The sequence below is a fragment of the Maritalea sp. genome (assembly GCF_051251695.1).
GTDB lineage: Bacteria > Pseudomonadota > Alphaproteobacteria > Rhizobiales > Devosiaceae > Maritalea.
This window is the reverse complement of sequence record NZ_JBPOEU010000018.1, coordinates 1-57,671: the sequence shown is the minus strand read 5'-3', so window position 1 is coordinate 57,671 and position 57,671 is coordinate 1. Positions and strand designations below refer to the sequence as shown.

Annotated in this window: 47 protein-coding genes (1 of these 47 running past the window's edge); 20 read left to right on the top strand and 27 right to left on the bottom strand. The window is 49.2% G+C overall.

Features of this window, described 5'->3' with window-relative positions; genetic code table 11:
• The 5 genes from sufD to ACSHWX_RS12105 all read right to left on the bottom strand — a co-directional run.
• Window positions 1-678, bottom strand: partial view of a Fe-S cluster assembly protein SufD gene (gene sufD, locus ACSHWX_RS12125; RefSeq protein WP_435668489.1) — the 5' portion only. 531 nt of this gene lie to the left of the window's left edge; the window shows 678 of its 1,209 coding nt (coding positions 1-678); the start codon lies at window positions 676-678; the stop codon falls past the left edge of the window.
• 15 nt (window positions 679-693) lie between these two features.
• Entirely contained in the window at window positions 694-1,449 is a 756-nt protein-coding gene (gene sufC, locus ACSHWX_RS12120; protein ID WP_435668506.1) for a Fe-S cluster assembly ATPase SufC, read from the bottom strand.
• Window positions 1,450-1,583: 134 nt separating this feature from the next.
• Window positions 1,584-1,745 carry a hypothetical protein gene (locus ACSHWX_RS12115; protein ID WP_435668488.1) on the bottom strand — a complete coding sequence of 54 codons (162 nt, stop codon included), beginning with the start codon at window positions 1,743-1,745 and terminating at the stop codon, window positions 1,584-1,586.
• Between the two features lies 1 nt (window position 1,746).
• Window positions 1,747-3,216 (bottom strand): Fe-S cluster assembly protein SufB, encoded by a 1,470-nt coding sequence (sufB, locus tag ACSHWX_RS12110; protein WP_435668487.1) that lies wholly within the window; start codon window positions 3,214-3,216, stop codon window positions 1,747-1,749.
• 29 nt (window positions 3,217-3,245) lie between these two features.
• On the bottom strand, window positions 3,246-4,394 hold the full coding sequence (locus tag ACSHWX_RS12105; protein WP_435668486.1) for a cysteine desulfurase family protein: 1,149 nt from the start codon (window positions 4,392-4,394) through the stop codon (window positions 3,246-3,248).
• 264 nt (window positions 4,395-4,658) lie between these two features.
• Between ACSHWX_RS12105 and ACSHWX_RS12100 the strand changes: the two genes are divergently transcribed.
• Window positions 4,659-5,321 (top strand): alpha/beta hydrolase, encoded by a 663-nt coding sequence (locus tag ACSHWX_RS12100; RefSeq protein ID WP_435668485.1) that lies wholly within the window; start codon window positions 4,659-4,661, stop codon window positions 5,319-5,321.
• Window positions 5,322-5,348: 27 nt separating this feature from the next.
• Complete coding sequence (gene tyrS / locus ACSHWX_RS12095; protein ID WP_435668484.1) at window positions 5,349-6,599, top strand: tyrosine--tRNA ligase; 1,251 nt, start codon at window positions 5,349-5,351, stop codon at window positions 6,597-6,599.
• Between the two features lie 59 nt (window positions 6,600-6,658).
• Here the strand turns inward: tyrS and ACSHWX_RS12090 are convergent, their stop codons facing one another.
• Window positions 6,659-10,126, bottom strand: coding sequence for a hypothetical protein (locus ACSHWX_RS12090; protein ID WP_435668483.1), 3,468 nt, complete (start codon window positions 10,124-10,126; stop codon window positions 6,659-6,661).
• Between the two features lie 154 nt (window positions 10,127-10,280).
• Here ACSHWX_RS12090 and ACSHWX_RS12085 point away from each other — a divergent pair, with 154 nt between their 5' ends.
• The 3 genes from ACSHWX_RS12085 (at window position 10,281) to ACSHWX_RS12075 (ending at window position 12,781) form a co-directional block, all read left to right on the top strand.
• Complete coding sequence (locus tag ACSHWX_RS12085; protein ID WP_435668482.1) at window positions 10,281-10,754, top strand: peroxiredoxin; 474 nt, start codon at window positions 10,281-10,283, stop codon at window positions 10,752-10,754.
• Window positions 10,754-11,566, top strand: coding sequence for a ferritin-like domain-containing protein (locus ACSHWX_RS12080; protein WP_435668481.1), 813 nt, complete (start codon window positions 10,754-10,756; stop codon window positions 11,564-11,566). The genes ACSHWX_RS12085 and ACSHWX_RS12080 overlap by 1 nt, the downstream gene beginning before the upstream one ends.
• A 72-nt stretch (window positions 11,567-11,638) precedes the next feature.
• Entirely contained in the window at window positions 11,639-12,781 is a 1,143-nt protein-coding gene (locus ACSHWX_RS12075; protein WP_435668480.1) for a M23 family metallopeptidase, read from the top strand.
• Between the two features lie 3 nt (window positions 12,782-12,784).
• Here the strand turns inward: ACSHWX_RS12075 and prfB are convergent.
• The 3 genes from prfB to ACSHWX_RS12060 all read right to left on the bottom strand — a co-directional run bounded on the left by prfB (window position 12,785) and on the right by ACSHWX_RS12060 (window position 17,824).
• A protein-coding gene (gene prfB / locus ACSHWX_RS12070) for a peptide chain release factor 2 (protein WP_435668479.1) occupies window positions 12,785-13,898 on the bottom strand; the annotation gives its coding sequence in 2 pieces (ribosomal slippage) (window positions 12,785-13,828 and window positions 13,830-13,898; 1,113 coding nt in all).
• Window positions 13,899-14,017: 119 nt separating this feature from the next.
• Window positions 14,018-16,438: a penicillin-binding protein 1A gene (locus tag ACSHWX_RS12065; protein ID WP_435668478.1), complete on the bottom strand. Its 2,421-nt coding sequence runs from the start codon at window positions 16,436-16,438 to the stop codon at window positions 14,018-14,020.
• A gap of 132 nt (window positions 16,439-16,570) precedes the next feature.
• Window positions 16,571-17,824: an N-acetylmuramoyl-L-alanine amidase gene (locus ACSHWX_RS12060; RefSeq protein WP_435668477.1), complete on the bottom strand. Its 1,254-nt coding sequence runs from the start codon at window positions 17,822-17,824 to the stop codon at window positions 16,571-16,573.
• A 600-nt stretch (window positions 17,825-18,424) separates the two neighbouring features.
• Here ACSHWX_RS12060 and ACSHWX_RS12055 point away from each other — a divergent pair.
• Window positions 18,425-21,271, top strand: a complete 2,847-nt coding sequence (locus ACSHWX_RS12055; RefSeq protein WP_435668476.1) for a ribonuclease E/G — start codon at window positions 18,425-18,427, stop codon at window positions 21,269-21,271.
• 30 nt (window positions 21,272-21,301) lie between these two features.
• Here the strand turns inward: ACSHWX_RS12055 and ACSHWX_RS12050 are convergent, their stop codons facing one another.
• Window positions 21,302-22,462, bottom strand: coding sequence for a pyridoxal phosphate-dependent aminotransferase (locus tag ACSHWX_RS12050; RefSeq protein WP_435668475.1), 1,161 nt, complete (start codon window positions 22,460-22,462; stop codon window positions 21,302-21,304).
• Window positions 22,463-22,580: 118 nt separating this feature from the next.
• Here ACSHWX_RS12050 and ACSHWX_RS12045 point away from each other — a divergent pair, with 118 nt between their 5' ends.
• From ACSHWX_RS12045 to aat, 6 genes are all read left to right on the top strand, one after another.
• Complete coding sequence (locus tag ACSHWX_RS12045) at window positions 22,581-23,924, top strand: M48 family metalloprotease (protein WP_435668474.1); 1,344 nt, start codon at window positions 22,581-22,583, stop codon at window positions 23,922-23,924.
• Between the two features lie 34 nt (window positions 23,925-23,958).
• Complete coding sequence (locus tag ACSHWX_RS12040) at window positions 23,959-24,837, top strand: thioredoxin domain-containing protein (protein WP_435668473.1); 879 nt, start codon at window positions 23,959-23,961, stop codon at window positions 24,835-24,837.
• A 130-nt stretch (window positions 24,838-24,967) separates the two neighbouring features.
• Window positions 24,968-25,408 (top strand): type II 3-dehydroquinate dehydratase, encoded by a 441-nt coding sequence (aroQ, locus tag ACSHWX_RS12035; protein WP_435668472.1) that lies wholly within the window; start codon window positions 24,968-24,970, stop codon window positions 25,406-25,408.
• Window positions 25,409-25,431: 23 nt separating this feature from the next.
• Complete coding sequence (gene accB, locus ACSHWX_RS12030) at window positions 25,432-25,929, top strand: acetyl-CoA carboxylase biotin carboxyl carrier protein (RefSeq protein ID WP_435668471.1); 498 nt, start codon at window positions 25,432-25,434, stop codon at window positions 25,927-25,929.
• 11 nt (window positions 25,930-25,940) lie between these two features.
• Window positions 25,941-27,278 carry an acetyl-CoA carboxylase biotin carboxylase subunit gene (gene accC / locus ACSHWX_RS12025; RefSeq protein WP_435668470.1) on the top strand — a complete coding sequence of 446 codons (1,338 nt, stop codon included), beginning with the start codon at window positions 25,941-25,943 and terminating at the stop codon, window positions 27,276-27,278.
• Between the two features lie 37 nt (window positions 27,279-27,315).
• A complete protein-coding gene (aat, locus tag ACSHWX_RS12020) occupies window positions 27,316-27,990 on the top strand; it encodes a leucyl/phenylalanyl-tRNA--protein transferase (protein ID WP_435668469.1) in 675 nt (224 codons plus the stop codon).
• On the opposite strand, the gene ACSHWX_RS12015 is transcribed toward aat, so the two are convergent.
• From ACSHWX_RS12015 to ACSHWX_RS12005, 3 genes are all read right to left on the bottom strand, one after another.
• The gene (locus ACSHWX_RS12015) at window positions 27,927-28,355 is read right to left on the bottom strand and encodes a DUF2155 domain-containing protein (protein ID WP_435668468.1); all 429 of its coding nucleotides are present in this window, start codon (window positions 28,353-28,355) and stop codon (window positions 27,927-27,929) included. The genes aat and ACSHWX_RS12015 overlap by 64 nt on opposite strands.
• Window positions 28,356-28,366: 11 nt before the next feature.
• Window positions 28,367-28,753 carry an NADH:ubiquinone oxidoreductase subunit NDUFA12 gene (locus tag ACSHWX_RS12010; protein ID WP_435668467.1) on the bottom strand — a complete coding sequence of 129 codons (387 nt, stop codon included), beginning with the start codon at window positions 28,751-28,753 and terminating at the stop codon, window positions 28,367-28,369.
• A 167-nt stretch (window positions 28,754-28,920) separates the two neighbouring features.
• Window positions 28,921-29,514, bottom strand: a complete 594-nt coding sequence (locus ACSHWX_RS12005; protein ID WP_435668466.1) for a response regulator — start codon at window positions 29,512-29,514, stop codon at window positions 28,921-28,923.
• A gap of 742 nt (window positions 29,515-30,256) precedes the next feature.
• On the opposite strand from ACSHWX_RS12005, the gene ACSHWX_RS12000 reads away from it, so the two are divergent.
• A complete protein-coding gene (locus tag ACSHWX_RS12000) occupies window positions 30,257-33,955 on the top strand; it encodes a vitamin B12-dependent ribonucleotide reductase (RefSeq protein WP_435668465.1) in 3,699 nt (1,232 codons plus the stop codon).
• A gap of 85 nt (window positions 33,956-34,040) precedes the next feature.
• Window positions 34,041-34,886, top strand: coding sequence for a hypothetical protein (locus tag ACSHWX_RS11995; RefSeq protein WP_435668464.1), 846 nt, complete (start codon window positions 34,041-34,043; stop codon window positions 34,884-34,886).
• A gap of 142 nt (window positions 34,887-35,028) precedes the next feature.
• On the opposite strand, the gene ACSHWX_RS11990 is transcribed toward ACSHWX_RS11995, so the two are convergent.
• The 3 genes from ACSHWX_RS11990 to ACSHWX_RS11980 all read right to left on the bottom strand — a co-directional run bounded on the left by ACSHWX_RS11990 (window position 35,029) and on the right by ACSHWX_RS11980 (window position 36,556).
• Window positions 35,029-35,328, bottom strand: coding sequence for a hypothetical protein (locus ACSHWX_RS11990; RefSeq protein ID WP_435668463.1), 300 nt, complete (start codon window positions 35,326-35,328; stop codon window positions 35,029-35,031).
• A gap of 14 nt (window positions 35,329-35,342) precedes the next feature.
• Window positions 35,343-35,636 (bottom strand): GIY-YIG nuclease family protein, encoded by a 294-nt coding sequence (locus ACSHWX_RS11985; RefSeq protein ID WP_435668462.1) that lies wholly within the window; start codon window positions 35,634-35,636, stop codon window positions 35,343-35,345.
• Between the two features lie 170 nt (window positions 35,637-35,806).
• On the bottom strand, window positions 35,807-36,556 hold the full coding sequence (locus ACSHWX_RS11980; protein WP_435668461.1) for a gamma-glutamylcyclotransferase: 750 nt from the start codon (window positions 36,554-36,556) through the stop codon (window positions 35,807-35,809).
• A 140-nt stretch (window positions 36,557-36,696) separates the two neighbouring features.
• On the opposite strand from ACSHWX_RS11980, the gene ACSHWX_RS11975 reads away from it, so the two are divergent.
• A complete protein-coding gene (locus tag ACSHWX_RS11975) occupies window positions 36,697-36,957 on the top strand; it encodes a hypothetical protein (RefSeq protein WP_435668460.1) in 261 nt (86 codons plus the stop codon).
• A 752-nt stretch (window positions 36,958-37,709) separates the two neighbouring features.
• Here the strand turns inward: ACSHWX_RS11975 and ACSHWX_RS11970 are convergent.
• From ACSHWX_RS11970 to ACSHWX_RS11955, 4 genes are all read right to left on the bottom strand, one after another.
• Window positions 37,710-38,075, bottom strand: coding sequence for a DUF4342 domain-containing protein (locus ACSHWX_RS11970; RefSeq protein WP_435668459.1), 366 nt, complete (start codon window positions 38,073-38,075; stop codon window positions 37,710-37,712).
• A gap of 145 nt (window positions 38,076-38,220) precedes the next feature.
• A complete protein-coding gene (locus tag ACSHWX_RS11965; protein WP_435668458.1) occupies window positions 38,221-38,970 on the bottom strand; it encodes a glycosyltransferase family 2 protein in 750 nt (249 codons plus the stop codon).
• 158 nt (window positions 38,971-39,128) lie between these two features.
• Complete coding sequence (locus ACSHWX_RS11960; protein ID WP_435668457.1) at window positions 39,129-40,478, bottom strand: pyridoxal phosphate-dependent decarboxylase family protein; 1,350 nt, start codon at window positions 40,476-40,478, stop codon at window positions 39,129-39,131.
• Window positions 40,479-40,488: 10 nt separating this feature from the next.
• Entirely contained in the window at window positions 40,489-40,797 is a 309-nt protein-coding gene (locus ACSHWX_RS11955; protein ID WP_435668456.1) for an ArsR/SmtB family transcription factor, read from the bottom strand.
• Window positions 40,798-40,879: 82 nt separating this feature from the next.
• Here ACSHWX_RS11955 and ACSHWX_RS11950 point away from each other — a divergent pair, with 82 nt between their 5' ends.
• From ACSHWX_RS11950 to ACSHWX_RS11935, 4 genes are all read left to right on the top strand, one after another.
• The gene (locus ACSHWX_RS11950; RefSeq protein ID WP_435668455.1) at window positions 40,880-41,287 is read left to right on the top strand and encodes a DUF1801 domain-containing protein; all 408 of its coding nucleotides are present in this window, start codon (window positions 40,880-40,882) and stop codon (window positions 41,285-41,287) included.
• A 54-nt stretch (window positions 41,288-41,341) separates the two neighbouring features.
• Window positions 41,342-41,767 carry a DUF1801 domain-containing protein gene (locus ACSHWX_RS11945; RefSeq protein ID WP_435668454.1) on the top strand — a complete coding sequence of 142 codons (426 nt, stop codon included), beginning with the start codon at window positions 41,342-41,344 and terminating at the stop codon, window positions 41,765-41,767.
• Window positions 41,768-41,777: 10 nt separating this feature from the next.
• Window positions 41,778-42,233, top strand: a complete 456-nt coding sequence (locus ACSHWX_RS11940) for an SRPBCC family protein (protein ID WP_435668453.1) — start codon at window positions 41,778-41,780, stop codon at window positions 42,231-42,233.
• Window positions 42,234-42,610: 377 nt separating this feature from the next.
• A complete protein-coding gene (locus ACSHWX_RS11935; protein ID WP_435668452.1) occupies window positions 42,611-44,086 on the top strand; it encodes an AMP nucleosidase in 1,476 nt (491 codons plus the stop codon).
• A 295-nt stretch (window positions 44,087-44,381) separates the two neighbouring features.
• Here ACSHWX_RS11935 and ACSHWX_RS11930 read toward each other — a convergent pair whose 3' ends face one another.
• From ACSHWX_RS11930 to aspS, 3 genes are all read right to left on the bottom strand, one after another.
• Complete coding sequence (locus ACSHWX_RS11930) at window positions 44,382-46,670, bottom strand: NADP-dependent malic enzyme (RefSeq protein ID WP_435668451.1); 2,289 nt, start codon at window positions 46,668-46,670, stop codon at window positions 44,382-44,384.
• A gap of 130 nt (window positions 46,671-46,800) precedes the next feature.
• Complete coding sequence (locus tag ACSHWX_RS11925) at window positions 46,801-48,663, bottom strand: EAL domain-containing protein (protein WP_435668450.1); 1,863 nt, start codon at window positions 48,661-48,663, stop codon at window positions 46,801-46,803.
• A gap of 130 nt (window positions 48,664-48,793) precedes the next feature.
• The gene (gene aspS, locus ACSHWX_RS11920) at window positions 48,794-50,566 is read right to left on the bottom strand and encodes an aspartate--tRNA ligase (protein ID WP_435668505.1); all 1,773 of its coding nucleotides are present in this window, start codon (window positions 50,564-50,566) and stop codon (window positions 48,794-48,796) included.
• Between the two features lie 216 nt (window positions 50,567-50,782).
• On the opposite strand from aspS, the gene rnd reads away from it, so the two are divergent.
• Window positions 50,783-51,937, top strand: coding sequence for a ribonuclease D (gene rnd, locus ACSHWX_RS11915; protein ID WP_435668449.1), 1,155 nt, complete (start codon window positions 50,783-50,785; stop codon window positions 51,935-51,937).
• Here the strand turns inward: rnd and ACSHWX_RS11910 are convergent.
• The 4 genes from ACSHWX_RS11910 to ACSHWX_RS11895 all read right to left on the bottom strand — a co-directional run.
• Window positions 51,934-53,484 (bottom strand): Ppx/GppA phosphatase family protein, encoded by a 1,551-nt coding sequence (locus tag ACSHWX_RS11910; protein WP_435668448.1) that lies wholly within the window; start codon window positions 53,482-53,484, stop codon window positions 51,934-51,936. The genes rnd and ACSHWX_RS11910 overlap by 4 nt on opposite strands.
• Window positions 53,481-55,649, bottom strand: a complete 2,169-nt coding sequence (locus ACSHWX_RS11905) for an RNA degradosome polyphosphate kinase (RefSeq protein ID WP_435668447.1) — start codon at window positions 55,647-55,649, stop codon at window positions 53,481-53,483. The genes ACSHWX_RS11910 and ACSHWX_RS11905 overlap by 4 nt, the downstream gene beginning before the upstream one ends.
• 99 nt (window positions 55,650-55,748) lie before the next feature.
• The gene (locus ACSHWX_RS11900; protein ID WP_435668446.1) at window positions 55,749-56,432 is read right to left on the bottom strand and encodes a hypothetical protein; all 684 of its coding nucleotides are present in this window, start codon (window positions 56,430-56,432) and stop codon (window positions 55,749-55,751) included.
• Between the two features lie 3 nt (window positions 56,433-56,435).
• Window positions 56,436-57,671: AI-2E family transporter (locus ACSHWX_RS11895; protein ID WP_435668445.1), on the bottom strand; the 1,236-nt coding region annotated here is incomplete at its 5' end.

The window sequence follows — 57,671 nt, the reverse complement described above, 5'->3', positions numbered from 1 at the left end:
ACTATGTTGCACGAACGTGCGCAGCAAGCTGTTTGCGCCAAGACGATATCCATTATGCGCAAAGTGCCGCGTTTCAGCAGAATTGCCATCCAACTGCAAATGCACAAAGTTCGTGTCTTCGCCCAACTCAACCTGAGTTGTGGCAAGTCGCATATGCGCAGCACTGGAAGCATTGAAACTCTCGACCAAAGTGGCCTTCGCCCCATCAGCCAGGCGCACAATAACCTTGTCCGCATTAATCGCTGCGTCGCCGTCAATAATCCGATCAATATGCAAAACCTGATCGATTTCGCCACTGATTTGGATTTCAACCACATCACCAACAAGCGCTTCACTCAGCACCACGACAGCATCGCTGCCAGAAACACTGTTCGCGCTTGTCGCAACTTCAACGCCCTCAATATCAAAATCCCCAGCCAACCGGCCATTGACGATTTCAATCCGAGCAATGTCTTCAAACGCTGAACGCTTAGAGTCTTCGCCATCATTATCACCAGCAAGTGCCTCAGGCACATCGCGCAACAATGATTTCAGATCGGTATAATGGTAGGCTTCGATACGACGTGTCGGCAAACCAAGCGCTGCAAAGCTAGATGCCGCCTCGTCTTGCCCACGGGCCAAAAGATGCGCCTTAAGCGCTTCTTCTGCACCACTTAGTGTTTTAGTTGTCTCGTTCATTGGATCAAACCCGCCTTATGCCGCTTGGCCATCAAAACCAGCGTAGCCTTTGCTTTCAAGCTCAAGCGCTAAATCGCGATCGCCGCTTTCAACAATCCGACCTTCAGAGAACACATGCACACGATCTGGCACAATGTGATTCAACAAACGCTGATAGTGCGTGATCACGAGCATTGAACGATTTTCAGATCGCAAATTATTGACGCCTTCAGAAACAATTTTCAGCGCATCAATATCAAGCCCAGAATCGGTTTCGTCCAAAACGCAAAGCGAAGGTTGCATAAGCGCCATTTGAAGAATTTCCGCACGCTTTTTCTCACCGCCAGAAAACCCAACATTCAAGGGGCGTCTCAGCATGTCTTGTTTGATTTCAAGTTTAGCGGACGCTTCTTTGACCATTTTCATGAAGTCTGGGATTTTCATCTCATCTTCACCGCGCGATTTACGCTGGGCGTTCAAAGCGGCCTTCAAAAACGTCATGGTTGAAACGCCCGGAATTTCAATCGGGTATTGGAAAGCCAAAAACAGACCTGCCGCCGCGCGTTCGTCAGCGCCCATTTCCAACAAATCTTTGCCGTGAAACAGAATTTGACCCTGTGTCACTTCATAGCCGTCTTTACCCGCAAGCACATATGAAAGCGTCGATTTACCAGAACCATTGCGGCCCATGATTGCGTGTACTTCGCCAGCTGGCAAAGTCAAATTCACGCCTTTGAGGATTTCTTTGTCTTCTTCCTCGACCTTTACGTGCAAATCTTTGATTTCAAGAATTGGCGTTGTCATCTCATCGTCCTTCAATCTAGGCCGTCATCCCTGTCGGCCAAACTTTAGCGCCTAAAGGGCTCAAATCTTGGACCCCATAGGCAATTGTTCGTTTTACAGCTGTTGCTGCATTAATATTTGTTTTACCAGACAAAAACAGCAACGGACCAAACGACCACGGTTGCAATTACGCCGGCAATTAGCCCAATTTGCCTGTACATCTTGGGCTCTTCCTTTTTGACACGACCGGCGACCAACCAGCCCATGCCTGCGCCCACTGCCAATGCAAAAAGAAGCTTTTCCATTTTACCCGACACTGCCTTCAAGGCTGATGCCGATTAGCTTTTGGCTTTCGGCCATAAATTCCATCGGCAAATGCTGCAGCACTTCGCGTACGAAACCATTCACGATCAAAGCAACCGCCTCTTCTTCGTTTAGGCCGCGTTGCTGGCAATAAAACATCTGATCATCTGAAATTTTAGATGTCGTTGCTTCGTGCTCAAACACCGCTGTTGGGTTTTTGCTTTCAATGTAAGGCACCGTGTGGGCCCCGCATTTATCACCGATCAACAAACTATCGCACTGCGTAAAGTTGCGTGCCCCAGTTGCTTTGGCATGTGCGGAAACCTGCCCGCGATATGTGTTTTGAGACACACCAGCAGAAATACCTTTTGAAATGATCCGGCTTGAGGTGTTCTTACCCAAATGGATCATCTTGGTACCGCTATCGACTTGCTGATGACCGTTAGAAACAGCGATTGAGTAAAACTCACCAACTGAATTGTCACCGCGCAAGATGCAGCTTGGGTATTTCCAGGTTACAGCAGAACCAGTCTCAACTTGTGTCCAAGAAATCTTTGAATTCTTGCCGCGACAATCGCCACGCTTGGTCACAAAGTTATAAATTCCGCCCTTGCCGTCTTTATCGCCCGGATACCAGTTCTGCACAGTTGAGTATTTAATCTCAGCATCGTCCATCGCAACAAGCTCAACAACCGCCGCGTGCAATTGGTTTTCGTCACGCATTGGCGCTGTACAGCCTTCAAGGTAACTCACATATGAGCCCTCTTCGGCGATAATCAACGTCCGCTCAAACTGCCCGGTATTTTCTTGGTTGATCCGGAAGTAGGTCGACAATTCCATTGGGCAACGAACGCCTTTTGGAATGTAAACAAACGAACCATCAGAAAAGACAGCCGCATTCAAAGTCGCATAGAAGTTGTCAGTAGCTGGAACAACAGTGCCTAGATACTGTCTCACAAGCTCAGGATGATCCTTAAGCGCTTCTGAGATGGAACAGAAAATCACACCGTGCTTCTTCAATTCCTCACGGAACGTGGTCACAACGGAAACACTGTCAAACACAGCATCAACAGCGATTCTCGCACCTTCAACGCCAGCCAATGCGGCGTGTTCTTGCAAAGGAATGCCGAGCTTCTTGTATGTTTCAAGCAATTCGGGGTCGACTTCATCAAGGCTTTTAGGCCCTGGCGTCGATTTTGGAGCGGCATAATAATACAGGTCTTGGAAGTCGATCTCCGGGTAATTTACCCGCGCCCAATCAGGCTCTTCCATTTTCTGCCAACGACGAAACGCATCAAGACGCATTTCAAGCATCCACTCTGGCTCGTCCTTCTTGGCGGAAATGAAGCGTACAATATCTTCATTTAGGCCTTTTGGTGCCATGTCCATTTCGATATCGGTTTTGAACCCATATTTATACTTATCGACGTCAATCTCTTTGACGTGATCAATTGTTTCCTGAACAGCTACCATTTTTTGCTCCTAAACTCTTTCCAACCTAGTTACGCAGCAGCGCCACGTTTCGATTGGTGACGAGCAACTATTTTTTTAGTTACCGCCAAAAATCTCTCAATATCATCCCCAGTGGAGTTCCACCCCACACTCAACCGCAGCGCACAATCAGCGAGGTCATCTCCAACCCCCATTGCCGACAAAACATGCGAGCGAGAAACTTTACCCGACGAACAGGCGGAACCTGCCGAAAGAGACACATTTTCAAGATCATAATTGATCATGCTAATGTTATTCTTTAATTCAGGGATTGCAAAACAAAGCGCGGTCCCTGTCCGCTCTACACTTGAACCGAAGATGGTGGTTTCGGGTACGATTTTCAACAGCTCGACCTGCGCCAAATTGACCAGTTCGTGTTTACGCAATGCATCGAACCGTTCATGTAGGCCGACACATGCCGCGCCAAAGCCTGCAATCAGCGACGCACTTTCAGTACCGCCACGGCGTCCCTGTTCTTGGCCACCGCCGGGTATTAATTTCGCACCATCCATCGCGGGCTTCACAATCAACGCACCAACACCGACCGGGCCACCAATTTTATGCGCAGAAATCGCCATCGCATCGACCCGTGATGGGTCAAAGAAAAACGGAACCTTGCCAAACCCCTGTGCCGCATCCAAAACCAACAAATGGTTCGTTTCGCGCAATAGGTCTTCGATATCCGCTATCGGCTGAATGACCCCGGTTTCATTATTCACTTGCTGCACAATAACCATCAAACGCTGCTCGCCCGCATCAGCGATGCTTTGGGCTAGCTGTTCCATATCATACTGGCCATTCGCCAACATCGAGATGGGTTGAGCGTCAACGCTGCTGGCTTCAACAGCACGGATAACCGCTATATGTTCGCCCGCGCCATAAAGAATGCGCGAAACCTCGCCTGACTTTGCGCCGCCAATGATCGCTTGTGTCAATGCTTCGGTCGCAGAACCGGTGAAAATCACCCGTCCGCGCGCCGTTCCGGCAGCTAGAGCGACTTTATCCCGCGCCTCTTCAATCGCAGCGCGTAACTTGCGCCCATTTGCATGAACCGAGGACGGATTACCAACGATATCAAGCATCTCGAGCATAGCCTCACGCGCTTCAGGAAGCAGCGGCGCAGAGGCATGATGGTCAAGATATGTGATTTTATTGGTCATTTATCGAAATTCATTCACTCAGTTTGCCAAATAATCCAATCAGTTCTTGAAATTTGAGCACCTAAATAGGTAAAAGGATCGCTCAAGTTCAGACTAATGGGTCGAAAAACTAGTTTTGAATAATTCTAAACTGGTTTTTAGTCCTCACGTTTTAGGAAGCACGCAACCATTCGTCAACCTTTTTCGCCGCCACCCACATCTTCATTTGGTTGGGTTCGCGACAAAAAGAATGACAAGTTAGAAGCGCGAAAGAAGGTCTAGTTTATGCCTGAAGTCTTTTTCAATGGCCCATCCGGTCGCCTAGAGGGTCGTTACCAGCCATCCAAGGAACCAAACGCGCCCGTCGCCATCCTGCTACACCCGCACCCAGAGTTCGGTGGCACGATGAACAACCAAATTATTTATCACATGTATTACATGTTTGTGGAGCGCGGCTTTTCTGTTCTTCGGTTTAACTCACGCGGTGTTGGGCGCTCTCTTGGCGCCTTCGATCACGGCTTGGGCGAACTATCTGACGCAGCAGCTGCACTGGATTGGCTGCAAACGCTAAACAAAGAAAGCCCCGGCGTCTGGATCGCAGGCTTTTCGTTTGGCGCGTGGATCGGCATGCAACTTTTGATGCGCCGTCCAGAAGTTGAGGGCTTCATTTCCGTCGCTCCCCCAGAAAACCTCTACGACTTCTCGTTTCTTGCCCCTTGCCCATCTTCTGGGTTGATCATCCATGGCGAGAATGACCGCGTTGCACCACCAGAATCAGTGCAAAAACTGGTCGATAAGTTGCAAACCCAAAAAGGCATCACGATTGAACAGCAAATCGTGGAAGGCGCGAACCACTTCTTTGAAGACAAAATTGAAGAACTGGTGGAACGCAGTGCCGAATACCTTGATCGTCGACGCGCAGAAATAGCGTCCGGCGGCGGCCGTTAAAAATCATTACCTAAAGGGGTTCATAGCGTGACGTACAAGTCAGAGTTCTTGCAAACAATTGAAGAGCGTGGATTTATTCACCAGCTTTCGCATCCGCAGGCGTTAGACGAGAGACTGTGCGAAGGGCCAATTACAGCCTATATTGGATTTGATTGTACCGCAGACAGCCTGCACGTGGGCAGTCTTGTCCAAATAATGCTACTTTATTGGTTGCAGCAAACTGGCCACCGGCCCATAGCATTGATGGGTTCGGGCACCACCCGTGTGGGTGACCCATCAGGTAAAGACGAGATGCGCAAAATGCTGACCGACGAGGTCATCGAAAGCAACAAGACGGCGTTGCAGCGCAGCTTCGCCAAACTGATTAAGTTTGGTGATGGGCCAACCGATGCCATCATGGCGGACAATGCAGATTGGCTTTTAGACCTTAAACTGCTGGAGTTCTTGCGCGAGTATGGACGGCATTTTTCGATCAACGAAATGATTAAGCGCGATTCTGTGCAAACACGCCTTGAACGTGAACAACATATGTCGTTGCTAGAATTCAATTACTCGGTGTTTCAGGCCTACGACTTTTTCGAATTGAACAAACGGTATGGCTGCCAACTACAACTGGGCGGGTCAGATCAATGGGGCAATATCATTTCAGGCGTCGACTTTGGGCGACGTGCAAGCAAAAACAACTACTTTGCGGCTACTACGCCACTGATTGCAACTGCTTCAGGTGTCAAAATGGGCAAAACCATGGATGGGGCGATTTGGCTCAACCCTGATCGATTGGACGCATATCCTTTCTGGCAATTCTGGCGAAACGTCGACGACGCCGACGTTGGGCGATTTTTCCGACTATTCACCACGTTGCCGATGTCTGAAATTGCACGTATTGAAAAGTGCGAAGGCGCGGAGCTAAATGAAGCAAAAGCGCTTTTGGCCACGACGGTAACAGCAACCATGCACGATCAGGCATCTGCAGACCGGGCAGCACAAACCGCCAAGGCCACCTTCGAAGAAGGCGCAATTGACCTTTCTTTGCCCAGCGTTGTCATTTCCAAATCTGATTTGAACGCAGGCATCGGCGTTCTCAATGCAGCTGTGCTGTCTGGGCTTGCCGGCTCAAATGGCGAAGCACGTCGCATGATCAAATCAGGCGCTTTAAAGCTGAATGACAATAAGGTCGAGGACGAACGCTCATCAATTTCTGAAGCTGACTTGCTGGCCGAAGGCGTTATCAAAATTTCGTCAGGAAAAAAACGGCACATTTTGCTGCGTCCTGAATAGCAACTAGCACTCTTCACAAAGACATATTTTACAAACGGGGCTTCGGCCCCGTTTTTATTTTAATTGTCTTTATCGACCGCCTCAAGCGCCTTCTTTGCCTGCAGGTCACCGCCCTGCGCACGGAACTCAAAAATCTGCCGGAACACACCTGGTGCCAAAATTGACGCCGGGTTGATGGAAAACTTGGGATTATCCAATTCGCCACGTACGGCAAATGTTACGCCCAACAACCCTTCTCCTTCTCGGCCACCTAAAATCCTGCCAAGCAGGGGTAATTTCTGGAAAATATTGTTCAGGCCAAACAATGGAATATATGTGCCGACCAAATCGTAGCGCCGCTGGTCAGTATAAACAGCACCCCTTAGCGTGCCACCAATAGTGCCACCATCCAACGAAGCTTCCTTAACGGTGATCACCTCGCCAGAGCGTTCAAACTTGGCATAGCCACGCCTAAAGTTCACACGATTTTCGCGTTGAATCAAACTGCGGCTATCGCGGTGATTGCCCATAACTTGAGCCACCTTATCTTCATCAACCAGCGAGAAATCGGTTAGAACGAATTCACCCGAATTTTGATATCGATCAGATTCGACCCTTAGAACCAAGCTGCCCTCACCGTTCAACAACCTTGAATACATGCCGATGAAGCGCAACAAAGTGCCTAAGTCGTTTGAAGCTGCCGACATAAGGCGGCCATTGGGCACAGGATTGGTGGCAATTGAAACCACTTTAGAATTCCCCAGCGACGCCTGCAAATCCACGCGGATAAAGTCAGCACCTTTAAAGACCAAATGCGAGTTCAAGCCGTAAGCGGTGGTCCTATAAAATCCAAGGGCGCGGTCCAGCTTAACCTCAATATCAATAATCTGCTGTTCGGCATTTGAAGTGGCTTGCGTGCTGGCATCTTCACCCAGCCCAAGGAAACGCTTGAGCATGGGTTTTAAATCAAGCTGCTCGCCGACAACCTTTACGGCAAATCCACCCTTAATCGGTTCCATGGACACGCTGGCTTTGTCGCCATCGTTTAACACCAGATCAACAATATTTGCCGAGCGAAGACCCGCGACCGTGTCGTATTTCAAACTTCCCGCAACCCGCACTTTGCCAAACCGCAAATCAACGGTTTGCGCATCTATCAAGGTGTCATCGATCAACAAGGTTGCGTTCAATTGTCCTTTTACGCCCTTGGGTTTACGCAACCCCAATTCAGCAAATTTAAGCTGCGCATCTGTCAAATCTACTGCGAGCTGAATGGCATCGCCAGATGGTCTGCCGACAAAGCGCAGTGGACCATCAACAAACTGGCTTAAGTCGATCCCTAGCTTTTTTCGATCATCTTCACTCAGCGTTGCACTTGCCGTAATAGTTGGGTTCGCACCGTCAGCCGCCACAACCAAAATATCAGCGCCGATGCCATCCACTGTTGCACGTCCAGCGACGCGATAACCAGCTTGAGAAGCCGTAAACTTGACTTTGCCGCCGCTAACCGTGCGCCCTTCAATTGGGAACTTGGACGCAAAATTATCCACCGATCCGTTCAACGTATAATCGACACCCTTGGGCTTTCCGCCCTCATCTTGCGAGATTGTTGCGATCACTTGCACATCTGCGTTACCGGTCAAATCTTGCGGTCGGTATTCAACCTCAAAATCCTTAAGCAGGTTCAACGGCTCTTTGTTGGCAATTGCTACAAGGGTAGAAATGGCGCCTTTAATCTGGCCCGAAATCTCAAACAGCTGTTCTTTCGCCCCGCTATCCCGGTTGAGATATGCAGCGTTTTCGATGATAACTTCGCCGCTTTCATCCCGCACAACAGCACGGTCAAACCCCATCACTAGATTGTGGTCTTTGACTGACACATTTGTCGTGCCATCAATTTCAATGGCTGGAAACCCGGGCAATGGCACCAGTTTGACATCTTTCGCCTTGCCTTCAATCGTCACACCACCCTCAGGTATGCGGCGGTCCTCGCCAGGTTTCCCGACGGTTCCTACCGGGAAGTTGAACCGCATCTTGGCTTCTTCTATGCGCCCTCCAGATACGTTTTCAACAAACCATTCACGCGCTTCAGTCGCCAAAAAATACGGCCAGATGCGTTTCAAATCATCTGCAGATGCTCCTTTGCCATAAAGGGAAATGTCAAAACCCAACCCTTTTTGCAAAACATCCATTCGTCCCTGCCCGGCCAGTTCAATTTGGTCGTCAGTGAACAAAATTCTGTCGATGCCCGTCGCGCCATACAAGGGAGCTGACCAACCCGACATCGAAATTTCATCGATAATATTCTCAGGTGCTTCCAGATCATTGGGCTGTAGATACGTGTCGCGCAAGCGAACTGAATAGCTCACTGTCGGGCCATATTGGTCATCAAGGCCAAGCAAAAACTCGCCATCAACCAAACTGGAAGATTGCCCAACTTTTATGGCAAACGGAGCCAAGACATATTTAGCTTCCTGCGGAAACCATTCAATCTCGGCATCATTCGCCTCAATCTCAAAAAGATCCTGCTCAATCCCTGCCTGAGCATTGGAAATGTCAATTTCAAATGCGCCGTGTACAACGCCTTCTTTGGCATATTGCACATCAAAAGACATGTTTGTGCCGCCCTTAAGCGCAAACACCCCGTCCTGATCATCCACGAATGGAAGGACCAGTGCCAGATCGATATTCTCAAACTTGCCTTTGACACTGCGTTTTGCTGCATCCTCGGGCGACCAAACCAATTCGCCAAATGTGCGACGTCCGCTGGTGGAAAATTCAATGTCCATATGGACGTCTTGCCCAAACGGCTCCATGCGCAAATCAACATCATCCAAGCGACGATAGAGTTGATAAATGCGATCAACCACCTCGACATTGGCACTTTCGACATTGAGTGCCCGAAAAGATACGGATTGAGACTTGGACGAAAACGCAGCAAGCGCGACCTCAAGCGATTCGACCCCTTCAATCGCCCAAGCATTGTCAGACTTTATTTCAGCTTGTGTCGCAGCACCGTCAACCGCTGTCATAATGCCATCATTGGTGACGCGAATTTTTTGGGTGGCTTTACCGTCAGTCTGCAAGCGAATGATTGGTTGTTCACCCTTTGGGTCGTCCAACTCAATCCGGGCCAGCCGAATGCCGCTATAGTCCTGAACCAGTTGGACAATTGGTTTTTCAACCAAAATTTCCAAAGTTGGACTGCCAACAAACATGGCTGGGGTGAACCAACTAAGCTTCACAGAAGCGCTGTCAAATTTAGCGCCACTGGCGGTGTTTAACACAGATACTTCGTCCAGCTGAAGTGTCGGCATCCAACCGTCTTTCAGGCGAATTCCACTTTTGCTATAGGAAAGCTGGAAACTCTCATCAGGGAATTGAGCAGCAAATTGATCTTGGATAACACGATCAACAAATGGCACGCTCACGGGCGCAACGACTAGCCTTATGATCAGAGCGACAAACACAACCAAAGCAAACATTGGCCACATAAATCGATGCTGTCGCCAAAACGGCTTACGTTTATCGTTAATTACTTCGTTCATTTAGCCCGCAATTTTGCGTTTACCCGTTCCATTGATAGTCAATTGACAGACTTGATCACAAGTACCAACTCTAGCTTGAAAAACAGGCTGCACTAAGGCACTGATAATACACATTTATATTTACACACCTTCACCGCACAAAGGTCATTTTACCATGGAAGAACTCAAGACTGGCAACCCTGCCCCGCTGTTCGAACTACCTACCGATTCGCACGGCACATTCTCACTCGCTGATCAGAGCGGCAAAAATGTGGTTTTGTTCTTTTATCCAAAGGACGATACCAGCGGTTGCACCATAGAGAACATCGACTTTTCGGCGTTGCTGCCAGAATTTGAGGCGCTCAATACAGTGGTGATTGGGGTTTCCGCAGACAGCATCAAACGGCATGAGAATTTTCGAAAAAAACACGAGCTGAGCGTCATCTTAGGCTCTGATCCCGAAAAAACAGTAATTGAACAATATGGCGTTTGGGTCGAAAAAAAGATGTACGGCAAAACCCATTTCGGTATTGAGCGCGCTACATTTTTGATCGACGAAAAAGGAAACCTCGCGAACATTTGGCGAAAAGTGCGGGCCAAGGTACATGCACAAGCCGTGCTGGACTTTGTAAAGTCCGCGCAAAGCTAATGCCAAGTTTCAACCTGTTTGAAGGCTCTGTTGCCATTGTGACAGAGCCTGACTTGCACAAAAAGACAGAGCTCGCTCTGGAGCTTGGAAAAGACTGGTTCCATCGCAAAATCTCTAAAGGACGCATGGATGAAAATGCGTTGCCTGAAACGCCCGGTCGCCCCGAAAAACCGATCCTACTATCTCCCCATAAAATGCCAAAACGAAACCTGCGCACGCCAGATGGACGCCGGGCACACATCCACGCGCTTGCGCATATTGAACTAAGCGCAGTCGACCTAACCTGGGATTTAGTTGCTCGCTCCTGCGGCACTAAGCTGCCACGTTCCTACTTTGATAATTGGGTCCAAGTCGGTATGGAGGAAGCCAAACATTTCCGCCTACTCGACAGTCGACTAAAACAAATCGGCATGAATTATGGTGATTTGCCGGCCCATGATGGCCTTTGGCAATCTTGCGCAGAAACAGCGCATGATTTGTTGGCGAGATTAGCGATCATTCCTCAGGTGCTTGAAGCCCGTGGCCTTGATATTACCCCACCCATGATCGAAAGAACCATCGGGCACGGGGATATGGCCACCGCCAAAATTCTTGAAACCATCTATAATGATGAAAAACGTCATGTTGCATTCGGAGCAAAATGGTTTCGATACATGTGTGATAAAGAGCAAAAAAAGCCCGTTGAGACCTTCCAAAATCTCGTCCGCAATCACTTTCGTGGCGCATTAAAACCGCCCTTTAATGACAAAGCACGCAGCGCTGCAGGGCTCACCCCACAGTTTTACAAACCACTTGCGTCGATTATTGGTTAGCTTTTCTACATTTATTAACCATAGACGTTCATGCTTAGCCACATCCTGGTTGATTAGAATAACGAGTAGTTTGTGCGTAACTTTGGAACTCAGAACACTGTAAGGGCATCCGCCTCCTTCTCCGCAATAATGTTTCGCGGTAAGTTCAAGAATGCTTGGATTTACGGCCTTGTCGCCGTTTTATTCTCGGCCAATATATTTCTGGCCATAGCGCTTTATAAGTCACCCAAAATAGCCGACGCGCTTTCTGCGAAATCAGACCTGCAAATTGCGGCCTATGAAAACAGAATCGCTCATTTGCGCACTGAGTTGGATAGATTGCATTCACGTCAGTTCGCAAAATCCGGCAACATCAACTTGCAATTGCAGGACTTAGCTGCCCAACAGGAACTGCTGCTCGAACAACATGATTATGTAAAGTCATTGGCACAAAAAGCTAAGGACCTGGGCATCGACGTTGCCTCCAGTTCAAGTTCCGCCCTAAGAACTTCTAGCCCAGCAACTACCAATGTGTCTTCAACATCAGATATTGCAGGTGTGGCGAAAAACATCACCAATATGCAAAACGAAAGTTTAGCAGCCCTCAGCGCGATTGCAGTTTCAGCGGATAAACGCACGGATTTGATTTCAAAAGAGCTTAAGCGCGCAGGTCTATTGGTTCGGGCCAAGGCAGCCACTGGTGGCCCGTACATCCCAGCACGCCCAGACTTTGAACCATCAGACCACATAGACGCCGCCAATTCAGCAATGTCCGCCCTGTCTCGCCTTCAAGATGCGAAAAACGTGATCAAGTCCGCGCCAATCTTTCGCCCGCTTCCATATTCGAACAAATATAGTTCCCGCTTTGGCAATCGTCGCGATCCATTTACCGGAAAATCCGCGTTCCACTCTGGACTAGATTTTCGCGCCTCCAACGGCACAAAAATCCGCTCCATTGGGGTGGGCAAGGTCACATTTGCGGGGCGCAAAGGCGGGTACGGCAATGCGGTTGAAGTAACCCACCCGAACGGCCTTTTGTCACGCTATGCGCATATGTCAAAAATTAAGGTCAAGGTTGGCCAAAAGGTTGGCGCGAGTTCAGTATTGGGACTGGTCGGCTCGACGGGCCGCAGCACAGGCCCTCACCTTCATTTGGAAGTGCGCCGCAACGACAAACCGGTCAATCCTGAGCGTTTCATCGTTGCGGGCAATAAGCTGTCCAAATATTTGAACTGAACCCTACTCGTCGTCGTCCTTGCCGACGCGTAAAGCAAGCGCTGCTTCCATAAAAGCATCCAGATCGCCATCAAGCACGTCAGAAGGCTGTGTGCTTTCCACACTCGTGCGCAAGTCTTTGACCATCTGGTAGGGCTGCAAAACATACGAACGAATTTGGTGACCCCAGCCAATCTCCGACTTTTGCGCACTCTCTTCGTTTGCCGCTTCTTCGCGCTTTTGCAATTCGGCTTCATAAAGCCGCGCACGCAACATCTGCCAAGCTGTAGCTTTGTTTTTATGCTGTGAACGATCATTTTGACACTGCACCACGATACCCGTCTCAAGATGGGTAATACGTACCGCGCTATCTGTCGTATTGACGTGCTGCCCACCGGCACCAGATGCACGATAGGTATCGATCCGCACTTCAGATTCAGCGACCTCAATGTCGATCGTGTTATCAATAACTGGATAGACCCAAATCGAAGAAAAACTGGTGTGCCGACGTGCCTGAGAATCATAGGGCGAAATACGCACCAGCCGATGCACGCCGCTTTCCGTTTTTAGCCAACCATATGAATTGATGCCCTTAACCAGCAAAGTCGCGGATTTGATCCCCGCCTCTTCGCCGTCATGCATCTCCATAACTTCAACCTTGCGGCCGCTACGTTCCGCCCATCGCGTATACATGCGCAAAAGCATGTTCGCCCAGTCTTGGCTCTCTGTGCCACCGGCACCCGCATGTACTTCCACATAGCAATCATTGGCGTCAGCTTCGCCAGACAACAAAGTTTCAACCTGCCGACGGTCAGTTTGTACCTTCAACGAAACAAGAGCTTTCTCAGCCTCTTTGACGACTTCTTGGTCGTCTTCCATTTCGCCCAACTCGATCAAATCCACATTGTCGGTCAGCGTAGCTTGCAATTCAGCAATGGCGCTGATCTGCCCCTCCAAAGAGGTGCGATCACGCATTACAGCTTGCGCTTTTTCGGTGTCGTTCCAAAGATCGGGATCTTCGGCTTTTTCGTTTAATTCATCTAGGCGAGACTGGGCCGTATCCCAGTCAAAGATGCCTCCTTAGCAAACCCATGGCTTGCTCGATCTCATCGACAACGGTTTGAATTTCTGCACGCATAAGAAACTTCTAAACTCTCGTATAAATTCTTGCGAAAATTGGAACTTTAGATTTAGCCGAACGGCGCTGCGGTCGCAAGGCGCGCGCAGCAAAGGTCAACTTGTTACAAACAGCTATAATCAGAACAGCCCACCACGACCTGCATTAAAGTCCTGGCTCGTGCCGCCTTCCAATTCTTGGAAGACTTCAGAATCAATGCCAATAACAGAGGTGATCAGGTTCGGCCCCGTTCCCGGCTTAAACGCTTCAACAATAGCACCGTCACCACCAGCGACTTTCACGCCCGTTTTGGGATCAATCCAAATCGGTGTCATGCCAGCAGGAATATTGAACGGAGTAGGCGGTTTACCCGCAAGCGCTTCTTTCATGAAAGCTGTAAAGATCGGCGCGGCAAGTTCGCCACCTGTTGCGGCACGTCCCATATTTTTGGGTGTGTCATAACCAACATAAACACCTACCGCCATTTCTGGGGTAAAGCCAACAAACCACGCATCTTTATAGTCGTTTGAGGTGCCTGTTTTTCCAGCTACTGGGCGGCCAATTGAGCGCACACGCGCACCGGTGCCTCGTTTAATCACACCTTCCATCATGGAAGTGATCTGATAGGCCGTCATTGGGTCGAGCACTTGTTCTCGTGTATCAATAACCAATGGCTCTGCTTGGTTTTGCCAGCTCTCGACTTCACAACCGTCGCAAATACGCTCATCGTGCTTAAACACGGTTTTGCCGTAACGGTCTTGTACCCGGTCAATAAGTGTCGGCTCAATCCGGCGTCCGCCATTTGCAATCGTCGCGTAACCGGCCGTCATGCGCATTACACTTGTCTCACCAGCACCAAGCGCCATCGCCAAATATGGTGGCAAATTGTCATGAATGCCGAAAAGGCGAGAATATTCGGAAACAAGCGGCATACCGATATCTTGAGCAAGCCGAACAGTCATCACGTTTCTTGAACGTTCAATACCCCGACGTAAAGTCTGCGGTCCGTAATACTGAACTGAATAGTTTTCAGGTCGATACGTAGAACCATCAGAGTTTTTGATTTCCAACGGTGCGTCCAGCACAACTGATGCTGGTGTGTAGCCGTTATCAAGCGCCGCTGCATAAACAAATGGCTTAAACGAAGAACCCGGTTGGCGCTGCGCCTGTGTTGCACGGTTAAACTCAGAACTGGCGAATGAAAAACCACCAACAAGCGCAAGTACACGCCCGGTCCGTGGATCCATCGCGACCAAGCCGCCTTCAACCTCTGGAGGCTGGCGCATTTGATAAATGCCTTCCTCCTCGCCTTCAACTTGCTCGACATAGATCACATCGCCCAAATTCAGTACCTTGGATAAAGACTTCGAAATCCACTTTTGCTGCTTGCCGGGCAACTGGCCTGTTTCCCGCTCTGGGTTGACTTGTTTTTGCAGGTTTTTTCCGGGATGTAATCCCACAACCGCTGAATTTTCTTCAAGCTCGATTACCACGCCTAATCGCCATTCGGGAACATCCGACAACGGCGTGATCTCAGCAAGATCATCGCCCCAGTCATCATCCAACTCAATGGTTTCAACCGGTCCGCGATAGCCCTTTTTCTGATCAAAATTAATAAGACCGTCCATCAATGCTTTGCGAGCGAACCTTTGAAGCCGAGGTTCCATTGTCGTACGCACAGAAAGGCCACCACCATAAAGCTGATCATCGCCATAAATGCTCGACAAGCGGCGACGCACTTCTTCTGCAAAATATTCTGCGGAGAAAATTTGCGACCCAGATGTACGTGGGAACACGTTCAATGGCTCACTTTTTGCAGCTTCGCCTTCCGCAACCTGGATGTAGCCTTCTTCCACCATGCGATCGATCACATAATTACGACGCGCAATTGCGGCCTCAGGCTTGCGGATGGGGTGATAGTTTGCTGGCCCTTTGGGCAGCGCCGCAATGTAAGCAGCCTCAGCAATAGTCAGCTCATATAGCGCTTTATCGAAATAGTTGAGTGCCGCTGCTGAAATCCCGTAGGAATTGAACCCCAAGAAAATTTCATTGAGATACAACTCCATGATCTTATCTTTAGAAAAGGTCTGCTCAATACGAATGGCGAGCAGCATTTCCTTGATTTTACGATCCCAGGTTTGATCAAGGGTCAGCAAAAAGTTCCGCGCAACTTGCTGGGTGATGGTTGACGCCCCAACGAGTGGTCCCGAAGTGCCATCAATTTTATTCTGCACATTGTCCCGCAATGCACGAACAATCCCATCAAGTGCCAATCCACCATGTGAATAGAAGTCTTTGTCTTCAACAGAAATAAAAGCCTGCACCACAAGCGGCGGAACTGTTTCAATTGGTTGGAACAGCCGACGCTCGCGCGCATATTCACCGAGCAAAGTGCCGTCCGCAGCGTGAACCCGTGTGGTAACCGGAGGCTGATAGTCTTTTAAAACGGTGTAATCTGGCAAATCTTGCGACAGGTTCCACAGGAATATGCCGACGCCGCCAAGCACCACAAACCCCATAAACACGCCAAAACCGAACAACCAACCTAAAAATCGTAGCATCTTGCTGTATATTCCTGATCACAAATGCAAATCTGCTATTTGCTTTATTCCAAAGTTCAAACTCATCCGATAGTCGCTTGATTGGACCAGATTATGGCCGCAACGACATGTTTTACTTAATTGGCGCTTTAATCATGGTTGAACGCTGACGTCAAAATATTTGGCGATCCCGCGCGCCAGCGTAACCGCCACCTTTTGTTGCCATTCGGCTTGTGACAGATTGGCCAAATCTTTGCTGTTGGATAAAAATCCCAACTCAATCAGCACAGAAGGCACTTCAGGTGCCTGCAATACAAAGAAATCGGCCTGTCTTAATGGGTGCGGACGCATCGGCATGGACGTATTCATTTGTCCAACAATTTGGCGCGCGGCAACAAAAGACTGGCGGCGCGTTTCACGGCGCATGAGGTCAACCAATATATCTACAACTTGATCATTGCCAGACGGTGGATTGAACCCAGCGACCAAATCAACTTGGTTTTCAGTATCCGCCAACACTTTATCTATGACGTCCGTTGCTGTTTCGTCCCTTGTGTAAACACTGCCACCCCGCACAAAGGGTTGGTCAAACGAGTCGGCATGTAATGACACCAAAAGGTTGGCTTGATTATCACGCGCCAATTGCACCCGTTCATTTAGGGTCAAAAACGTATCCCCATCTCGGGTCAGTGCCACATCAAACCGGTTTAAAGCGGACAATTCAGATTGCAATCGCTTAGCAATCTGCAACACGACGTCTTTCTCAAAGAGCCCCGTTTCGCCTTTTGCGCCCATATCGATGCCACCATGGCCCGGATCAATCAGGATCAGCGGCCGAATTGCAGGCGCTTGATTTTCAACGACTGGATCAACCTCAGGCACAGCGGCCGGAGTTTGAGCGTTCTCAGCAATTTGTGCCTGTTCATTTTCAGCCTTTATCGCAGCAACCGCTTGGTCGAAAACTTCACGCTCACCCGGCACCAGTTCTAAGACCAGCCTTGCAGGCAACTCCCCTTCTGCGGGTGAAAGTTTGATATCGCCGACTTGAACAGGTTGAGTTAAAAAAATCACCGCACGGGCAGTATTGTCATCCAACATGCCCAAACTCATCTTTTGAACCAGGCCAGTTGCTTCCAATGATGTGGGCGCAGTAGAAGCAACACCTTGAACCTCAAACTCGATGATAAGTCGGTCAGGCTGATCGACTGGAAATGTTGAATAGACAACAGCGTCCGTCAAATCGAATACAATTCTGTTGCGCTCCGGCCCGGATACAATGCGCGCATCCAAAATCTGCACGTCAGCAGCTGGCGCAGCGGGCGATTGTTCCTGTGCAAAACCAACAAAACTAATCAAAACACTGAATACCAACGCTAAAACCGCGCCAGCAACTCCCCAATGCCGCATAGGCACCTCTCTAACTGTTACACCCTTGTATAAATGATTCTCTTATTTGGGCGTATGGTTCCTCAAATTCAATTTGATGGGAAATTGCAATAGAATTGAAAAGCGCCAAATTCTGGGCAAACGTGACCTTCTCAAGCTCGCTCACAAACATATTTGTTGCTTATTTTGTATTTCGAACGTACACCAAATTTGTGAACTGGCGCTTTTTGTACAACGTTTTTGCAGCTTTAATGTCGCAATTGTTGATGCAAGTGCCAACCGACCCCACAAAGCAGCGACGTTTTTAGGCGCTGGCGGGAAGATAGTTCGCGTGAAAACTTTGAATTCGGCCGAATGGCCAGCTCTTATTTTTGGACCTCCCTTCGAAAACTAAGAGCAGAACGAAAGAAATTGTGATGAGGCATCTCAATCAAACTGGTGAACGCACGCTCAGCGCGCGAAGACCTGTTTTTGTGTGCCACACTTTTTCCCCAAACAATCGCCCCGCCGCTAACTCCGGCCGTGGCTTAAAAATGGAATACACCCCGGTGCGCACTGGCAGTCAGGCACTTTTTAGTGGTTTGAAACGCAGAAGCGCGCGGCGGTGTGGAGTAATAATACATGGCAACAAGAAAAATGCTGGTGGATGCAATCCACCCGGAAGAAACACGAGTAGTTGTAACTAGCGGATCTCGTTTAGACGAGTTTGACTTTGAAAGCGCCGCAAGACGGCAGTTGCGAGGCAATATTTACCTCGCAAAAGTTACGAGAGTAGAACCGTCTTTGCAGGCGGCCTTCGTCGACTATGGCGGCAACCGTCACGGCTTTCTCGCCTTCTCAGAAATACATCCCGACTATTATCAAATTCCCCAAGCTGATCGCGATGCGCTTTTAGCTGAAGAGGAAGCCGAAGAAGCTGAAGCCGCCCAGTCTGAAGACCTTTCAGATGTTGATCAGCCCAGCATCCTTGATATTGAGGACCCTGATACAGCGTCAAGTCCTGTTACAGCACCAAGTGATGATGTGCCAGCACAAGCGACCAATATCGAAACAGCAAGTGTGGCGAGCGAGCCAGTAGCGGATGCGCCTGAGGCGGAACCTGCAGCTGAGCAAGATGCAACTGCGAAAAGCGATAGCGCTGACGAAGACGAAATAACAACAACTGGCGAAGAAGCCGGTGTTGACGAAGTTGGTGCAGAAGACGCAATGGAAGAAGTTCCACAGCGCCGCCGCAAGAAAAAAGCCAAAGTCTATAGAATTCAAGAAGTCATCAAGCGCCGTCAGGTCTTGTTGGTTCAAGTGGTAAAAGAAGAGCGCGGCAATAAAGGCGCAGCTCTAACGACCTACCTTTCATTGGCTGGTCGCTATTCAGTATTGATGCCAAATACAGCACGCGGTGGTGGCATTTCTCGCAAAATCACCAACGCAGCTGACCGCAAACGGCTAAAGCAAGTCGCCAGCGAATTAGACGTGCAAAAAGGCATGGGCGTTATCCTACGTACCGCTGGCGCTAGCCGCACAAAAGCCGAAGTGAAGCGCGATTTTGAATATCTTTTGCGTCTTTGGGAGAATGTGCGCAGCCTGACGTTAGAATCATCGGCACCATGTTTGGTCTACGAAGAAGGCAGCTTGATTAAGCGCTCTATTCGCGACCTTTACAATAAAGAGATTTCTGAAGTTCAGGTGTCTGGCGAAGAAGCATATCGTGAAGCAAAAGACTTCATGCGTATGATTATGCCGTCACACGCAAAGAACGTTCAGCCATACCGCGAAGAACAGCCCATCTTCTCCCGTCACGGGGTAGAAGAACAGCTTGATTCGATGTTCTCACCGCAAGTCACCCTGCCCTCTGGCGGCTACTTGGTGATCAACCCAACCGAAGCACTTGTTTCTGTTGACGTGAACTCGGGTAAAGCAACAAAAGAACACAATATTGAAGACACCGCGCTTCAAACCAACCTTGAAGCTGCCGCAGAATTGGCACGCCAATTGCGCCTGCGGGATATGGCCGGGCTTGTTGTTATCGATTTCATCGATATGGAAGAGAAACGCAACATTCGTGCTGTTGAGCGCAAACTCAAAGACAACCTGAAATCTGATCGCGCACGTATTCAAGTCGGCCGCATTTCACATTTCGGTCTACTCGAAATGTCGCGCCAACGCATTCGGTTTGGCGTCCTTGAAAGTTCCACCAACACCTGCCCTGTTTGCACAGGCACTGGCCTTGTACGTTCAGTTGACAGTCTTGCCCTTATGGTGATGCGCGCAATCGAAAACCAGGTCATGCGCAAGCAAGGCCAATCGATCAGCGTCAAGGTGCCAAGTGAAGTTGCTCTTTATCTGTTGAACGCCAAACGCAGCCAATTGCTGAGTTTGGAACATCGCTTTGGGTTGGCAATCGCCATCACTGCGGACAACCATTTGCTGGGCAACCAATTCACCATCGAAAAAGGTGACCCATATGATACTGGCGAAATAAGACAGTCAAACCACGTCAAAGTTGACTCTGCCCCAATCGCAGCACCAATCATCGAAGAAGATGAAGCTGAAGTCGAAGCTGTGAACGACGAGGATGAGACCGAAGAACGCCAGGAAGAAAAATCCAGCCGACGTCGCGGTAAGCGCAGACGTCGTGGCGGTCGAGATCGCGACAACAATAATACTGACAACAACACAAATGAGAACAATGCGACGGACGAAGTGAAGGCTGAAACTGCCGAAAGCAAGTCTGGAGAAACCAAGTCTGAAGACGACAATGATGAAGATGGTGACGACGATCAGCCTAAAAAACGCCGTCGTCGCGGTCGTCGTGGTGGTCGTCGCAATCGTCGCGTTCAAGATGGTGATGTTCAATCGAACGAAAGCCAATCAAACGACAACAACACAGCTGATCAATCTGAAGCAACACCTTCAGATGACGCGCCGTCTGGCGATGCCGCATCAAGTGATGCACCCATGGATGCTCAAGCCGCCGCTGCGATTGAAGCAACGAGCGTAAGTTCTGATGCGCCGACGTCTGAAAACAACGCTCAATCTGAAGACAAGCCGAAAAAGCGCACACGACGTCCGCGCAAAAGAAAGTCTGATGATAACCAGAACGCCGAAGTAAGTGCCACTTCTGAAGTTCAAGAGGCAACCTCAGACGCTGACAAACCGGCAGAAGATAAACCAAAACGTCGTCGTGGCCGTAAACCAAAAGCCGAGAGCGTAGCTCAAGATCAAGCTTCCGGCGAAACCGTTAGCGCAGAAACTGCGGCGCCCAAGGTTGAGCCTACAAAGGCTGAAACTGCACCTGCGCCAACAGAGACGGAAAAGAATTCCAGACCAGAACGTGCGGAGAAGAAACTGCACGAAGAAGGCGTCATCGTTACCTCATCGTCTCCAACTGAGAACGATAAAGAGACAAAAGAGCCTGAAAAGAAAGCCAAAAAAGGCTGGTGGCAACGCAATTTCTTGGGCTCTGATTAATCCCATCTGCGATTGATCTTTAAATCACATCTACAATGGTCGGCTCAAAAAGCCGGCCATTTTTTCTATCGCGCTTTCAATCACTTCCCGTGACCCGGCATATGAGAACCGCACGAAATTGTGGCCATTCACCCGATCAAAATCAACGCCGGGTGTCGCAGCGACGTCCCCACGTTCCAACAATTCATGACAAAATCGGACACTATCATTCGAAAACTCGGAAATGTCCGCATAGGCGTAAAACGCGCCATCCGATTGACGAACATTGCGAAAACCCATTTCATTCAGCGAGCGGGTCAAAATCGTGCCGTTGTTCACATAGTTTGTTTTTTGCGCGTCATAATAGGAGCGGCAGTTCAGCGCTACTTCACCCGCCAATTGAGACAAGCTGGGCGCTGAGATAAACATGTTTTGCGCCATAATTTCAGTACGCCTAACAAGGTCCTTAGGCAAAACCATCCAACCCAATCGCCAACCGGTCATGCAATAATATTTCGAAAAACTATTGATGACGATCGCATCATCGCCAAATTCAAGCGCTGATGTTTCCTCCATCCCATGGCTCAAGCCATGATAAATCTCATCTGAAATGAACCGAACACCCAACGTGCGACAGACTTCAATGATTTGCTCCAAGTCTTCACGTTCAATCATCGCACCGGTTGGATTAGCAGGTGACGCCAGCAGCAATCCGTCAAATGCCTCAGCCTCATATGCTTGTTGCACCATCTCAGCACTCAGTCGCCAACTTGCTTCTGGCGAAAGCTCGATCTCGACGGGTTTAAACCCAAGGCTGGTGAGAATGTTCAAATAGGCTGGATATCCAGGCCGTGTAACCGCAATTTTTGCACCGGGTTTAAACCCTGCCAAAAAGGCAAGAATAAAACCCGCTGACGAGCCATTGGTCACCAATATATCTTCAACATCGACAATGGCTTTATGCTGCTGCCGATAATAATGCACCAAGCCTTCGCGAAGCGATAAGTTGCCCTTTGCGTGGGTGTATCCTTGTCCCTCGTCCATCACGGCTCGCGCCACCGCTTCACGCACTTCAGGTGCGGCCAAAGCCCCCGGTTCGCCGACTTCTAAATGCGAAATTTCGATCCCTTGCGCCTCTTTTTCTTTCGCCATGGCCAAAATTTCCATCGCATAAAAAGGCCGCAACGCATCAAACTCTTGTGATTTCGTCATTAAAGTGCCCAACTTTCCTGCATTTGGTGCCATATATGGTTGCAACATATGGTTTCGGGGTCGTCCGCTTGCCCTATCAAGGCCATAAAACGATTGGGGCGCAAAGGTCAATTTAGTAATGGGTAGAACTCTCTCCACAATTCTTTTGTGCATCGCACTCACATTGGCGCCAATCGGCGCGGCACATGCTGCTTTGCTAAAACTCATCACCGACGCTGAAACTGAAGCAATGTTGCGCGATTTCACAGCGCCATTGCTTAAAGCTGCCGGTATCCAAAAGAAAAACCTGCCGATCTATATCGTGAATGACCGCCGGTTTAATGCGTTCGTTATTGAAAGCGGCGCGATGTTTGTCAATTACGGCACCATATTGGAAAGCCAAACGCCAAACGCCCTTAAAGCCGTGATCGCCCACGAAGTGGGTCACCTCGCCGGTGGCCACTTACAGCGCCTGCGCGAACAATCAGAAGTTCAGGGCCAACTAACGGCAATATCAACAGTTCTTGGCATCGGTGTGCTTGCGGCCGCCGCAGGCCGAGACACAAATGGTGACATTGGTCGGATGGTGTCCGCCTTTATACTTGGCACAGCGTCTGTTGGGCAAAACGCATTTTTGGCCTATCGTCGTTCAGAGGAAAGTGCCGCAGACGCCGCCGCACTCAAATATTTAGAACGCACCAAACAGTCGCCAGACGGCATGATTGACGTTTTGGACACGTTGCAACGCAACCAAAGCATTCGGGCCGCCGCCAGTGCCTATTTGCGCACTCACCCGCTTGCCGAAGATCGCCTCTCACAGGTTCAGAACAAAGCCGCTACCAGCCCCTTTCGCAATAAACGAGACAACCCCAAAGATGTTCGCCGCATGGATTTTGTAAAAGCCAAATTGATGGGGTTCCTAGAGCGCAGTCATTCAGTGCTGAATAGATATCCCAACAGCGACAAGTCGCTTGCCGCACGATATGCGCGCACAATCGCAGGATACCGCGCAGGAGCCGGAAACGCAGCTATCAAGCAAATGTCAGCTTTGGTCAAGGCAGCGCCAAAAAACCAATATTTCCATGAGATGTTGGGGCAAATGTATTTTGAAACAGGCAATCCCAATAAAGCCGTCATATCCCTAAAGCGCGCGGTCAGTCTTTCCCCGAACGAGCCTGAGTTGCGGCTCATCTATGCGGTTGCGCTGGCAGATACTGACAAACGGGCAAATATCGAAGAAGCGATCGGCCAGTTACGGCGCATATCTGCCACATCACGCAAATCACCGCGTCCTTTTTCCATTTTAGCCCGAGCCTATGCTAAATTAGGAGATAAAGGTCAAGCGGACCTTGCGGCAGCCGAGGCGGCTCTGTTAAATGGCGAAACAAAGCTTGCAAGAGGACTTGCAAAAAAGGCTCAACAAAATTTGGTCAAGGGAACCCCCGCCTGGTTACGCTCTGATGACATATTGTCTCTAACTTGATCACCAACAATCTTTGATTCGAAAGTTCTTTAATATGCAAGCTCGCACGATATATTTGCTTACAGGCGTTATGCTGCTCGCAGCCGCTATTCTGTTTGCGGTCATTTCAGTTTCCCAGCAAACGCCTCAGCTTTCTCAAGCAGATATCCAAACACTCATTGAGAAAACAATAGACGACAAGCTTGCAGCTGCGCAGGAAAACCAACCCGCAAACAATGCCCCCAATACAGACATCAAAACCTCTGAGATGGGCCCCGTCATTGAGAGCTATTTGATGGCCAACCCCTCGCTCCTTCAGCGTATGTCTGCCGCTTTGCAGGAAGAAACTGAACGCGCACAAAACTCGAAAGCCCAAGCGGCACTCGCCTCTATGAAAGCTCCAATTTACGACGACCCAGATCATGTGGTGTTGGGCAATCCAGAAGGTGACGTTACCCTTGTGGAGTTTTTCGACTATAATTGTGGTTTCTGTCGCCAAGCCTTGGCTGACGTGTTGCAACTTTTGGATGAAGACAAAAATGTCCGGCTCATTCTCAAAGAGTTCCCAATCCTAAGCCAAGGGTCGGTGGATGCGGCACGTATTGCCATTTTGGTTGGCCGCGATGAGAACGTGAACTACCTTGATTTCCACACACAGCTTTTTGCCTCACGCGGGCAAATCGATAAAAGCAAAGCACTTGCCGCCGCTGCGGCGCTGGGCATGAACCCAATCGAATTAGAACTGCAAATGGGCAATGAGTCGGTTTCTGACGCCATCGGCCGCACCTATCAAGTTGCTGATGCATTGGGCATTTCGTCCACGCCAAACTTTATTCTTGGCGACGAACTTTTGCGTGGTGCCGTGGGCATTGAAGAAATGCGCAAAAAGGTCAAAAACATGCGCGATTGTGGCAAAGCAACCTGCAATCTATAAACCGAGGCAGATATCCTTAAAAAACTGAGCGAAAAGGCAATGGAATTAAATTCTTCCCTTTGCCTTTTTGCTCAGTTTCGTATAGTCACATCACACTTTTTTGATGAATGTCATAAATAGGCGGCAATTAATGGCCAAAAAAATAACAATTCTAAACGGCCCCAACCTGAACTTGCTCGGAAACCGCGAAGGCGACATTTACGGCACTGTTGGTTTGGCTGAGATTGAAGCCGCCTGTCTTGATGAGTGCGCACGATTTGACTTTGAATTAGCGTTTTTTCAAACCAATTCAGAAGGCGAACTCGTTACCCAAATACAAGAAGCGGGCGCGAATGGTGATGGTCTAATCATCAACCCAGCCGCCTACAGCCACACTTCTGTTGCGCTTCATGACGCCATACGCGCCATCAACATTCCAACAATAGAAGTGCATTTATCTAACATTTATGCACGGGAAACGTTCCGCCACCATTCATACATATCCCCAGTTGCCACCGGAACCATTTGCGGTTTGGGGCCAACTGGATATATTCTAGCAATTGGGGCACTGGCGACACAGATCCCAGAGTAATAAAAATCGGAGAATCGAGCTAAATGACCAAAGATTCACAAATTGACCGCGATCTAATCCGGACAATTGCAGAATTGTTGAACGAACAAGATCTTGTAGAAGTCGAAATCGAAAAAGATGATTTCCGGGTCCGCGTTACGCGCTCCTACCCACAAGAAAATGTTCAAATGTCCGCTCCGATGGCGTACGCGCCGCAACAAATGGCAGCACCTATGCCAGCCGGGGGCGCAGCGCCAGCAGGCCCAACAGCCGTTGCAGCACCAGCCGCAGAAGATTTGGCATCCAACCCTGGCACATTGACCTCACCCATGGTTGGCACAGCCTATATGGCGCCAGAACCAAGCGCGGCGAACTTTGTTGAAGTCGGCGCGAAGGTGACCGAAGGTCAAACGGTACTGATCATCGAAGCGATGAAGACCATGAACCAAATTCCCGCCCATAAAGCTGGAACCGTTACGCGCATTCTGGTTGATGATTCTCAGCCAGTTGAATTCGGCGAACCCCTTGTTGTGATTGAATAGGAGAAACACCCATGTTCTCCAAAGTTCTTATTGCAAACCGTGGCGAAATTGCCCTGCGCATCTTGCGCGCCTGTAAAGAATTAGGCATTCAAACCGTTGCGGTACACTCAACAGCTGACGCAGATGCAATGCATGTGCGCTTGGCAGACGAAAGCGTTTGTATCGGACCGGCCCCGGCTAAGGATAGTTACCTCAACATCCCGTCCATTTTGGCGGCCTGTGAAATCACCGGCGCTGAAGCCGTGCATCCCGGCTATGGTTTTCTTTCTGAAAATGCCCGTTTCGCGCAAATTCTTGAGGAACACAACATCGCCTTTATCGGTCCGTCTTCTCACCATATCGATATTATGGGCGACAAGATCGAAGCCAAACGAACAGCCAAAAAGCTTGGCATTCCAGTGGTGCCCGGTTCAGAAGGCGGCGTGACCGAAGATAAAGAAGCACGTCGAATTGCTGAAGAAATCGGCTATCCTGTGATCATCAAAGCCGCCTCCGGTGGCGGTGGTCGTGGCATGAAGGTTGCCAAAAACAGCGAAGAAATCGGCATTGCCTTATCAACTGCACGCACAGAAGCAAAAGCAGCTTTTGGTGACGACGCGGTTTACATCGAAAAATATCTCGGCAAACCACGCCATATCGAAATTCAGGTATTGGGCGACGGCAAAGGCCGCGCCGTACATTTGGGCGAACGAGACTGTTCTTTGCAGCGCCGTCACCAAAAAGTATGGGAAGAAGCAAACGGGCCGACCATAACCCCTGAACAGCGACACAAAATTGGCATGATCTGTGCCAACGCTGTGGCGGAAATGAAATATTCGGGCGCTGGTACTGTTGAGTTCCTTTATGAAGATGGGGAGTTCTATTTCATTGAAATGAACACCCGTTTGCAGGTGGAACACCCCGTTACTGAACGCATTACAATGGTCGACATTGTTTACGAGCAAATCCGCATTGCCGCTGGCATGGAAATGACCGTTAAGCAGGAAGACGTTCAGTTTTGGGGGCACGCTATCGAGGTGCGCATCAACGCTGAAGACCCGGATACATTTGCACCCTCTCCCGGCACCATTTCTTATTATCACCCAGCCGGTGGCGTGGGCGTTCGTGTCGATTCTGGTGTTTATCAGGGATATAAAATCCCGCCATATTATGACAGCCTCATCGGCAAGCTGATCGTACATGGCCGCACGCGAGAAGAGTGTTTGCAACGGTTGAACCGTGCCCTAGACGAGTTTGTTATTGACGGGGTTAAAACAACATTGCCGCTCTTTAGACGATTGATCAAAGAGCCTGATGTGATCTCCGGCAACTATGATATTCATTGGCTGGAAAAATATTTGGGGATGTAAAAACGCAGGGCCCCCCAAAGGGGCCCTGTTTTTGATTATGGCTGTTCAAAACGATCCACTCGCCCTCAAATTGACCCCCGAAATGATCCTGAGCGCCTATGCCCATGGGATATTTCCAATGGCGGAAAGTGCAGAGGCAAGCGACCTGTTTTGGGTAGATCCAGATGAGCGCGGGATTATGCCGCTCGACGGTTTTTACGTTTCAAAAAGCATGAAAAAACTGATGCGGCGCGATCATTTTGAAGTGCGCGTCGATACCAATTTTTTAGCCGTTATCACCAACTGCGCTGACAAACGTTCTGACAGCGATGAAACCTGGATCAATAACGAGATTATAGAGCTTTATCACATGCTGTTTCGCATGGGATATTGCCATACTGTTGAGGTCTGGCGTCAAGGTAACTTGGTGGGAGGCCTTTATGGCATTGCGATTGGCGGCGCGTTTTTTGGCGAAAGCATGTTCCATAAGGAGCGCGACGCTTCAAAAATTGCCCTCGCCCACCTCGTCGACCGCCTAAATGTTGGTGGATTTGAGCTTCTTGATACCCAATTCATCACCAACCATCTGCGTTCGCTAGGCGGCGTAGAAATACCGCGCGAGCAATATCATGAGAGATTGCACAACGCCCTGAAAATTAAGGGTGATTTTTATCGGCTTGATGGTGGTGGAACGTCTGAGGCTTGTTTGCAGTCCACCAGCCAAATGTCATAAACAGCATGGTCGATGGCGTTTAACGCCGGACTATCTGCAAACATCCAACCCGTAAATATCCGCGTCACAGTCTGCTTAAGTGAGACTTGATCAACTTCAACAAACACAGTTGTCCGCTGGGTCTCATTCGCAGGACGTGTGTAACAAGCCCGTGGCGTCATTTGAAGTGCGCCAAACTGCACCGTTTCGTCGATATAAACGTCAAAATTGATAATGCGTCCGGTTATTTTGTCCAAACCAGCAAACACGACAACGGGATTTGCAATCGTATCCGCGCGGGCAGGCAAAGACCATGCAAGCATTGAGGCGCAAACCAAAATGGCAGCGACAATCGGGCGATTGAAACGTTTAAAGAGTTCAAGCATAGAGTTTTCTATTATTCTGGCGACCATGCATCATAATCACCTGTAACTTCTGGACGTTGGCCATTTGCCAACAAGCTACCCTGTGGCCGATACGCAGCACCGGTTCCAGTCAGATTTTCATGATGCGGTTTTTCCCATGCCTTAGCTTGGTAATTCTGCTCTGTTGGCGGCACATCGGTACGACCGTGCATCCAACCATGCCATCCCGATTGAATAGCAGACGCGTCTATTGGGCCATTATAGGTGACCCAACGGCGCTTGCTGTCTTTCTTGGAAACATAATATTTATTGCCAGCATCGTCTTCACCAACAAATTTACCATTGAGCGCCGTGAATAAGCGTGTGCCCATGGTTTGGCCGTGCCACCAGATAAATAGTTCTGCAAATAGCTGTTTCATTTCAGCTCCAAAATAACAACAAGATCAATTTAAACGCCAATGGACATCGATTGCCCACATTATCTACCCGATGCGTTTATCATCTCTTACCCTTTAGAGCCAGAAGTGTCACCTTCATTTCTAAGCAAAATCTAGCGTAAATGTGCAAATCTCGCCTCATCTCGGCCTTAATAGAACGAGGACTTCAAAATCCGATCCACATCTGATTGCAACGATTCGACCTGAGCTTGCTGTTGTCCTTGCGCGAAATGCTTTGATTTGAGCGAGGACTGGTTGTTTTTGAGTTCGCTCAAGCGCTCAACAAGCGGGCGCACGATGTATTTATCACCCGTCAGCTGCATCTTTTGTTTTTCCAATGCGACCCAAGAAATATATTCAAACAGTCTGGTGGTTGAAACCGGTTTGGTTAAAACAGCATGGGCACCAAGCCGGATCGCTTGTTCGCATGTCCGCTGGCGAACTTCTGACATAACCATGATCACCGGCAGCAAACAAACAGGATAAAGTTGGCGCGACCGGAACTGATTTAAGAATCGATTCCCCGGAAAGTCATCTGTGTCCCAATCCACCAGCAAAACATCCGGCGGATCAGCAATAATGGCTGCAATCGCATCCTTAGGGTCACTATATACCCGCAGTGCGCGGGTTCCGGTTCCAGAAAGCATTGATCGATAAAGGACTTGCATGTGTCGCGCATGTTCAATCACGACCACGGAAGGGCCATTCAGTTCATCGACTTCGTATGGAGTATGACCACCCATTTAAAACAACCCAAACGCAATACAATTTTCCACTTAAATAATGCACTTGACAGGATTTCAAATAAAGTTGGCATGGACACCAATGGCAGTTTTCCGGACCCCAAATTGTTTCCCCAAACTTTGAGCGAACCATTCAAATTTGGGACTAAATTGCCGAACTTTCGGGGAAAATTTGGAGGAAGCATTTGCGCACTAAGCGATTCTTGTAGGGAACATTTTGCCGTTACTCACCCAGAATGCATCCGAATCATAGCGTTTACGTTATCCCCATTGTTCACACCACATATACCAGATATGGTCTTTTTGACCGCAGAACACACTAGGGATTGTGAATTTCACAAATCAAAGCAGTTGACGATTTTTTTGAAACCGGTAGGCTCCGTACTTGCAAATTGAATGTATGTTTGTGCAAAGCATAATACGCATTTCGACCAAACCACTAACCTTATGGTCGCGTTACTGTTTTGCGTTTGATTGGACATCCAAACAGCGCCGCTACGTAAAAGTGCGTACGAGCTGCGACGGAGGTTTTGATCAAAATGCAAGCATTTAAAGCGCAAATGTCGCTGCGGATCAAACCTAGCAAGAAATGTTGGGCCGTAAGGCAAATATTGGGGCTAATAGGCCATGCAGGAAAGGCATATTTCCTGCGCCTAACAGGCAGTGTTGAACAGAATTTCGGGAACCATATTGGTTCAACGGGCATAATTTTTATGCTCAATTTATACAGGGGTCACTATAAATGCGCATAGAACGGCGTTACACGAAGCCAAATCAATCACCATATGCAGACATTAAGTTTCGCAAGGCGACCAGCGAAATTAAGAACCCCGATGGGTCGATTGTTTTTAGGCTCGAAAATATTGATGTGCCCGCAAGCTGGTCACAAGTTGCTGCCGATATTATCGCGCAAAAATATTTCCGTAAGGCTGGCGTTGCTGCCCAGCTGAAAAAGCAAGAAGAAAACACAGTTCCATCGTGGCTTTGGCGCTCGGTGCCTGACGAAGACGCGCTGGCAAGATTGCCAGAAGACGAGCGTTATGGCTCTGAAATCGATAGCCGCCAGGTCTTTGACCGTTTAGCCGGCACATGGACCTATTGGGGCTGGAAAGGCGGCTATTTCAATAAAGAAGAAGACGCCCGCGCTTTCTTTGATGAATTGTGCTTCATGCTCGCCACGCAAAAGTGCGCACCCAATTCCCCACAATGGTTCAATACGGGCCTTCACTGGGCATACGGTATTGATGGGCCGGGCCAAGGTCACCATTATGTAGACCCCTTCTCCCATGAGCTTGTGCGCTCCGCCTCAGCTTATGAGCACCCTCAGCCCCACGCTTGTTTCATCCAGTCAGTGGACGATGATCTGGTGGGTGACGGTGGCATTATGGATCTTTGGGTCCGTGAAGCACGTTTGTTCAAATATGGCTCAGGCACCGGCTCCAACTTCTCCGCCCTTCGCGGTTCAGGCGAAAGCCTTTCAGGTGGCGGCAAGTCTTCGGGCTTGATGTCGTTCCTAAAAATTGGTGATCGGGCAGCAGGCGCCATCAAATCTGGTGGCACCACCCGACGCGCCGCGAAAATGGTTGTGGTCGATATCGATCACCCAGATATTGAAGAATATATCAATTGGAAGGTGAAAGAGGAGCAAAAGGTTGCTGCCCTCGTCACTGGTTCCAAAACCGTTTCCAAACACATGAAAGCCATCATGAAGGCCTGCGTGAATTGCGAAGGCCAAGGCAATGATTGCTTTGATGTATTGAAGAACCCTGCCCTTAAGCGCGAAGTCCGCGCAGCGAAAAAAGCTTTGGTGTCTGAAAACTACATTCAGCGCGTCATCCAGTTTGCCGAACAAGGATATACTGACCTTGAATTCCCGGTTTATGACACCGATTGGGATAGCGAGGCCTATTTGACAGTTGCTGGCCAAAACTCAAACAATTCAATTCGCGTTACCGATGGCTTCCTTGAAGCGGTTGAAGACGACAGCGATTGGGATTTAGTGGGCCGCATTTCTGGCAAAACAACGAAAACCCTAAAGGCACGCGATTTGTGGGACAGTGTTGGCTATGCCGCATGGGCGTGTGCCGATCCGGGCATTCAATATCACACCACCATCAATGATTGGCACACCTGCAAATCATCGGGGGATATCCGCGCATCCAATCCTTGCTCGGAATATATGTTCCTGGACGATACCGCCTGTAATTTGGCTTCATTGAACCTACTTCAATATCGCGACAAGAACGGTGAGTTCCTGATCGATGATTTTGAACATTCGGTTCGCCTTTGGACCATGGTGCTCGAAGTCTCGGTGATGATGGCTCAGTTCCCAAGTAAAGCGATTGCAGAGCGCTCATTTGAATTCCGCACCTTGGGTCTTGGCTACGCCAATATTGGCGGTTTGTTGATGACATCCGGCATTGGTTACGATTCTGATGAAGGCCGTGCCATTGGCGGTGCCATCACCGCAATCCTGACCGGCGTATCATATGCAACGTCTGCCGAAATGGCCAAAGAACTTGGGCCGTTCCCAAGCTACAAGCCAAACAAGAACGACATGCTTCGGGTTATCCGCAACCACCGCACGGCTGCCTACGGCAAGTCAGATGGTTATGAAAAACTCGCCATCAACCCTGTGCCACTTGACCACGATAATTGTCCTGACCACCGTTTGGTCAAACATGCCAAAAAGGCTTGGGACAATGCATTAAAACTTGGCGAAAAGCACGGTTTCCGTAACGCGCAAGTCTCCGTGATTGCCCCAACCGGCACCATTGGTTTGGTGATGGATTGCGACACCACAGGCATTGAGCCAGATTTCGCCCTCGTGAAATTCAAAAAGCTTGCCGGTGGTGGTTACTTCAAAATCATCAACCGCGCCGTGCCAGAAGCGCTTCGCACACTTGGTTATGCTGAAGATCAGATCGCTGAGATCGAAGTTTACGCCGTGGGTCACGGCAATCTAAACCAAGCGCCGGGCGTCAACCCAACCACGTTGAAAGCCAAAGGCTTCACCGATGAGAAAGTTGCGGCGATCAATGCTGGGCTTGAAAGCGCATTTGACATCAAATTCGCGTTCAACAAATGGAGCCTTGGCGAAGAGTTTTGCAAAAACGATCTTGGCCTGACCGATGAGCAGCTCAACGACATGAACTTTGACATGTTGGCGGCTCTTGGCTTCACCAAAGAAGAAATCGACGCGGCAAACATCCACATTTGTGGTGCGATGACGCTAGAAAAAGCCCCTCACCTTAAAGAAGAGCATTATGTGGTGTTTGACTGCGCCAACCCTTGCGGTCGGATCGGCAAGCGCTTCCTTAGTGTTGAAAGCCACATCCGCATGATGGCAGCGGCTCAGCCGTTCATCTCTGGTGCGATTTCTAAAACCATCAACATGCCAAACAACGCAACGGTTGAAGAGTGTAAAGAAAGCTACATGCTCTCTTGGAAACTCGCGCTTAAAGCCAACGCGCTTTATCGTGACGGCTCAAAACTCAGCCAGCCGCTAAACGCACAATTGCTAGCGGACGATGATGATGACGCCATGGACGCAGCCGAAGAAATGGCGGCAAAAGCCCCTGTTGAACGTACAGCTGCTGTTGCTGAACGCATTGTCGAACGGATTGTTGAGCGGGTTCGCGACCGCGAGAAAATGCCTGATCGCCGTAAAGGCTACACGCAAAAATCTCGCGTCGGTGGTCACACGATCTTCCTTCGCAGCGGCGAATATGACGATGGTCGCTTAGGTGAAATTTTCATTGATATGCACAAAGAAGGCGCCGCCTTCCGCGCGATGATGAACAACTTCGCCATCGCTATCTCGCTTGGCCTACAATATGGCGTCCCGCTCGAAGAATATGTGGATGCGTTCACCTTCACCAAGTTCGAACCTGCGGGCATGGTGCAAGGCAACGAAGCGATTAAATCCGCGACTTCGATTTTGGATTATGTGTTCCGCGAATTGGCGATCTCTTATCTTGATCGCGATGATTTGGCCCACGTAACCCCTGACAATATGAGCACCACGTCCTTGTCATCCAATGCCGGGCAAGACCAAACTTCGGGTAATGGCGCAAAACCTGTTGGTGCGGCACAATTTGTCTCCAAAGGCCTCACCAGAGGCCGCGTGAAAGACAAAAACTTAATGCTTGTGTCTTCAGAGCCAACTGCCACTTCTGGCAACGCCGTTCAGGCCATGCAAACCAGTGCTGCAACCATGTTGAAAACGGAAAGCCAAACCGCAACCGAACTTTCAGTTGCTCCAGCTGAGGCTGCCCCGGCCACTGCCCCCCCAGTAGCCGACATAAACACCCAACGCGTCCAAGCCCAGATGAAAGGCTATGTCGGCGAAAGCTGCCCCGAATGCGCCAACTTCACGCTGGTCCGGAATGGGACTTGTTTGAAGTGCGACACCTGTGGCTCAACAACGGGTTGTAGCTAAACACTTCGTGTTGTTTATTTTAAGATGAATATACACCCCGGCCGGCGCAAGTTGGCCGGGGTTTTGATTTTTTGAAGGTTTTTGGATGAAGAAAACTAGTTCGCTCGAACACACAGTCGTTATCTGTTTTTTTGCCACGGTAGTTGCCTTAATCTGGTTCTCGTTTGCTTATTCAAATAATGCAACTGCGGTGAAATTTGTTAGCGACTTATGGGCGTGGCAAACACTTATAGGCGCAATAATCGCTGCAACTCTGGCACTGTTGGCAGCAGGTTGGACGGTCAACGGTATTCGAGAACAAATTGAAGTATCAAAGAACCTAGCGGAAGCCGAAAACGATCTTGTTTTGGATCAGGCTCTCAGAAAATTTGGGGCGACAAAACTATTGCTGCCGCATGCGCTTGCAACAGTAAATGTATACTCAGAGGAATGCTTAGAATACATCGACCAACTTGTTGAATTAGTGGAACAAAAAGCCACTGGCAGTAGCTACGTGCAATTGCCAAGCACCATACTAACAGGTGATGCACCAAGCCTAAAGAAAATAGACCTAACTACATTTAGCAAACTGGCACAATTGGCTCCACTAACAAGCAATTTACCCAAATACCTTGCCGTCTTCAGTTGCGCGTTACAAATCCAAAACTCGAGGTTGAGTTCCTTGGAAACAGAATTGGCAAAAAAAGAATTCAGGATAAATGACCACGAAGTCACAACTTTGCTTGGCAACATTTACGACATCAAAAATGTAGCAGCAAATCTCTACGAATTCGCGCGAAACCAAACAACAGAAGTGATTGTATCTGAGGAATTTTTAGAAAATTGCTATATGCCCGATGCTTTACGAATACTTGCTATCCCTAGATTAGGTGAGCTGATGATATCTTATAAAGGGGGCATATTCACCAAATTTTGGAAGAAGGATAGTTAATAACCTATTTCATAGAGCCAAAAACTAGTGCGTCATCCCTTGTTTCGACACGCTCAGTACTAGCTGCTCACCAGTTCCACGTGGATACTCGGGTCGAGCCCGTGTATGACGGGCCAGAATTTAAACGAATGCAATTCAAAAGCTATCTACGTCTTTCCCCTTCGTCTCCCTCGGGCTCGACCCGAGGGTCCATGATGAACTTCAACTTGCCATAGATTGCAGTACTTTGACGTTTGCCTTCCCCTGAGCCCTCATGGTGAGCTTGTCGAACCACGAGGGCGGGTGACCGAAGCGTTGGCGTCCATCCTTCGACAGGCTCAGGATGAGGGTCGACAGGCTCAGGATGAGGGCCGACAAGCTCAGGATGAGGCACAAAGGGCTCAGCATCTACGGTGCGATAAGCTTTAGATAAGGTAAGAACAAGTTTGCTTCCTTCCCCCACCAGCGGCGGTACGCTTACTTTATGGGCTTCGACAAAACTGATAACTTTTTGAAATCCCCTGCAATCAAGGCTTTCTTCTTCGCACGCGACCAGCCTTTGAGTTGCCGCTCGCGGGCAATAGCTTGCGTTATCATTGCAAACTCCTCCGCGTGTACCAGTTTCACAGGTAACCGAGATTTCGTGTAACCTTCAATTTGCCCAGAATTGTGCTCACCTATTCGCTGTTCAAGCGAGCGGTGCGTGATGCCCACGTAAAATGAGTTGTCTGCGCATTCTACAATATAAACAATCGCTTGCATTCGCTGCATTCGCCCCCGTGGTTCGACAAGCTCACCATGAGGGCTGGATTGATGCAATCAAAAATTTTGCTTTGCTAGAAAGTCAATCACCGCAGCTACATGGATACTCGGGTCAAGCACAAGTATGACGAAAAGAGTTACAGCAGAGGCTAACCCACAGCTCTCGCGCACAACCTCAACTACTTCGGCTCCACCCTGCGCCCCATCAGCTCCTGCGCAGCAGCCAACAGTGCCGAACAATCCTCGTCAACTATACCCAACGCATCAAACTGGGCAACAATGTTTGTGAGATATTCCATGCTGGTGCCCAGAATCCCATGACCCTCGGTTAAAAACTGAACCTGTTCATCCAACGTGATGTCAGTGCAAATTTGCGCCGCATGGTGATCAGCCACGAAGGTCAGCGCATTGACCGAGCTATCGCCAACATTTGCTGTCACGAACTTCGGCAGGTAAGTCGGGGCCACCAACTCGCGACGCCACAGGATTTCGGTTTCAACATCAATAATATCGTGCGGAATACGAAATACTAAGCCGTCGCACCCTGCGCCATGGTCAAGCGCGGCCATCAAGCCGGGATTGTCCGGCATGCCGCGCCCGCCCATCACATCTTTAAGAATAAAGCGACGTTCAAACGCGGGCACATGCGCTCGTCGAACCTCAGAAAACACAAAAGCCGGGTCCCACATCAGCGAGCCATAGGCGAATACCCACAGGTCTTCAGATGGATAGTCCCGCAATGCCCTCCGCCTGATCTCTTCTCGGCGTTCATCGGTGTGAATCAGTTCCGCAACCCAAGCCATTTCTGGATGCTCTTCTAAAACAGCCTCAATCCGAAATGTCCTAAAGAAGGAAGCCAACGGGTCGCCAATTTTGTCGCGCAACTCCGGGTGATGATCAAAAGCATTTGTCATAAAATTCATAGACATGTTTTGATCCATTCAACGGAAAGTTCAACAATTGCGATAGGCTAGCATGGGGCGGCGAGACGAAAAAGAAACTTCTGGCCAACTTATCCTCGCCCCTTCGCGTTGCACTATAATCGTGCCCATCTTCGCTCCAGCAGCCAATGACGATTGGGGAGCAGTTTGAGCAACTTCCTTTTGGCGTCAACTTTCGGGCACCAATTGGCGGGGATGCCGGGGTCGGGAGCAAAGCGACCAACGGCGGTGTGCAAAATACTCGCATTACCGCAGAAGCGAACGCAGTTCGCGACGGCGGCTCAAACAACGAAGAGGTTGAGGCCGATTGGGGACGCCATATCGGTACGCAGCCATCCGTTATCCTGCCCGACGCCGAAGGCAGCCATAAGCCACTTGGCGGGAACTGAGCCCCGTCTTTGCTCTAAGTTGCACATTGCACGCAGAGCGATCGCCAAATGATCACCATAGAACATGGAGATCAAATCAGTTTTGGCAAGAGTGCAGGTTAAGAGATAAAAGGGTCAAGCACTCTGGGGTATCGGAACAACGCGAAAAATCTCAATCGCACGAGGCGTTTATCGTCTCATTTTTTAAAATACCACAAGACGAGACCATAAACGCCTCGTGCATCTGCCCTTACATGACAGTCCAAATGCGCAAGCATGTTGGGTGCCTCGTCACACCCGGAGTTTGCCCGCGGCCCAAAACTTGGCCTCACAGTTTTTCCCACCGGCGGGGGTGCCGGGGAAGCGAATGTAGTTCGCGACGGCGGCATGAAAAATGCTCGGGGTGACGGGATCGGGAGCAAAGCGAACAAAGGCGGCATGCAAAATGCGTCGGGGGTGCCGGGGTTGGTACCGAAGCGGACAACGGCGGCACGAAAAATGCGCAGGAATATCCAAAAACCAAAACAAGTCATGGCCACGGAACATAAAATTAGACCCCAGATCAAATCCGGGGCGGCCAAATAGGAAAGGTAAATTACCCACCCTAATGCGCCCTCCCGGCCCCCGAGCCGGGATCAAAACCAAACGCTGTCAGTGCGACATCAAAAAGGTAAGCCTACACAAAAAAGCCCCGGCAAAACCGGGGCAGATATTGGGAGGTCAGAACATTTGCGCAACTCAGTGAAACGCAAACGCTTGGAAAAACAATATGCTTACACTTTGTTTTTCTTCTTCTTTTTCTTCTTCGGGCGCGCATCTTCACCATCGGCAGACGCGCTATCGACACTGCGCACAACTTCGATTTTTACTTTTGCCAAAACGCCAGCTAGACCACCAAGAATGGCCAACCAAGGCGCTGCAAGCATTACGACGCCGCCAACAACCACGCTGCCGGTCAATGGTACTTCGATGACCAAGTCGTCATTTGCCGAGCGAACACGTAGTTTGCGCACATTGCCTTCAGAAACCAACTTTGTGATTTCCTCGATAAGCTTGCTGCCCGCGACTTCAATTTCTTCGGTAAAGCTTTCCCAGCCGCCTTTGGGTTCTTCAGATGTTTTGCGCTTTTCATCAACCATGATTTGGTCTCCTTTGCTGCATTGTTACCGCAAATGTGGGCCTTAATGCGCAAAGAACAAGTGAAAGGCATAAAAATAATGGCAAAAAACCGCCTTGAAACAAGACGGTTCAGTACCTAGCAAAGGCCAAAAACGTTGAAATTACTTACTTTTCGTCGCCCGGACGAACGTCGGTATAGCTTTTGGTGGCTGGTTTGCCGCGAAAGGTTACCCAGAAAAAGTTCAAAACATAAACACCGGCCGTTTGGAACACACCTTCTTCGGTCAATCGACGACCCGATGTCCGCATCGGCAGTTTAAACGTCCATTTTACCGGGCCAACTTTTGAAAGCCGCACTGCAATGTCCGTATCCTCGCCATAAAAGGAAATAGACGTGTCATATCCCCCTGCCTTGTTCCATGCGGAACGGCGGATAACGAAATTGCCACCTTGGATCATCGACCCAACTTTGAGAACGAACCGATTGAGCAAATAAACGGCAAAGGAAATATAGTAGAACATGCGCACAAGCATCTGGTTCCACAGCGATAGATCGTAATAAATGTAAGGACCACTCAAACCAACGAGTTCAGGACGCTTCTCAAAAGTCGTCAGAACGGTTTCGATCCACCCTTCAGGCAATTCTGTGTCCGCGTCGATATTCGCGACCAATTCCGCTGTGGAAGCATTGAACCCAGCACGGCGCGCATAAACCAAGCCTTTGTCGAATTCATCAACAACGGTGACGCCTTCAAAGCTTTCTGCGATTTCCTTGGTGCGATCGGTCGAAGCATTGTTGACAACAATGATCTCACATTCAGCACCAGATGCCTTAACCCGTTTGACCACAGATTCAAGACAACGACCAATAAGACCTTCTTCATTAAAGGCCGGAATGACAAACGCCAGTTGCATGTGAGCTCCTTTGTTCAGCACCCCATCTAAAAGAGATGCCCGCGCCGCTTCGCCTAAAACTTGTCCCCGCAAACCGATTACATCATATAATCATGCAGGAAAGCGATGCTGCGCGCGGGTTATGCCCACAAATTGGAAATTATTCAACCCCGAAGCGCCTAATTCGCTTCAATGGCACGGCCAATCGAGGCTATAGCCCGGTCAATATCGTCGTCCGTTGTGCGCCAAGAGGAAACAGACAATCGAAAAACACTCGCGCCCTGCCATTTTGAAGGGCCGAACCAAACTTCACCTTCATCCGAAATGCGCTGCAACAGCGCTGCGTTCTTTTCTTCACTGCCCAGAGTACAAAGAACTTGATTGATCACCACACTGTTCAAGACAGTCACGCCTAAGGCCTTTAGCCCCTCAGCCATTCGCTGTGCTTGGGCGCAATGCTTGGTGACCATGTCGTCGACCCCTTGCCGACCCAAGGAACGCAACGCCGCCCAAATCGGTATGCCACGCGCCCGACGTGAAAATTCAAGAACAAGGTTCTTCTGTGCATAAGGTTCAGCTGTTGAATATACAGCATCCGAATTCAATGTCTGAGCAAAAGCTTGACCGTCACGACAGATCGCCATCGCGCCATCATATGGCGTGTTGAGCCATTTATGCCCGTCCGTCGTCCAACTGTCGGCCAATTCAACACCAGTTGTGAGATGCTTCTTTGATTTGCTCGCCCGTGCCCAAAGCCCAAATGCGCCATCAACATGGACCCAAGCGTCAGCCGCGCGAGCGATTTCAATCAGTTCGGGAAAGCGGTCAAACTCGCCCATGTTTACTTCACCCGCTTGCAGGCAAAGAATGCTCAAATCATCGAGTTCTGGCAATTGGGTAACGTCCACGCGTCCCTTGTCGTCACATGGTGCAATTATCAAGCGGTTTAAACCAAAACCAAGCAGCTTGGCCGCCTTCTTGACGGTCACATGCACAGTTTCGGGGATAATCAACTTCACTTCTGGCGCACCAATCAATCCGTCGGCGTCGATGTCCCAGCCCTTACGCTTCAGCAAGGTACGGCGAGCGACAGCAAGGACCGACAAGCCGCAGGCGGTCGCACTGGTGCCAAAACCAATTCGGCTTTCGCGCGGCAGATCAAGTATGTCCAAAACCCAATCAGCAGCAATTTCTTCCAATTTGGCGGCAACAGGCGCATTCACAAACGATGACCCGCATTGGTCCCAAGCCGCAGCCAAACGTTCTGCAACGGCAGCAGCAGGTAATGTTGCGCCAATCACAAACCCGAAATATCGACCACCATTTGATGTCACCGTTGCTGGCGTGCCGTATTTATTTAACAAATGCAACGTTTCAGCCGGATCACTAGGCTGAGATGGCAGCGCTTCTTCAAACGCCTTCAACCCCGCCAATCCATCTTCATCGGGGAAAACACGGCGATCTGTTACGTTATCCAAATATTCAATTGCGAGCTGGTTCGCTTTCTCGATCGTTGCAATTTCGTCCATGTGTATATCCCTAAAGCTCTTTCGCAATTCGTTCGGCCATTTGTTGAATGGCAACCTCATCGCGTTTGTAAAACGTCCACTTCTTGATCCGCTTCGGCGTTACCAGTCCTGCGTCACGCAACAACGCCAGATGAGCCGAAGCCGTTGGAGGGCTCACATTCAGTTTATCGGCGATGAATCCGGAACAAACGCCATCCTTCACCAAATCGCCGTCAACTTGCGGCGGAAAATGTCGAACTGGATCTTTGAGCCATTCCAATATTTTCAAGCGTTTTTCGTGTGCCAATGCGTTGGCAATAAATGCAAAATTCTCATTCATGATTTAGTCAATTAGCTTAATAACTAACTGACCTCAAGGAAATTCTTGACGGCAAAACTAAGAATGTGATGACATCTCTATTATGACAGAACAAACCACTCCAGAGGAATTCCTCACTACAATTGAAGATGAGACGCGTCGGGCAGATTGCACCAAAATCCACCAAATGATGTCCACCATCTCCGGTTGGGAAGCAAAGATGTGGGGACCTTGCCTCATCGGATATTCAAGCTACAAATACAAATATCCAAGCGGTCATTCCGGTGAAACATTTCGCATTGGATTTGCCAATCGGAAGGCTCAAATAACGTTGCATGTCCTATGGTATCCAGACAAAAAAGATCCGCTTCTCGCCCAATTGGGTAAGCATAAGGTTGGCAAAGGTTGTCTATATATCAAACGCTTAAGTGATGTAGATGAATCAATTCTTGAAGCCATCATTTCCCGCGCGGTGACAGAGTTTGGCAACCGGCACGAGGTCACTGAATAGGCGCCCTAGCCAGCGTGCCAACAGATATGTTTTGATGCGTTCGGAGGGGCCAAAATGACAAAAAATCAGAACAAAACACTCGAAACAAGCGCTGACGTTGACGCGTATCTTTTGCAAATTGAAGACGAAACAAAGCGCCTTGATTGCCTTAAAATCAAAGAAATGATGGAACGTATTGTCGGCGCACCGGCCAAAATGTGGGGCACCTCGATTATTGGGTTTGGCACTTATCATTACAAATATGAAAGTGGTCGCGAAGGCGACTTCATGCGTTCAGGATTTGCAGCGAGAAAAGCAAACATAGTATTGTACATCATGAGTGGATTTTCAGATTATGATGAACTCCTTGAAAAAATAGGCAAATACAAAACCGGCAAAAGTTGTCTATACATCAAGCGCCTAAGCGACATTGATGAATCAATATTAGAAGAAATGGTGACCAAATCCGTACAGTTTATGGCCCAAAAGTACCCAGAGTAGGAATATTGGAATGCCCAGCTTAACCGTTTCACAGCAGTTCATGTCGGATCAACAAACCGCTTTTAATGTGATTTCTGACTTCCCCAATGCTGCGAACTATATCGATGGCATTCTTAAAGTCGAAATGCTGACCGACGGTCCAGTTGCCGTAGGCTCCCGCGTGCGAGAAACACGCATCATGATGGGCCGCGAAGCAACTGAAGAGATGGAAGTGACGCAAATGGATGCGCCAGACACTTTCGTTGTGAAGGCCTTCAGCCGTGGCACAGAATATATCACCACGTACACACTTGAACCCGCAGGCGATTACACAAAGGTTACGCTGCATTTCAGGGCCACTCCAAAAACCTTCATGTCAAAGGTGATGGCTGCCGTATTCTCTAGAATGATGCCCACGATTGCAGATTTAATGCAAAAAGACCTCATTCAGGCAAGCATCGAGGCTGAACGTCGAGCCACCGCTTAACCACCGCAAATACTTGTCTGCGATGGCTAAACAAAAATGCAGGCGCATGTGAATGCACCAGCCATTGGGAAGTCAAAATTTGTGGGAGGTCAAGATTTGGGTCGCCGCTAGACATGGTTGAGGGCTGCAAAGGGGACATATCCAGCGGCGACCATCGTGATCAGCAAAGGGCATTGCCGACCACTTGAATTAAATATGGGTCACCAAACTCATCTTTAAAGAGGCGTCACATTCTTGTGATCAAAAAACTTGCGGCTCGAATTCAAAAAACTTCCACGAGGAAATAAAGACAAGTCTGAATTCTAACGCTATGATTTTGAAACCGTGCTGCCGCACCACCTCGCGGATCAGATATTTAGAACAATAATGGAGATCAAATGGAAATAGTTCGCCCCACCCCATTGGACAAGAAATCATTCACCGACCCCGTCAAGGCGCGGGATTATGTGGCAAAGATTTATGACCGGAACACGCAGTTTATTCGTGACGCAGTGCGCGAACTTTCAAACGGCAAACCTCCGGGGGGGCGTATTCGTGCCACATATCCTCAAGCGAGCGTGAGATCACATAGCTACCAAAAAGTAGATTCCCATCTGCCCTATGGCTTTCTTCACTCGCCGGGCATCTATCAAACAACCATTACAGAACCCGAATTGTTCAAGCATTATTTGACTGAACAATTCTCACAATTGCTGAAAAATCACGATTGCGAAATTCAAATCAGCGAATCTGAAACCCCAATTCCGGTTCACTTCGCCCTAGACCCAACCACCACATTGGATGGCGACGCCATTCATGCATTGGGTATTCCATTGCGGGACATGTTCGATGTGCCAGATTTGGCCCATACGGACGATGAAATCGCCAACGGCACCTTCATCCCACCAAAGGGCGGCCCCTACCCGCTAGCTGCCTTTACTGCGCCGCGTGTGGACTATTCGTTGCATCGTTTGTCCCATTACACAGCCACCAAGCCAGAGCACTTCCAAAACTTCGTGCTGTTCACCAACTACAGTTTCTATATCGAGGAATTCTGTCGTCTTGCACACAAATGGATGGACGAAGGCCACCCCGATTATCACGCGTTCGTCGAACCGGGAAACATGATAACCCACAATGTAAATGCCAACGGCGAGTCTACTGGCGAAAAACCTCCGCGTGAGCCGCAAATGCCAGCCTACCATCTAAAGGCCAAGCATGGGTCCGGCATCACCATGGTCAACATAGGCGTCGGCCCATCAAACGCTAAAACCATCACCGACCATATTGCGGTGCTGCGCCCTCACGCTTGGACGATGTTGGGCCATTGCGCAGGCTTGCGGAATTCTCAAAACCTTGGCGATTATGTGCTGGCGCACGCCTATGTGCGAGAAGATCACGTTCTGGATGATGATCTGCCCATTTCAGTGCCAATACCAGCCCTTGCAGAAGTTCAAGTAGCGCTGGAGCAAGCAGTGGGTGAAATCACCCAACTTACCGGAGTGGACAAGAAACGTATTATGCGGACCGGTACCGTGGCGACATTTGACAATAGAAATTGGGAATTACGTGATCAAAACGAAATCGCCCAGCGGCTTTCCCAATCCCGCGCGATCGCTCTAGACATGGAAAGTGCTACGATTGCCGCCAACGGTTTCCGCTTCCGGGTGCCCTATGGCACCTTGCTCTGCGTGTCGGACAAACCATTGCACGGCGAACTCAAATTACCAGGCATGGCCAGCGATTTCTATCGCACGCAAGTTAGCAAACACCTTGAAATCGGCATAAGGGCAATGGAAATTTTACGCCAACGCCCAGCTCATTCGATCCATTCACGTAAACTCAGATCGTTCGCAGAAACTGCATTTCAATAAAGATATTGAGGAACACGCTCCATGATTTATTTAAGCGCAATTCGAAAAATAGTGGGTGCAACGCTCATAGCAATCATGGCGTCAGTTACCATCGCCCAGGCCAATGATGGAGTTGTTGGCGAGGCGTTGATATCGTATTTACCTATACAATAACCACAGTCGAAAACCTTACGACCCAGTTCATAACTTGGACGTTGGCTAGCGATTTCTCCGACGAGCAAATTGAACAACACAACAATTTTCTCGACTTGTTCGAAGTCGATCTGACAACGAAATAAATCAAGAAAAGCGGACGTTATTCAGCGTCCGCTGCCACTGCTTCTGAAACAGCAACCGCTGTCATATTAACAATGCCCCGGCTGGTAACAGATGGTGAAAGAATGTGCGCAGGCTTTGCGGTTCCCATTAGAATTGGGCCCACAGAAAGCGCGTCGTTCAACTCTTTAACCAAAGTCATTGAAAGGTTAGCCGCATCAAGGTTCGGGAACAATAAAAGGTTGGCTTCGCCTTCCAATTCACCTTTCCCGATATAGCGTTCACGCAACATTTGGCTAAGCGCCAAATCACCTTGCATTTCGCCTTCTACAATCATCTCTGGCGCAGCAGCTTTCAATTTTTGATAGGTCTGACGCATCTTATGTGACGAATCGCCGTCTCGTGACCCAAAGTTAGAATAGCTCAACAACGCGGCTTTTGCCTGAATGTTGAATCGTTTCAAGTGCTCCTGCGCTTGAAGAGCGATTTCAACCAACTCCTCAGGGCTCGGGTCCATTGTCACATAGGTATCTGCGAAAAAGAATACGCCACGACGCATGATCAGCATCGACAGCGCAGAAACATCGGTCGCGCCTTCAACCATGCCAATGATCGATTTAATGTCGCGTACGTGCTTAATATATCGGCCTTGCAGACCGCAAACCAAGGCGTCGGCGTCACCACGTTTCACGGCTAATGCGCCGATAACCGTTGTGTTGGTCCGCACAATGGTACGGGCCGTATCCGGTGTCACACCTGATCGACCAACAAGGGAATGGAACAAATCAACATAGTCGCGATAACGAGGGTCATCTTCTGGGTTGATCACCTCGAAATCCTTGCCGACCTCCAAGTTCAAGCCAAATTTCTCAATGCGGCTTTCAATCACACCCGGACGGCCAATAAGAATCGGCTTAGCAATGCCATCTTCCAAAACCACTTGCGCAGCGCGCAACACGCGCTCGTCTTCGCCATCAGCAAAAACAACACGTTTAGGATTGGATCGCGCCAAATCGATGATTGGCTTCATCACCATGCCGGACCGGAATACGAAACGGTTCAAAGTGTCATGATAAATGCCAAAATCTTTGATTGGCCGCGTCGCTACACCACTATCCATCGCGGCTTTCGCGACTGCAGGCGCAATGCGCAAAATCAAACGTTGGTCAAACGGGTTAGGAATAAGATATTCGGGGCCAAAAGTTGAGCCAGCATCCGCTGTTGAAGCTTCCAAGGCCGGTTCATGCGCCAATTTCGCGATGGCGTGAACCGCAGCCATCTTCATTTCTTCATTGATTGCTGTTGCGCCCACATCAAGCGCTCCACGGAACATGAAGGGGAAACAAAGGACGTTGTTCACTTGATTTGGATAATCTGAACGCCCCGTGCAGACCATCGCATCAGGTCGGGCTTCTTTCGCCAATTCAGGCATAATCTCAGGTGTCGGATTAGCCAGTGCCATTATCAACGGATTTGCTGCCATCTTCTTCAGTAGTTCTGGCTTCAATACGCCAGCAGCGCTCAATCCGATAAAAACATCTGCATCATCCATGACCTCTGCCATAGCGGTTTTATCGGTATCTTGGGCAAATGCAGCCCGCCAACGATCCATAGAATTCAGGCGCTGCTTGGTGACCAAACCATCACGATCCGCAACCCAAATATTCTCGCGTTTGGCACCAAGGCTGATCAGCAGGTTCAAACAAGCAATAGCCGCGGCCCCTGCTCCAGACGTCACAATTTTAACGTCCTCAACGCTCTTCTTGGCCAACCGCAAACCATTTATCACCGCAGCCGCAACAATAATCGCAGTACCATGCTGGTCATCATGAAATACGGGTATCTGCATGCGCTCGCGCAATGCTTCTTCGACTTCAAAACACTCAGGGGCTTTGATGTCTTCCAAGTTGATCCCGCCAAATGTCGGTTCTAGCGGCGCAATCACCTCAACCAATTTTTGCGGATCATTCTCGTCAATTTCGATATCAAAAACGTCAATTCCGGCGAACTTCTTGAAAAGAACCGCCTTGCCTTCCATCACCGGTTTCGACGCTAAAGCACCAATCGCACCAAGGCCCAAAACGGCAGTACCATTTGAAATAACCCCAACAAGGTTTCCCCGTGAAGTATAGTCTGAAACCAAATGTGGGTTCTCGGCAATTTCCTCGCAAGGTGCAGCAACGCCGGGAGAATAAGCAAGAGCTAGATCACGCTGGTTGCCCAAAGGCTTGGTGGGGCGAATTTCAAGTTTGCCCGGTTTCGGGTACTTGTGAAAATGTAGCGCCGCCTCGCGCATAGAACTCTGGGTTTCGCGTGGATCTTGCGTCATCGGCTTACCTCTTTAAATTGCTATTCTGGTCTGCCACTAAACCGAAGAAAAGAAAAGCACCAGATTTGCTTTGCCGTGTATTTTCGGTAGTAAATCACATCCGACATATCTTGTGAAACTGGTCAGCTGCTTAAACGGCGAATTTATCTTTATTTCCTTCGTTGAGTTCCGATTCAGCAATGTCGACAAGACTTATACCTTCTTGGATATCAACTTTTTTCACAGCAATTTTTTCAGGTTTTGTTTCTGCGCGCTTTTCTTCTGTGGCCCCGGTTCCTTCAAGCCCGGCATCTTCAGCGGTATCGGAGGCCTTGGCGTCTTCTGCGTCTGGTGCGGAATCGTTTGCTCGAGAAGCCTGATCAAGCTGATCATCATCTTCAAAATTCACGAGATCATCGATCTGCTCATCTTTGGGTGGCTCCTCAAGATGGTCGCGCCCCTCATTCATCCGCTCAGCGAGAGCAAGATATGCGTCGATTGGCAACGCTGGCGCGAACAAAAAGCCTTGCGCCTGGCGGATGCCTTTTTTGCGCAAATACAATGCCTGCTCTTCTGTTTCCACACCCTCTGCAATAATCTCAGTACCCAGTTCAAACGCCATACCAATAAGCGCATCAACCACGGGCACAGGTTGATTGCGGTGCTTGATCAATTCCACGAACACCCGGTCGATTTTAACGATATCGATCCCCAGCTTTTGAATATAAGCCAAGTTGGAATGACCGGTTCCCGCATCATCAAGCGCAACTTTCGCACCCAAATCGCGCAAGGCGTGAATAATCGCGTTCACACCAGCTATATCTGAAAGAGGTTGTCTTTCGGTGATTTCAAACACGAGCTGGCTATAGCGAATGTTTGTCGCCCCAAATATCGACTGAACATCTTCAACGATTGAGCCGTCGCGGAAATGGCGTTCAAATAGATTGATGCCAATTTTGAGGTGAGGATAACGATCACACAAATCTTCCAAATCATCGCGAACCTGCTCCATCATCGAAAGCGTCATGGGAATGGCCAAGCCACTCAATTCCGCATATTCAATAAATGCTCCCGGCGATATAATTTCCCCGTTTGGCTTTTCCCATCGAATAAGCACCTCGCAACCAGCGATTTGCCCGGTTTGCAAGTCAATTACAGGCTGATAACGCGGCCGCAGCTCACCATCGTTAATGGCGCGTTCCAAGTCAAAGGTCGGCACTTGAGAGCGTCGAACATATTGAACACAAAGCCACAAGAACACGCAGCTAGCCAAACTGGCCACAACCGTAAATCCAATATTTAGATCGGCGTATTCGGCGGCGATTATGTCAACTGGGACCGCAGCAGAAACCGAGATAGGCACATTTTGAGCCATTTGCTCCACATACAGAAAATTCTCGTCTGGGTGCGGGTCATCAAAGAAACGAAGAGGATCACCAAATTCATGGATGGCAAGACCACTCGACAATGTGAAGCGAGTCATGATCGCCTTTTCGACACCACCATGAACGGGGTCGAGCATATGAGCATTTATGGGTACAAATGCCGAAATTTCCTTGCCAGGCCGAACGCGCAGAGAAACCTTAAGCAACGGAATTTCGCTACCATCCATCCGAACCACAGTCATTTCCTGCGGCCCACCGGGCATGCCCATTGTGGGAGTAATCGCTATATAGTTGAATTCGTCACCATAAAGCGCACATTGCAACCCGCCATCAGTCGTATTGACGATCAATTGTCGCAAAATATGGTTGTTATGCATTTCAACCGCAGCTGCGCGATAAAATGTCGGTGTACACAATGAAGGGCTGTTGTTTGTTAGGCTCTTAAGCGTGTTCGTAGCGGATTCGACAGAAAGCTGAGTGTCTTCAACAATCGAATTTACATCCATCTTAAGTTCATGAATGCCGCGCATGCGAACATAAGAATCAAGCAGATAATCCACAGAGATGACCGGCGCGAAAGCAAGTATCGCGCTAAAGAACATCAATACATGAGATATTCGAGATTTCAACTTTGCCACACATCAACGATTTATCTTCGTTTTCTTGTAGCGAAGGAGGATTAACACCGAATTAACCAAAAACGGCACCACGATATGAACCGGGCGCCGTCTTTATTTAATTTCAATATGTTAGCGAGATTTACTCAGTCGGCAGATTCAGTCGAATGCTTAATTCTCGCAACTGACGAGCAGATACGTCAGATGGCGCGCCCATCAACAAGTCTTCCGCTTGCTGATTCATGGGGAATGCCGTGACTTCACGAAGGTTCTCTTCGCCACACAACAACATCACAATCCTATCGATTCCCGGTGCAATTCCGCCATGCGGCGGAGCGCCGAATTCCATCGCGCGAAGCATGCCGCCAAATTTCTCATAAAGAATGCTCTCGTCATAACCGGCGAGATCAAATGCCTTCTTCATGATTTCTGGACGGTGATTCCGGATAGCGCCAGAGCTCAACTCAAATCCGTTACACACAATGTCATACTGGTATGCATTGATCGTCAATGGATCTTGGTTTTCCAGTGCTTCAAGGCCACCTTGCGGCATGGAGAATGGGTTGTGCGAAAAGTCGACGCGCTTTTCGTCTTCATTCCACTCAAACATGGGGAAATCGACAATCCAACAAAGATCGAAGCGATCCTCATCGATCAATTTCAAATCTGTTCCGACTTTGGTGCGCGCTGCGCCCGCAAAGCTAACAAACTTGGATGGCACGCCACAGGCAAAGAACACAGCGTCGCCGTCTTTAAGGCCAAGTTGATCCCGCATGGCCAAAGTACGTTCTGGACCAATATTCTTAGCAATAGGGCCTGCGCCCTCACCGTCTCTAAAGAAGATATAGCCAAGACCAGGTTGCCCTTCGCCTTGCGCCCATTTGTTCATCCGGTCACAAAACGCGCGTGAACCGCCAGTTGGTGCTGGAATAGCCCAAACTTCAACTTTAGGATCGTTAGCAATCTGATTGGCAAAAACGCCAAAGCCAGAACCGGCAAAATGTTCGGTAACGCTTTCCATTTCGATTGGGTTACGCAAGTCAGGCTTGTCGTTACCGTATTTGCGCATTGATTCTGCGTAGGGAATGCGCGGGAAAGTTTGGGTAACAGATTTACCTTTACCAAATTTCTCAAACACACCGCGCAATACAGGTTCAATCGCTTGGAACACATCTTCTTGCTCAACAAAGCTCATCTCAATATCGAGTTGATAGAACTCACCAGGTGATCGGTCAGCCCGTGCATCTTCATCGCGGAAACAAGGGGCGATTTGGAAATAACGGTCAAAACCTGAAATCATCAGCAACTGTTTGAACTGCTGCGGTGCCTGTGGCAGCGCATAGAACTTACCGGGGTGCGTACGAGACGGCACCAAGAAATCTCTTGCGCCCTCAGGGCTAGACGCCGTCAAAATCGGCGTCTGGTATTCCATAAAGCCTTGATCTGTCATCGTCGAACGCAAATGCGAGATGATTTTTGAGCGCATCACGATATTGTTGTGAATACGTTCGCGACGCAAATCCAAGAAACGGTGTTTAAGGCGGATATCCTCAGGATATTCTTGATCTCCGAACACAGGCATTGGTAGCTCTTTTGAAGCGCCAAGAACCTCTACTTCCCGGATGAATACTTCCACGTCACCAGTCGGCAAATCAGCATTTGCTGTGCCGTCTCTACGCTCTTTGACTTCACCATCAAGACGCACAACAAATTCGGAGCGTAAAGTCTCGGCCAATCCGAATGCATCAGAATCAGGATCGACAACACATTGTGTCATTCCGTAGTGATCGCGAAGGTCAATAAACAGAACTCCACCATGATCTCGAACACGGTGAACCCAGCCTGAAAGGCGAACAGTGTCACCAACATGGGTTTTACGCAGGTCTGCGCATGTATGGCTACGATAGCGGTGCATTTTATACCAATCCCGGTCATCCGTTTTGGAAATTTTGCGCGGAAAAGCGCATGCCGTGCGCCGTTTGTCAAGCACAGTCGCCCAAGAACATGGATCATCGTTGTGATGATCGCACATCAAGGCTTGCAACTTTGCTCAAAAACCGCACACTAGCTTGTCACTCATTACCCCAAAAACAAGACCGTTTCAAACGTCGATCTGGATAAAAAGAACAATATGAAAATCATCACGTCCACAAAGGACTTGGCAGACTTCTGCAATGCAGCAAAAACCTTTGACTTTGTTACTGTCGATACAGAGTTTTTGCGCGAAACAACCTACTGGCCAATTCTATGTTTGGTTCAAATGGCAACACCAGAAGATGCGGTCATTGTTGACCCGATGGCTGACAATATTGACCTGTCGCCGATGTTTGAATTGTTCCAAGATAAATCAGTCGTAAAAGTATTCCACGCCGCTAAGCAAGACATCGAGATATTTGTAAAACTTTCCGGCGAAGCACCCCAACCAGTGTTTGATAGCCAAGTTGCAGCGGCCGTTTGTGGGTTTGGCGACAGTGTTTCTTACGATAATTTGGTGCGCCAAATCACCGGCACGCAACTCGACAAAAGTTCACGGTTTACCAATTGGTCACACCGCCCGCTAACTGACAAACAACTCACCTATGCAATTGGCGACGTTACCCATCTGCGCGATTGTTATCTCCATATTTTGGACTTGTTGGACAAAAAGCAACGTCACGCCTGGATTGAAGATGAACTTAACGCGTTGATGGATAAGCATAAATATCTTGTGCAGCCTGAGGACGCGTGGAAGCGACTAAAGATGAAAGTCAATCGGCCCCGCGATTTGGCGATGATGAAAAGACTAGCTGCATGGCGTGAAACCAAAGCGCAGCAGCAAGACGTGCCTCGCGGTCGGGTGGTCAAAGACGACGCCGTTTACGAATTGGCGCAACAACAACCCACCTCGGCTAAAGCCTTTGACCGACTGCGGTCTTTTTCTAAGGGATTTGGGCGCTCATCATCCGCAGAAGAAATCATCAAGATCGTCACTGAAGTGCAGTCCATCGATAAGGACGATTTGCCCAGTGTGCCACGCAAGCCAAATGGACCATCACCTAAAGGTGCGATCGGCGATTTACTTCGTGTTTTGCTCAAAGCGGTAAGTGAAGGTGAAGGCGTCGCGCCCCGCATCATTGCAAGCAGCGACGATATCGATTCCATCGTTTTGGATGATGAAGCAGATGTGCGTGCGCTTTCAGGATGGCGCCGGAATGTTTTCGGCGACAAAGCACTCGCCATAAAGCACGGAAAAATGGCGTTGGGCGCCACCCCAGAGGGCATAGTCCCGATCGAAATTGACCTTTAGGCCGTTTTCGCAGTGAGTATTTTGGCTTCGACACCCATAAAAGCGGCCAACTGATTGAGGCGGCGGATCGTTTTTTCCGCCGCTAAAACTTCCATACCGTCTGGAAGTATCAAATGCAGCTCTTCGTCTTCCATGCGCCATTCCATTGTTGGCAGCACATTGGGTAAAGCTGCCGACAACAAATATGCCACCCGAAACAGCGCACCTAGCAAATCAGCGTGTTCTGCATATTTGGGCGTGCAGAGCTCAAATATCTCATCGTCAATATGTTTGCGCTTCAAACCCATATATCGAACGGCCAACGTACGGGCCAAATGGGCACGGCCTAAATGGTCAACACCAACAAATGAGCCAAACACAACCGCATCAACGGCTTGCGCGCCGCGATAATCAGCATGGCCTCGCCACGAAATGTCCGAAAGATAGCAGGCAGCTTCACGCAACTGCGTTTGTGTCCTGTTTTCTTTTTTGCCCACCGCCTCAAAAAACTGACTGGTAAATTTGATCAAGTCCTGCGCATGTTGGGGCGAACGCGACCTCAAGATTGATAGATCCTCACAAGACTGTATGAGCGGATCAATCTTTTGTTCCGCACCATCGAGCTGGCCAAACAAATAACCCTCACGAACGCCCAAAGCGGAAAACTTCACCGATGAGAACTTGCCTAACTCCAACACAGCTTGAAGGGCAGCAGCACCAAAAGAAAGCAATTCTTTCCGGTTAGAAGAAAGGCCTTGGACAGATGAAATTGCTTCATTCTTGTCCGCCAACTCAATGATTTTTTTGCACAATTCAATGATGCTATCTGCATCAACCCGATAGCCCTGTATCATCGACAATGGATAATCATTTTCCTGCTGATGCACCTTGGCGAGCGCCCGCCAAGTGCCACCAATGGCTACGAATTCGGGTCCATGTTGTTCTTCGAGTAAAGCCGATTGCTTGAGACGTTCACAAGCAAGTTTGTAGGCTTTAACGGGAGAGCCATCGCTGTCCTCTTGCAGGCGAATGGCCCCCAAGGGGTGGGTTTCGCCGCTTATTGGCGCTTCCCCGTCCACGATGGCCAGCTCTAGACTACCGCCACCGAAATCACCCAACATGCCGGTTTGGCGTGGCATACCTGCGATTGTGCCCAGGGCTGCAAAATGAGCTTCTTCTTCGCCGGAAAGTATGCGCACAGATGCGCCCATTATTTCCTCAACGGCTTCAATAAACATCGCACCATTGCTGGCGTCCCGCGTCGCAGCGGTTGCCAGAATGTGCAACGCCCCCACTTTGCTGAGTTCGCACACCAGTGCAAATCGGCGCATGGCAATCAAAGCGCGATCAACATTCTCCTGCGCAAGTGCGCCGGTTTCGCCAATGCCGCGCCCTAGCCCACAGGCAACTTTTTCGTTGTAAATTGGCGTAAGAGCACGAACATGTCGCTCGTAAATCACCAAACGGACCGAGTTTGAACCCACATCAAGCACAGCAATTGGTTTGCCGTCTGAAATTCGCCCCTGCGCCGCCGGTGTTTTTAGCGACTTAACAAATGATTTGATCAATCATCTTCCTCATCAACATGCCCGTCTGTCACAGACGCACTACCACGACCAGATAGGCTCGGATTGGTCATGAAATAATTGTGTGCGTTGAACACAACCTCATCCTCTTGTGGCTCGATTCGGCGCGAAGTGCCATCCGGCAGCACTTCCCAACTTTGTTGATTATCATTGATATTGGCGACCATTATTCGGTCAAGTACCTGTTTATGCACCGTTTTGTTGTATAACGGCACCAGCACTTCCACACGACCATCAAGATTGCGGGGCATTAAGTCTGCTGACGAAATGTAAACAGCCGCCTTGCGCGACGGCAATTCGTGGCCCTGTCCAAAACAGTATATGCGTGAATGTTCCAGAAAACGTCCAACGATGCTCTTCACTCGAATATTGTCTGAAAAGCCTGGGATACCGGGCCGTAGGCAGCAAATACCGCGTACAACCAGATCGATTTGAACCCCTGCCTGAGATGCCAAGTAAAGCGCATCAATAATTTGTGGATCCACCAGAGAGTTCATCTTGAACCAAATATTGGCAGGCTCCCCTGCCTTGGCATGTTCAATTTCTTGTTCGATATGTTGAAGCAATTTGGTGCGCAAAAACATGGGCGAAACAGAAATGCAATCAAGCGCTGTGGGGCGAGCATAACCAGTGATAAAGTTGAACACCCGCGCAACTTCACGCGTGATTGTTTGATCCGACGTGAAATAGCTCAAATCTGTGTAAATCTTGGCCGTAATTGGGTGATAATTGCCGGTGCCAATGTGGCAATATGAAACCAATTTGCCCTTTTTCTCCCGTCGAACAACTTGGCTGAGTTTCGCGTGGGTCTTCCACTCAATAAATCCAAACACCACCTGTACGCCTGCACGTTCTAAATCACGCGCCCAACGAATGTTCGCTTCTTCATCAAAGCGGGCTTTGAGTTCAACAAGCGCGGTCACGGACTTGCCCGCCTCTGCCGCTTGAATGAGCGCCTTAACAATTGGGGAATTGTTGGATGTACGATAAAGCGTCTGTTTGATGGCCACCACATCAGGGTCGCTTGCCGCCTGCATCAAAAATTGAGCAACAATATCAAAGCTTTCGTAAGGGTGGTGGACCACAATATCTTTTTGCTTGATCGCAGCAAAACAATCACCCGAATGATCCCGTACCCGCTCAGGAAAACGCGCATTGAAAGGCTTGAACTTGAGGTCTGGACGATCAACATCGCAAATATTTGAAGCATCGGCCAGTGCCAAGAACCCTTCAACTTCGAACGTGTCTTCTTGACCTACATGCAATTCCTCAGCAATGCGCTTACGCAATTTGCGCGGCATCGACCGTTGGATTTCCAAACGGATCACTTGCCCGCGTCGACGCTGCCGCAACGCCGATTCAAATTCCACAACAAGGTCTTCCGCCTCGTCATCAATTTCCATTTCGCTATCACGAATAACCCGGAACGCGCCTGAACCGATTACTTCATAACCGGGAAACAAACTCTCAAAAAACAGATTGATGAGGGTTTCGATGGTCACCATCTCAATGCGTTTGCCGCTGGTTAATTCTTCTGGCAAATGCACGAATCGACTAACATTGTTCGGCACGCGAACAAGTGCAGTTAGTGAGTCATCCTCACCGGGCCGTTGAAGTTCAAAAGCAAGGGAAAAACCCAAATTGGGAATAAAGGGGAACGGATGTGCGGGATCAACCGCCATCGGCGTCAGAACCGGAAAAATCTCTTCCTTGAACATTTGCTCCAAATACTCAATCTGTTCTGAAGAAAGTTCGTCGGTATTGTGCAAGACAATATTCTCGCCTTCAAGCGCCTCGCGAATATCTTGCCAATTGTCCTGCTGTTCGAGATGTAGATGCTGCGCTAGTGCCGTTATTTCATCCAATTGTTCACCGGCCGTCATGCCGTCTGCACTAAGACGGGTGACCCCTGCCCGTAATTGCCCCTTCAATCCGGCAACACGCACCATGAAAAACTCGTCTAAATTGCTCGCTGAAATCGAGACGAACCGCAAACGTTCCAATAGTGGATGGGCAAGATTGCCCGCCTCTTCCAGAACCCGCATGTTAAACTGCAGCCAAGATACTTCTCTATTGACGAAGCGCGCTGGACTTTCCCAAAGAGAACTGGCCTCTGGTGCTAATTGCTCTGGTGCGACATTGTCCATTTTATTGCCTCAAGTTGGCGCTCTTACAGCGCAAAATATCATGTAATCCATACCTTTAGATCAGGTTTATGGCAGTTAAGTTACAGTGGGCCCAATCACTCACTCTTTCGCAAGCTGCTCCATGGCCTCTGCCGCCACGCGCTTGGTGATCGCCTTGCCGCGCGAAAGCGCCAATTCGTCCATCTTTTGAACAAGGGCAACGACATTGGCAGGCGAACGTTCCATCCGTGGCATCACATAGCTTATCAACGACGGATCGACTTGCACTTGACGGTCATCAAATAGCTTCACAAATAAATGCATTAGATGCGCATCATCCAAAGCCGCTATTTCGACCGAATGGGCCAGCCGAAGGCGCGACCGCACATCATCCGTTTGCAAATCCCATTCATTGGGATGTTTTGCGGCCGTAAGCACAACCCGAAAATCTGAGCGCATGGCTTGGTTCAAAAGATTGAAAAGCGACACCTCACCCATCCATAATAGATCAGCATTTTCGACCAACAAATCGGTTTCCAAATATTCAGGCCATTCATCGCCTTTCGATAGGCGACGAGCATCCATATGTTTTGCCCAAATACCGGCGAGATGCGTTTTGCCTGACTTCGCAGACCCGTACAAAATGGAAACCTGAGCTGGCCAATCATTAGTCACCAACAAATGGTCATATGCCTGCTTGTTACCAGCCCCAACAACAAAGTCCGCTTCGCCCATCGCCGTTTCTACCGGCAAATCAAGGACCAACTGTTGTGTCGTATTTGGTTTGTTGATGTCGTTTGCCATGCGCTAGTTGGGTGAGCCTTCTTCTGGCTCCGTCAGCTCTTTTATTTTGCTCTCGGGCACATCAGCAATTGGCTCATAAAGTGGGCTTTCCAAATATTTCTTAACGGCAAAGCGTCCCAAAACACCAGCAATGGCAGCCATTGGCACCGCAAGCAGCACACCAACTGCGCCAAAAAGCGACGCAAATGCGAACAATGCAAACATCAGCCACACGGCGTGAACACCAATAGAGCGCCCCACAAGTTTGGGATAAAGGATATTGCCTTCAATAAACTGGCCGACCATGAAGATACCGAAAACAAGGCTCACCATAAACCAATCCGGCCAGAACTGAACAATGGCAACGCCCATCGAAAGCAAGAAACCCACCACAAACCCAACGTAAGGGATAAAACTAAAGAACCCGGCCGCAAGGCCAATCGCTAGGCCAAAGTTTAAGCCCACAAGCGTTAGCGACGTTGCGTAAAATGCCGCGAGAATAAGCACAACAGAACTTTGCCCGCGAATAAAACCAGCCATGGCCTTATCGATGTCTTGGAAGACTTCTCGTATTTCAGTTCTGTGCGAACGAGGCAAAAGCTCATCAACGCGCTTAACCGTCGTATCCCAATCCAGCAATAAATAGAAAGCAACAACCGGCGTCACAATCATCAGACCAAGAGCATTGAGCAATGTAAGGCTGCTTTGCGCCACCCGCGTAGAGATATCAACAAGAAACCCTACACTTTGATTTAAGAGTTGATTGAGCCACTTTTCGAACTCAGCTGCCCGTTCGACGCCAAGGCGTTCGCCAATCTGTTCATAAAATGTTGGTGCATATTGGGTGGCATATGTCTGCAATTGCAAAATATAGCCCGGCAGTTTTTCAATCAACCCGATCATTTGCTGCACCAAAGGCGGCACGATGAACAAGAACAGGCCGACAAACAAAGCCACGGCGACCACCAAAATGGTCAATGTTGCCCAAAACCGCGAGAATTTGATCTTCTCCAAAAGGTCAGCAACGGGGTCGAGCAAATAGGCAAGAATCATCCCGGCGATGAACGGCAAAAGAATGCCGCGAAATACCCACATGAATAAAATGAACAGGGCGAGCATTAAAACCCACGCTTTAATCTGATTTTGCAGTGTCATATCGGGCTCCGCCTCTTGCGTGAATACGCTCAAACCTTTATCAGCGCTGATATCGCTTTGAATGCGGATATTCAACCAGATATGGCTGACCGCATCAACATTTTC

Excerpts from the sequence above, each read along its gene's own strand:
- ACSHWX_RS12115 (WP_435668488.1), bottom strand. The coding sequence starts at position 1,745 with ATGGAAAAGCTTCTTTTTGCATTGGCAGTGGGCGCAGGCATGGGCTGG.
- sufB (WP_435668487.1), bottom strand. The coding sequence starts at position 3,216 with ATGGTAGCTGTTCAGGAAACAATTGATCACGTCAAAGAGATTGACGTC.
- ACSHWX_RS12105 (WP_435668486.1), bottom strand. The coding sequence starts at position 4,394 with ATGACCAATAAAATCACATATCTTGACCATCATGCCTCTGCGCCGCTG.
- ACSHWX_RS12100 (WP_435668485.1), top strand. The coding sequence starts at position 4,659 with ATGCCTGAAGTCTTTTTCAATGGCCCATCCGGTCGCCTAGAGGGTCGT.
- ACSHWX_RS12090 (WP_435668483.1), bottom strand. The coding sequence starts at position 10,126 with ATGAACGAAGTAATTAACGATAAACGTAAGCCGTTTTGGCGACAGCAT.
- ACSHWX_RS12085 (WP_435668482.1), top strand. The coding sequence starts at position 10,281 with ATGGAAGAACTCAAGACTGGCAACCCTGCCCCGCTGTTCGAACTACCT.
- ACSHWX_RS12080 (WP_435668481.1), top strand. The coding sequence starts at position 10,754 with ATGCCAAGTTTCAACCTGTTTGAAGGCTCTGTTGCCATTGTGACAGAG.
- ACSHWX_RS12065 (WP_435668478.1), bottom strand. The coding sequence starts at position 16,438 with ATGCTACGATTTTTAGGTTGGTTGTTCGGTTTTGGCGTGTTTATGGGG.
- ACSHWX_RS12060 (WP_435668477.1), bottom strand. The coding sequence starts at position 17,824 with ATGCGGCATTGGGGAGTTGCTGGCGCGGTTTTAGCGTTGGTATTCAGT.
- ACSHWX_RS12055 (WP_435668476.1), top strand. The coding sequence starts at position 18,425 with ATGGCAACAAGAAAAATGCTGGTGGATGCAATCCACCCGGAAGAAACA.
- ACSHWX_RS12050 (WP_435668475.1), bottom strand. The coding sequence starts at position 22,462 with ATGACGAAATCACAAGAGTTTGATGCGTTGCGGCCTTTTTATGCGATG.
- ACSHWX_RS12045 (WP_435668474.1), top strand. The coding sequence starts at position 22,581 with ATGGGTAGAACTCTCTCCACAATTCTTTTGTGCATCGCACTCACATTG.
- ACSHWX_RS12040 (WP_435668473.1), top strand. The coding sequence starts at position 23,959 with ATGCAAGCTCGCACGATATATTTGCTTACAGGCGTTATGCTGCTCGCA.
- aroQ (WP_435668472.1), top strand. The coding sequence starts at position 24,968 with ATGGCCAAAAAAATAACAATTCTAAACGGCCCCAACCTGAACTTGCTC.
- accB (WP_435668471.1), top strand. The coding sequence starts at position 25,432 with ATGACCAAAGATTCACAAATTGACCGCGATCTAATCCGGACAATTGCA.
- accC (WP_435668470.1), top strand. The coding sequence starts at position 25,941 with ATGTTCTCCAAAGTTCTTATTGCAAACCGTGGCGAAATTGCCCTGCGC.
- aat (WP_435668469.1), top strand. The coding sequence starts at position 27,316 with ATGGCTGTTCAAAACGATCCACTCGCCCTCAAATTGACCCCCGAAATG.
- ACSHWX_RS12015 (WP_435668468.1), bottom strand. The coding sequence starts at position 28,355 with ATGCTTGAACTCTTTAAACGTTTCAATCGCCCGATTGTCGCTGCCATT.
- ACSHWX_RS12010 (WP_435668467.1), bottom strand. The coding sequence starts at position 28,753 with ATGAAACAGCTATTTGCAGAACTATTTATCTGGTGGCACGGCCAAACC.
- ACSHWX_RS12005 (WP_435668466.1), bottom strand. The coding sequence starts at position 29,514 with ATGGGTGGTCATACTCCATACGAAGTCGATGAACTGAATGGCCCTTCC.
- ACSHWX_RS12000 (WP_435668465.1), top strand. The coding sequence starts at position 30,257 with ATGCGCATAGAACGGCGTTACACGAAGCCAAATCAATCACCATATGCA.
- ACSHWX_RS11995 (WP_435668464.1), top strand. The coding sequence starts at position 34,041 with ATGAAGAAAACTAGTTCGCTCGAACACACAGTCGTTATCTGTTTTTTT.
- ACSHWX_RS11985 (WP_435668462.1), bottom strand. The coding sequence starts at position 35,636 with ATGCAGCGAATGCAAGCGATTGTTTATATTGTAGAATGCGCAGACAAC.
- ACSHWX_RS11980 (WP_435668461.1), bottom strand. The coding sequence starts at position 36,556 with ATGTCTATGAATTTTATGACAAATGCTTTTGATCATCACCCGGAGTTG.
- ACSHWX_RS11975 (WP_435668460.1), top strand. The coding sequence starts at position 36,697 with ATGACGATTGGGGAGCAGTTTGAGCAACTTCCTTTTGGCGTCAACTTT.
- ACSHWX_RS11970 (WP_435668459.1), bottom strand. The coding sequence starts at position 38,075 with ATGGTTGATGAAAAGCGCAAAACATCTGAAGAACCCAAAGGCGGCTGG.
- ACSHWX_RS11965 (WP_435668458.1), bottom strand. The coding sequence starts at position 38,970 with ATGCAACTGGCGTTTGTCATTCCGGCCTTTAATGAAGAAGGTCTTATT.
- ACSHWX_RS11960 (WP_435668457.1), bottom strand. The coding sequence starts at position 40,478 with ATGGACGAAATTGCAACGATCGAGAAAGCGAACCAGCTCGCAATTGAA.
- ACSHWX_RS11955 (WP_435668456.1), bottom strand. The coding sequence starts at position 40,797 with ATGAATGAGAATTTTGCATTTATTGCCAACGCATTGGCACACGAAAAA.
- ACSHWX_RS11950 (WP_435668455.1), top strand. The coding sequence starts at position 40,880 with ATGACAGAACAAACCACTCCAGAGGAATTCCTCACTACAATTGAAGAT.
- ACSHWX_RS11945 (WP_435668454.1), top strand. The coding sequence starts at position 41,342 with ATGACAAAAAATCAGAACAAAACACTCGAAACAAGCGCTGACGTTGAC.
- ACSHWX_RS11940 (WP_435668453.1), top strand. The coding sequence starts at position 41,778 with ATGCCCAGCTTAACCGTTTCACAGCAGTTCATGTCGGATCAACAAACC.
- ACSHWX_RS11935 (WP_435668452.1), top strand. The coding sequence starts at position 42,611 with ATGGAAATAGTTCGCCCCACCCCATTGGACAAGAAATCATTCACCGAC.
- ACSHWX_RS11930 (WP_435668451.1), bottom strand. The coding sequence starts at position 46,670 with ATGACGCAAGATCCACGCGAAACCCAGAGTTCTATGCGCGAGGCGGCG.
- aspS (WP_435668505.1), bottom strand. The coding sequence starts at position 50,566 with ATGCACCGCTATCGTAGCCATACATGCGCAGACCTGCGTAAAACCCAT.
- rnd (WP_435668449.1), top strand. The coding sequence starts at position 50,783 with ATGAAAATCATCACGTCCACAAAGGACTTGGCAGACTTCTGCAATGCA.
- ACSHWX_RS11905 (WP_435668447.1), bottom strand. The coding sequence starts at position 55,649 with ATGGACAATGTCGCACCAGAGCAATTAGCACCAGAGGCCAGTTCTCTT.
- ACSHWX_RS11900 (WP_435668446.1), bottom strand. The coding sequence starts at position 56,432 with ATGGCAAACGACATCAACAAACCAAATACGACACAACAGTTGGTCCTT.